This is a genomic window from Variovorax sp. GW821-FHT09B05, assembly GCF_059418265.1.
On the sequence record NZ_JBWKPN010000012.1, the window covers coordinates 56,580 to 112,601 of the forward strand.

50 protein-coding genes (2 of these 50 running past the window's edge) are annotated in these 56,022 nt (G+C 70.1%); 18 read left to right on the forward strand and 32 right to left on the reverse strand.

Going from position 1 to position 56,022, the window contains the following annotated elements; translation table 11 throughout:
• The 10 genes from AC07RM_RS27700 to AC07RM_RS27745 all read right to left on the reverse strand — a co-directional run.
• Positions 1 to 611 carry the 5' portion of an EthD domain-containing protein gene (locus AC07RM_RS27700; RefSeq protein WP_495336602.1) on the reverse strand. Its footprint begins 94 nt before the window's first position, so the window shows 611 of its 705 coding nt (coding positions 1-611); the start codon lies at positions 609 to 611; its stop codon lies off the left edge, out of view.
• Complete coding sequence (locus AC07RM_RS27705) at positions 608 to 1,792, reverse strand: NADH:flavin oxidoreductase/NADH oxidase (RefSeq protein WP_495336603.1); 1,185 nt, start codon at positions 1,790 to 1,792, stop codon at positions 608 to 610. Before AC07RM_RS27705 ends, AC07RM_RS27700 begins: the two co-directional genes overlap by 4 nt.
• Before the next feature lie 7 nt (positions 1,793 to 1,799).
• Positions 1,800 to 2,720: a DMT family transporter gene (locus tag AC07RM_RS27710; RefSeq protein ID WP_256222733.1), complete on the reverse strand. Its 921-nt coding sequence runs from the start codon at positions 2,718 to 2,720 to the stop codon at positions 1,800 to 1,802.
• 1 nt (position 2,721) lies between these two features.
• Positions 2,722 to 3,699, reverse strand: a complete 978-nt coding sequence (locus AC07RM_RS27715) for an MBL fold metallo-hydrolase (RefSeq protein ID WP_495336604.1) — start codon at positions 3,697 to 3,699, stop codon at positions 2,722 to 2,724.
• A gap of 32 nt (positions 3,700 to 3,731) precedes the next feature.
• Positions 3,732 to 4,442 carry an ABC transporter ATP-binding protein gene (locus AC07RM_RS27720; protein ID WP_495336605.1) on the reverse strand — a complete coding sequence of 237 codons (711 nt, stop codon included), beginning with the start codon at positions 4,440 to 4,442 and terminating at the stop codon, positions 3,732 to 3,734.
• A gap of 20 nt (positions 4,443 to 4,462) precedes the next feature.
• Complete coding sequence (locus tag AC07RM_RS27725; RefSeq protein WP_495336606.1) at positions 4,463 to 6,262, reverse strand: branched-chain amino acid ABC transporter ATP-binding protein/permease; 1,800 nt, start codon at positions 6,260 to 6,262, stop codon at positions 4,463 to 4,465.
• Positions 6,259 to 7,182 carry a branched-chain amino acid ABC transporter permease gene (locus tag AC07RM_RS27730; protein ID WP_495336607.1) on the reverse strand — a complete coding sequence of 308 codons (924 nt, stop codon included), beginning with the start codon at positions 7,180 to 7,182 and terminating at the stop codon, positions 6,259 to 6,261. The genes AC07RM_RS27725 and AC07RM_RS27730 overlap by 4 nt, the downstream gene beginning before the upstream one ends.
• Before the next feature lie 70 nt (positions 7,183 to 7,252).
• Positions 7,253 to 8,452: an ABC transporter substrate-binding protein gene (locus tag AC07RM_RS27735; protein WP_495336608.1), complete on the reverse strand. Its 1,200-nt coding sequence runs from the start codon at positions 8,450 to 8,452 to the stop codon at positions 7,253 to 7,255.
• A gap of 52 nt (positions 8,453 to 8,504) precedes the next feature.
• The gene (locus AC07RM_RS27740; RefSeq protein WP_093347879.1) at positions 8,505 to 9,281 is read right to left on the reverse strand and encodes an SDR family NAD(P)-dependent oxidoreductase; all 777 of its coding nucleotides are present in this window, start codon (positions 9,279 to 9,281) and stop codon (positions 8,505 to 8,507) included.
• A gap of 47 nt (positions 9,282 to 9,328) precedes the next feature.
• Positions 9,329 to 11,086 carry an FAD-dependent oxidoreductase gene (locus tag AC07RM_RS27745; RefSeq protein ID WP_495336609.1) on the reverse strand — a complete coding sequence of 586 codons (1,758 nt, stop codon included), beginning with the start codon at positions 11,084 to 11,086 and terminating at the stop codon, positions 9,329 to 9,331.
• A 185-nt stretch (positions 11,087 to 11,271) separates the two neighbouring features.
• On the opposite strand from AC07RM_RS27745, the gene AC07RM_RS27750 reads away from it, so the two are divergent.
• A complete protein-coding gene (locus tag AC07RM_RS27750; protein WP_093347885.1) occupies positions 11,272 to 12,078 on the forward strand; it encodes an IclR family transcriptional regulator in 807 nt (268 codons plus the stop codon).
• A 577-nt stretch (positions 12,079 to 12,655) separates the two neighbouring features.
• Positions 12,656 to 13,606 (forward strand): universal stress protein, encoded by a 951-nt coding sequence (locus AC07RM_RS27755; RefSeq protein WP_495336610.1) that lies wholly within the window; start codon positions 12,656 to 12,658, stop codon positions 13,604 to 13,606.
• Positions 13,607 to 13,614: 8 nt separating this feature from the next.
• On the opposite strand, the gene AC07RM_RS27760 is transcribed toward AC07RM_RS27755, so the two are convergent.
• From AC07RM_RS27760 to AC07RM_RS27785, 6 genes are all read right to left on the reverse strand, one after another.
• A complete protein-coding gene (locus AC07RM_RS27760; protein ID WP_208508680.1) occupies positions 13,615 to 14,361 on the reverse strand; it encodes a lysophospholipid acyltransferase family protein in 747 nt (248 codons plus the stop codon).
• Between the two features lie 56 nt (positions 14,362 to 14,417).
• Positions 14,418 to 15,704, reverse strand: a complete 1,287-nt coding sequence (locus AC07RM_RS27765; RefSeq protein WP_495336611.1) for a dihydroorotase — start codon at positions 15,702 to 15,704, stop codon at positions 14,418 to 14,420.
• A 139-nt stretch (positions 15,705 to 15,843) separates the two neighbouring features.
• Complete coding sequence (locus AC07RM_RS27770; RefSeq protein WP_208508678.1) at positions 15,844 to 16,806, reverse strand: aspartate carbamoyltransferase catalytic subunit; 963 nt, start codon at positions 16,804 to 16,806, stop codon at positions 15,844 to 15,846.
• A 3-nt stretch (positions 16,807 to 16,809) separates the two neighbouring features.
• Positions 16,810 to 17,316 (reverse strand): bifunctional pyr operon transcriptional regulator/uracil phosphoribosyltransferase PyrR, encoded by a 507-nt coding sequence (gene pyrR / locus AC07RM_RS27775; protein ID WP_093347898.1) that lies wholly within the window; start codon positions 17,314 to 17,316, stop codon positions 16,810 to 16,812.
• Complete coding sequence (gene ruvX / locus AC07RM_RS27780) at positions 17,313 to 17,753, reverse strand: Holliday junction resolvase RuvX (protein WP_495336612.1); 441 nt, start codon at positions 17,751 to 17,753, stop codon at positions 17,313 to 17,315. The genes pyrR and ruvX overlap by 4 nt, the downstream gene beginning before the upstream one ends.
• 11 nt (positions 17,754 to 17,764) lie before the next feature.
• On the reverse strand, positions 17,765 to 18,364 hold the full coding sequence (locus AC07RM_RS27785; RefSeq protein ID WP_495336613.1) for a YqgE/AlgH family protein: 600 nt from the start codon (positions 18,362 to 18,364) through the stop codon (positions 17,765 to 17,767).
• Between AC07RM_RS27785 and AC07RM_RS27790 the strand changes: the two genes are divergently transcribed.
• Positions 18,365 to 19,867 (forward strand): cryptochrome/photolyase family protein, encoded by a 1,503-nt coding sequence (locus tag AC07RM_RS27790; protein WP_495336614.1) that lies wholly within the window; start codon positions 18,365 to 18,367, stop codon positions 19,865 to 19,867.
• A gap of 68 nt (positions 19,868 to 19,935) precedes the next feature.
• Here AC07RM_RS27790 and AC07RM_RS27795 read toward each other — a convergent pair whose 3' ends face one another.
• The 6 genes from AC07RM_RS27795 to AC07RM_RS27820 form a co-directional block, all read right to left on the reverse strand.
• Positions 19,936 to 26,079, reverse strand: a complete 6,144-nt coding sequence (locus tag AC07RM_RS27795) for a hybrid sensor histidine kinase/response regulator (protein WP_495336615.1) — start codon at positions 26,077 to 26,079, stop codon at positions 19,936 to 19,938.
• 25 nt (positions 26,080 to 26,104) lie between these two features.
• A complete protein-coding gene (locus AC07RM_RS27800) occupies positions 26,105 to 28,429 on the reverse strand; it encodes a methyl-accepting chemotaxis protein (protein WP_093347910.1) in 2,325 nt (774 codons plus the stop codon).
• A 46-nt stretch (positions 28,430 to 28,475) separates the two neighbouring features.
• Positions 28,476 to 29,009 (reverse strand): chemotaxis protein CheW, encoded by a 534-nt coding sequence (locus AC07RM_RS27805; protein ID WP_093347913.1) that lies wholly within the window; start codon positions 29,007 to 29,009, stop codon positions 28,476 to 28,478.
• A gap of 19 nt (positions 29,010 to 29,028) precedes the next feature.
• The gene (locus AC07RM_RS27810) at positions 29,029 to 29,394 is read right to left on the reverse strand and encodes a response regulator (protein WP_057590818.1); all 366 of its coding nucleotides are present in this window, start codon (positions 29,392 to 29,394) and stop codon (positions 29,029 to 29,031) included.
• Positions 29,395 to 29,793 (reverse strand): response regulator, encoded by a 399-nt coding sequence (locus AC07RM_RS27815; RefSeq protein WP_057590817.1) that lies wholly within the window; start codon positions 29,791 to 29,793, stop codon positions 29,395 to 29,397.
• An 81-nt stretch (positions 29,794 to 29,874) separates the two neighbouring features.
• Positions 29,875 to 30,045, reverse strand: a complete 171-nt coding sequence (locus AC07RM_RS27820) for a rubredoxin (RefSeq protein ID WP_007838397.1) — start codon at positions 30,043 to 30,045, stop codon at positions 29,875 to 29,877.
• Between the two features lie 111 nt (positions 30,046 to 30,156).
• Between AC07RM_RS27820 and thiD the strand changes: the two genes are divergently transcribed.
• A complete protein-coding gene (thiD, locus tag AC07RM_RS27825) occupies positions 30,157 to 31,122 on the forward strand; it encodes a bifunctional hydroxymethylpyrimidine kinase/phosphomethylpyrimidine kinase (protein WP_093347915.1) in 966 nt (321 codons plus the stop codon).
• Positions 31,123 to 31,142: 20 nt separating this feature from the next.
• Positions 31,143 to 32,429, forward strand: a complete 1,287-nt coding sequence (hemL, locus tag AC07RM_RS27830) for a glutamate-1-semialdehyde 2,1-aminomutase (RefSeq protein WP_495336616.1) — start codon at positions 31,143 to 31,145, stop codon at positions 32,427 to 32,429.
• A gap of 9 nt (positions 32,430 to 32,438) precedes the next feature.
• Here hemL and AC07RM_RS27835 read toward each other — a convergent pair whose 3' ends face one another.
• The gene (locus tag AC07RM_RS27835; protein ID WP_495336617.1) at positions 32,439 to 33,839 is read right to left on the reverse strand and encodes an amidase family protein; all 1,401 of its coding nucleotides are present in this window, start codon (positions 33,837 to 33,839) and stop codon (positions 32,439 to 32,441) included.
• A 29-nt stretch (positions 33,840 to 33,868) separates the two neighbouring features.
• Positions 33,869 to 34,846 (reverse strand): Bug family tripartite tricarboxylate transporter substrate binding protein, encoded by a 978-nt coding sequence (locus AC07RM_RS27840; protein WP_256222734.1) that lies wholly within the window; start codon positions 34,844 to 34,846, stop codon positions 33,869 to 33,871.
• Between the two features lie 159 nt (positions 34,847 to 35,005).
• Between AC07RM_RS27840 and AC07RM_RS27845 the strand changes: the two genes are divergently transcribed.
• Positions 35,006 to 35,902, forward strand: a complete 897-nt coding sequence (locus AC07RM_RS27845; protein WP_093347924.1) for a LysR substrate-binding domain-containing protein — start codon at positions 35,006 to 35,008, stop codon at positions 35,900 to 35,902.
• Between the two features lie 199 nt (positions 35,903 to 36,101).
• Entirely contained in the window at positions 36,102 to 36,605 is a 504-nt protein-coding gene (locus tag AC07RM_RS27850; RefSeq protein ID WP_208513914.1) for a hypothetical protein, read from the forward strand.
• Positions 36,606 to 36,671: 66 nt separating this feature from the next.
• Here the strand turns inward: AC07RM_RS27850 and purH are convergent, their stop codons facing one another.
• Genes purH through dusB form a run of 3 tightly spaced genes read right to left on the reverse strand, consistent with a single transcriptional unit; the run spans position 36,672 to position 39,618 of the window.
• On the reverse strand, positions 36,672 to 38,279 hold the full coding sequence (purH, locus tag AC07RM_RS27855; RefSeq protein WP_296782911.1) for a bifunctional phosphoribosylaminoimidazolecarboxamide formyltransferase/IMP cyclohydrolase: 1,608 nt from the start codon (positions 38,277 to 38,279) through the stop codon (positions 36,672 to 36,674).
• A gap of 26 nt (positions 38,280 to 38,305) precedes the next feature.
• The gene (locus tag AC07RM_RS27860) at positions 38,306 to 38,542 is read right to left on the reverse strand and encodes a Fis family transcriptional regulator (RefSeq protein ID WP_057590811.1); all 237 of its coding nucleotides are present in this window, start codon (positions 38,540 to 38,542) and stop codon (positions 38,306 to 38,308) included.
• Positions 38,543 to 38,559: 17 nt separating this feature from the next.
• Positions 38,560 to 39,618 (reverse strand): tRNA dihydrouridine synthase DusB, encoded by a 1,059-nt coding sequence (dusB, locus tag AC07RM_RS27865; protein ID WP_495336618.1) that lies wholly within the window; start codon positions 39,616 to 39,618, stop codon positions 38,560 to 38,562.
• Between the two features lie 194 nt (positions 39,619 to 39,812).
• Here dusB and AC07RM_RS27870 point away from each other — a divergent pair, with 194 nt between their 5' ends.
• Positions 39,813 to 40,283 carry a YqaA family protein gene (locus AC07RM_RS27870; RefSeq protein ID WP_093347931.1) on the forward strand — a complete coding sequence of 157 codons (471 nt, stop codon included), beginning with the start codon at positions 39,813 to 39,815 and terminating at the stop codon, positions 40,281 to 40,283.
• 9 nt (positions 40,284 to 40,292) lie between these two features.
• On the opposite strand, the gene AC07RM_RS27875 is transcribed toward AC07RM_RS27870, so the two are convergent.
• Positions 40,293 to 40,967, reverse strand: a complete 675-nt coding sequence (locus AC07RM_RS27875) for a glutathione S-transferase family protein (RefSeq protein WP_296800432.1) — start codon at positions 40,965 to 40,967, stop codon at positions 40,293 to 40,295.
• 123 nt (positions 40,968 to 41,090) lie between these two features.
• On the opposite strand from AC07RM_RS27875, the gene AC07RM_RS27880 reads away from it, so the two are divergent.
• On the forward strand, positions 41,091 to 42,113 hold the full coding sequence (locus AC07RM_RS27880; protein ID WP_256222735.1) for a trypsin-like peptidase domain-containing protein: 1,023 nt from the start codon (positions 41,091 to 41,093) through the stop codon (positions 42,111 to 42,113).
• A 21-nt stretch (positions 42,114 to 42,134) separates the two neighbouring features.
• On the opposite strand, the gene AC07RM_RS27885 is transcribed toward AC07RM_RS27880, so the two are convergent.
• The 3 genes from AC07RM_RS27885 to ychF form a co-directional block, all read right to left on the reverse strand.
• The gene (locus AC07RM_RS27885) at positions 42,135 to 42,554 is read right to left on the reverse strand and encodes a hypothetical protein (protein WP_093347937.1); all 420 of its coding nucleotides are present in this window, start codon (positions 42,552 to 42,554) and stop codon (positions 42,135 to 42,137) included.
• A gap of 26 nt (positions 42,555 to 42,580) precedes the next feature.
• Positions 42,581 to 43,477 (reverse strand): DUF4019 domain-containing protein, encoded by an 897-nt coding sequence (locus AC07RM_RS27890; RefSeq protein WP_495336619.1) that lies wholly within the window; start codon positions 43,475 to 43,477, stop codon positions 42,581 to 42,583.
• A gap of 396 nt (positions 43,478 to 43,873) precedes the next feature.
• Positions 43,874 to 44,965 (reverse strand): redox-regulated ATPase YchF, encoded by a 1,092-nt coding sequence (ychF, locus tag AC07RM_RS27895; protein ID WP_296782923.1) that lies wholly within the window; start codon positions 44,963 to 44,965, stop codon positions 43,874 to 43,876.
• A gap of 209 nt (positions 44,966 to 45,174) precedes the next feature.
• Between ychF and AC07RM_RS27900 the strand changes: the two genes are divergently transcribed.
• The 6 genes from AC07RM_RS27900 to rbsD are packed head-to-tail and all read left to right on the forward strand — an operon-like array spanning position 45,175 to position 51,258.
• Positions 45,175 to 46,131 (forward strand): sugar ABC transporter substrate-binding protein, encoded by a 957-nt coding sequence (locus AC07RM_RS27900; RefSeq protein ID WP_495336620.1) that lies wholly within the window; start codon positions 45,175 to 45,177, stop codon positions 46,129 to 46,131.
• A 58-nt stretch (positions 46,132 to 46,189) separates the two neighbouring features.
• Positions 46,190 to 47,758 carry a sugar ABC transporter ATP-binding protein gene (locus AC07RM_RS27905; RefSeq protein WP_495336621.1) on the forward strand — a complete coding sequence of 523 codons (1,569 nt, stop codon included), beginning with the start codon at positions 46,190 to 46,192 and terminating at the stop codon, positions 47,756 to 47,758.
• 20 nt (positions 47,759 to 47,778) lie between these two features.
• The gene (locus AC07RM_RS27910) at positions 47,779 to 48,771 is read left to right on the forward strand and encodes an ABC transporter permease (RefSeq protein ID WP_093347945.1); all 993 of its coding nucleotides are present in this window, start codon (positions 47,779 to 47,781) and stop codon (positions 48,769 to 48,771) included.
• A 50-nt stretch (positions 48,772 to 48,821) separates the two neighbouring features.
• The gene (locus tag AC07RM_RS27915; RefSeq protein ID WP_208511298.1) at positions 48,822 to 49,907 is read left to right on the forward strand and encodes a LacI family DNA-binding transcriptional regulator; all 1,086 of its coding nucleotides are present in this window, start codon (positions 48,822 to 48,824) and stop codon (positions 49,905 to 49,907) included.
• Positions 49,904 to 50,863: a ribokinase gene (gene rbsK / locus AC07RM_RS27920; protein WP_495336622.1), complete on the forward strand. Its 960-nt coding sequence runs from the start codon at positions 49,904 to 49,906 to the stop codon at positions 50,861 to 50,863. Before AC07RM_RS27915 ends, rbsK begins: the two co-directional genes overlap by 4 nt.
• Positions 50,860 to 51,258 (forward strand): D-ribose pyranase, encoded by a 399-nt coding sequence (rbsD, locus tag AC07RM_RS27925; protein ID WP_093347953.1) that lies wholly within the window; start codon positions 50,860 to 50,862, stop codon positions 51,256 to 51,258. The genes rbsK and rbsD overlap by 4 nt, the downstream gene beginning before the upstream one ends.
• 4 nt (positions 51,259 to 51,262) lie before the next feature.
• Here the strand turns inward: rbsD and AC07RM_RS27930 are convergent, their stop codons facing one another.
• Positions 51,263 to 52,150 (reverse strand): MOSC domain-containing protein, encoded by an 888-nt coding sequence (locus tag AC07RM_RS27930; protein ID WP_495336623.1) that lies wholly within the window; start codon positions 52,148 to 52,150, stop codon positions 51,263 to 51,265.
• A 104-nt stretch (positions 52,151 to 52,254) separates the two neighbouring features.
• Here AC07RM_RS27930 and AC07RM_RS27935 point away from each other — a divergent pair, with 104 nt between their 5' ends.
• The 3 genes in view from AC07RM_RS27935 to AC07RM_RS27945 are tightly spaced (at most 35 nt apart) and all read left to right on the forward strand, a layout consistent with a single transcriptional unit that may run on beyond the window.
• The gene (locus AC07RM_RS27935; RefSeq protein ID WP_495336624.1) at positions 52,255 to 53,400 is read left to right on the forward strand and encodes an FAD-dependent monooxygenase; all 1,146 of its coding nucleotides are present in this window, start codon (positions 52,255 to 52,257) and stop codon (positions 53,398 to 53,400) included.
• Between the two features lie 35 nt (positions 53,401 to 53,435).
• A complete protein-coding gene (locus tag AC07RM_RS27940; RefSeq protein WP_093347960.1) occupies positions 53,436 to 54,170 on the forward strand; it encodes a DsbC family protein in 735 nt (244 codons plus the stop codon).
• Positions 54,170 to 56,022 carry the 5' portion of a M61 family metallopeptidase gene (locus AC07RM_RS27945; protein WP_495336625.1) on the forward strand. The gene runs 22 nt beyond the window's last position, so only the first 1,853 of its 1,875 coding nucleotides appear in the window; the start codon lies at positions 54,170 to 54,172; its stop codon lies beyond the right edge, outside the window. Before AC07RM_RS27940 ends, AC07RM_RS27945 begins: the two co-directional genes overlap by 1 nt.

Genomic DNA, 56,022 nt, shown 5'->3' on the forward strand with positions numbered 1-56,022 from the left:
AAGGCGGCGTTCAAGGTGTCCGTGTTCTCGAACCACAGCTCGACGATGCCGTCGATCGGCAGGGTCTCGTAGCCGCAGGGCGTGCCCTTGTCGAACTCGCGCGCGGTCACGACATTCTGGCGGTAGCCGCCCACGCCGGGCATCCGGCGCACATGGTCGGCATGCACCTTCCACTCGCGGCGGAAGTCGTCCTCGGAGATGTCGGTGCGGCGGCGCAGTGTCGAGATGCGCTTGAGCAGGCGGTGCGGCCCGGCCGGCGGCGCGATGACGGTGCTCTGCGCGACGCCCACGATGTGCAGGCCGCCGAGGAAATGGCGCTCGTCCTCGCGGATGCGCGCGGCGAGCTCGCCGTCGGTGAAAGCGGCGTTCGCCTGCGCCGCGACATCGAAACCCAGTTGCGAGAAGCCGTCGAAGTCCCACGGGCCGCGCGCGAAGTCGATGCCGCGCTGCAGCCGGTCGGTCACGAGGTTCTGGCGATAGCTGCGCAAGGTGGGTAGTTGCGCGACCAGCGGGCCGTGGCTGTGGCGCCAGTGGTGGCGGAAGGCCTCGTCGGTCCAGTCGGGCTTCTTGCGGATCAGGCCCATACGCAAAGGAATCGTGGCGTCGGTCATGGTGCGGGTGTCTCCTTGTCGTTGGATGCGGCGGCCGCCTCGGCCCGCGCGCGTGCGAGGCCCGGCGCGCGCTTGGCGAGCCACACGCCGTGGCGCACGGGCCAGCGCCGGTAGGCGGGGTCGACGCCGAGCTCGGCGGCGGCGTGGTGGGCCCAGTAGGGATCGAATAGCGCCTCGCGGCCCAGCGCGACCAGGTCGGCATCGCCGGCGGCGAGCACGGCCTCGGCCTGGCGCGCGTCGACGATCATTCCCACGGCCTGCGTGGTCACGCCGGCCTCACGCCGGATGCGCGCCGAGAACGGCACCTGGAAGCCCAGGCCGCGCGGCACGGGCAAGGCACGCGTTTCCTCGGTGAGGCCGCCCGAGGAGCAGTCGATGACGTCGACGCCGCAGTCACTGAGCGCGCGCGACAGCGCCACCGAGTCGTCGAGACTCCAGCCGTCGAGCGTGCCGTCGACCGCCGACAGCCGGCAGAACAGCGGCTTGTGTTCGGGCCAGGCGGCGCGCACGCGGCGCGCGATCTCGAGCGCGAGCGCCATGCGCTTGTCGCGGCTGCCGCCATAGGCGTCGTCGCGCCGGTTGGCATTGGGCGAGAGGAAGCTCGCGACCAGATAGCCGTGGCCGAAGTGCAGCTCGACCACGTCGAAGCCCGCCTCGTCGGCGCGCCGCGCGGCATCGACGAAGCGCTGCACCACGGCCTCGATCTCGTCGAGGCCTAGCGCGCGCGGCGCCGACCAGCCCGGGCCGGCCGCGAGCGCGCTCGGGCCCAGGCGCTCCCAGGGCTCCTCGTCGGCCGCCATGGTCTGTGCGCTCAAGGCCGCGCCGCCTTCCCACAGCGGCTCGCTGCCCGACTTGCGGCCCGCATGCGCGAGCTGCACGCCGATGGCGCCGCCCTGCGCGTGCACGAAATCGACCACGGCCTTGAGCGGCGCGACCTGGCTGTCCTTCCACAGGCCGAGGTCGGCGGTGCCGATGCGCCCGCGCGGATCGACCGCCGTGCTCTCGGTGAGGATCAGCGCGGCGCCGCCGAGCGCGAACTTGCCCAGGTGCACCAGGTGCCAGGGCGTGGCATGGCCGCGCTCGGCCGCGTGCTGGCACATGGGCGAGATCACGACGCGGTTGGACAGCTCGAGCCCGCGCAGGCGCAGCGGCTGGAACAGCAGGGGAAGCGGATCGGACATGGATGATTCAGGAAGAAGGCCTGGCCGGCCGCGTGCCGAGCCAGGTGCCGCCCATCACGGCGGCGAAGCCGAACAGGTGCCAGACGGTCAGCGTCTCGCCCAGCAGCAGCGCCGCGAAGCCGACGCCGAACACCGGCACCCAGTAGAGGAACACGGCGGTGCGCGCGATGCCGATGACGGAGATGGAGCGGTTCCAGATCAGGTTGCCGGCCGCGGTGGCGGCCACGCCCGAGAACAGCACCAGCACCCAGGGCCACGCGCCCGGAAAGAGCTGCGCCGCGCCCAGCGGCGAGGGCCCGAGCGCGGCATGCACGATCAGCATCGCGGTGCCGATCAGGTAGATGACCCAGCTCATCGACAGCGGATCGAGCTGCCGCGCGAGCCGCTGCACGCCGACGCCGCCGACCGCGAAGCTGATCACCGACAGCGCGAGCATCAGGTCGCCGAGGCCGGCGTGCGAGAGCGTGGCGCCCGGATGGCTCAGCACCACGGCCGCCACGCCCGCGAAGCCCAGCGCCACGCCGAGCAGGCGGCGCGGCGTGAGCGGCTCGCGGAACACCAGCGCGGCCATCAGCGCCGACACCAGCGGGCTCAGCGCCATGATCAGCGCGCCGTTGGTGGCGGTGGAGCGCTGCAGGCCGTGCGCGAACAGGATCTGGTTGGCATACACCATGAGGAAGGCGCAGCCGGCCATCGCGGCCAGCTGGCGCGCGCCGAGCAACGGCAGCCCGCCGCGCCGCCACAGCACGACGGCGCTGAGCGCGACGCAGGCCACCGCCATGCGCAGCGCCGCCAGCGGCAGCGCCTCGAAGGAGGCGGTGAGCGCCTTCACGGCCGAGACGTTGACGCCCCACAGCACCATGGCCAGCAGCATCCAGCCCTGCACCGAGGCCGGCGTGGCGACCGGCGCGGCCGCGCTGCGCTTCACCTCAGCTTTCCAGCGCGTTCCACATCTCGATGTCGCGCTCCGCGGTCCAGATGCGCGGATGCACGTGGCCGGTGGCCTCGTCGTAGGCGCGCGTCACGTCGAAGGGCATGCAGTGGTCGAAGATCACCCAGTGGCCGTAGGTCGGGCGCAGCGCGGCCACGGTCTCCTTGTAGATGACGTTGAGCGTCTTGTCCTGCGCCACGCCGTTGTTGACCAGCGTGTAGACGTCGGAGATGAAGGCGCGCGTGGAGGCGATGGCCTTTCGCACGTCGGCGGCGTTCTCGAGCGCGGCGCCGCGGCCCGGCACCAGCTTCTCGAAACCGAAGCCGGCCAGGCGATCGAGCGTGGTGGGCCAGTCGCGGAAGTAGCAGTCGCCCGCGTAGGCGGTGCTCTGGTATTCGACCAGGTCGCCCGCGAAGCAGATCTTCTGGTCTTCCAGGTAGGCGATGGTGTCGCCCTTGGTGTGGCCGCGGCCGACCTGCGCGATCTTCACCTCGAGCTTCTTGCCGAGCCACACGCTCATGGTGCCGTCGAAGGTCATGGTGGGCCAGGTCAGGCCCGGCGGCACCGACTCGACGTTGCGGAACAGGCGCGGGAAGCGGCCGATCTCGCTGGCCTTGTCCTGTTCGCCGCGCTCGACGATCAGGTCGTAGGTGTCGCGGCTGGCGATGATCTGCTCGGCGCCTTCCTTGAAATAGGCCGAGGCGCCGAGCACGCGCACCGCGTGGTAGTGCGACAGCAGCACGTACTTGATCGGCAGCGGCGTGACCTCGCGGATGCGGCGGATCACGTCCTGCGCCATCGCGGGCGTGGCCTGGGTGTCGACCACCATCACGGCCTCGTCGCCGATGAAGATGCCGGTGTTCGGGTCGCCCTCGGCCGTGTAGGCATAGGCGTTCTCCGAGAGGCGCGTGAACGAGACCTTCTTCTCCTCGAGGTCGGCCTGGCTGGCGAATTTCTTGGTGGCGGGTGCGGTCATTGGGTTTCCTTGGGAAGGGTTGGACGTTGGGGTCAGTGCGTGCCGAGGTAGGCCGACTTCACCTTGGGGTTGTCGAGCAGCTCGCGGCCGGAGCCCTCGAGCGTGATGCAGCCGGTCTCGAGCACGTAGGCGCGGTCGGCCACGCCGAGCGCCTGCTTGGCCATCTGCTCCACCAGCAGGATGGTGAGGCCCGAGCTGCGCAGCTGGCGGATGGCATCGAAGATGTCCTTGATGATCAGCGGCGCGAGGCCCAGCGAGGGCTCGTCGAGCAGCAGCAGCCGGGGATCGCTCATGAGCGCGCGCGCGATCGCCAGCATCTGCTGCTCGCCGCCCGACAGGGTGCCCGCGGGCTGGTGCTGGCGTTCCTTCAGGCGCGGGAAGCGCGCGAACTCGCGCTCGATGGCGTTGTCGACGAAGGCCTTGTCGGCGCGGCGCGAGTAGGCGCCGAGCATCAGGTTCTCGCGCACGCTCTGGTCGGGGAACACGCCGCGCCCCTCGGGCGACAGCGCCACGCCCAGGCCCACGCGCTGGTGCGAAGGCACCTGCGTGCAGTCCTTGCCGTCGATCAGCACGCGGCCCTGGGCCACGGGCTCGAGGCCGACGATGCTCTTGAGCAGGGTGCTCTTGCCGGCGCCGTTGGCGCCGATGATGGTGACGACCTCGCCCGCGCGCACTTCGAGGCTCACGCCCTTGACGGCCTCGATGGCGCCGTACGAGACCTTCACCGATTCGATCTTCAACATGATGGTGTGGGTCCTTTCGCTCAGGCGGGCTGCGGCTGCAGGCCGTGCGGCGCGCGATCGGCCTCGTCGTCGTCGACGCCCAGGTAGGCCTCGACCACGCGCGGATTGGCCTGCACCTCGGCCGGCCGGCCCTCGGCGATCTTGATGCCGTAGTCGAGCACGATGACGTGGTCCGAGATCGACATCACCAGGTCCATGTGGTGCTCGACCATCAGGATCGAGACGCCGCACTTGCCGATGCGCAGCAGCAGCTCGCCGAGCTCGGCGGTCTCCTGGGGATTGAGGCCGGCCGCCGGTTCGTCGAGCAGCAGCAGCTGCGGCTCGGTGGCCAGCGCGCGCGCCAGCTCCACGCGCCGCTGCAGGCCGTAGGGCAGGCTGCCCGCGGGCCAGTGCGCGAGGTGGCCGAGGCCGACCAGGTCGAGCAGCTGCAGCGCGCGCTCGCGCGTCTCGCGTTCCTGCTTGCCGGCCGTGGGCCAGGCCACGAGCGAGGACAGGAAGCCGTTGCTCATGCGGCTGTGCCGACCGAGCATCACGTTGTCGAGCACCGAGAGCTCGGCGAACAGCCGCAGGTTCTGGAAGGTGCGGCCCATGCCGAGGCAGCAGATGGTGTGCGCGGGCCGGCCCACGATGTTCTCGCCGAGGAAGCGGATCGCGCCGGCATCGGGCTGGATCACACCCGTGAGCATGTTGATCATGGTGCTCTTGCCCGCGCCGTTGGGCCCGATCAGCGCATGGATGTGGCCGCGCTGCAGGCTGAACGACACGTCCTGCGCGGGCTTCACGCCGCCATAGGACTTGGTCACGCCCTGCACCACCAGCAGCTCGCCCTCGCCGCCCGGGCCGATCTGCCCCGGCACGCCCTGGCCGCCGGCGCCCTCGCCGCGGTGGCGCGAGCGGCTGACCCACTTGTCGACCAGCCCCACCACGCCGCCGGGCATCACGTAGAGCGCGAACAGCAGCAGGAAGCCGTAGAGGAAGTGCTGCGCCGAGGGCCAGCGCGCGAGCAGCGCGTCGGTCAGCGTGAGCAGCACCGCGCCCACGATCGGTCCGTACATCGAGCCCGCGCCGCCGAACAGCACCAGCAGCAGGATGAAGATCGACAGGTGGAAGGTGATGAAGTCGGAGTTGATGTACTGGTTCTGCTGCGCCACCAGCGCGCCCGCGATGCCGCAGGTGACGGCCGCGACCACGAAGGCCATGACCTTGGCGCGGTAGACGCGCACGCCCACCGATGACGAGGCGATCTCGTCGGCCTGCAGCGACAGCAGCGCGCGGCCGAAGCGGCCCTGCAGCAGGTTGCGCAGCAGCAGGTGCAGCGCGGCGCTCAGCACGATGCCCAGCACCACCCACTGCGTGGTGTCGAGCGGCGCGCCCTTCCAGGTCAGCGGGCGGATGCCGTAGATGCCCTGCGCGCCGCCGAACACCTCGGTCCATTCGCCGACCAGCTTCTCGACCACGATGCCAAAGGCCAGTGTGACCATCGCGAGGTAGGGGCCCTTCACGCGCAGCGAGGGCAGCGCGATCAGCACGCCGCACAGGCCCGAGATCACGGCCGCGAGCAGCAGCGCGAGCCAGGGGTCCATGTCGGTGCGCGAGGTCAGCAGCGCGACGCCGTAGGCGCCGGCCGCGAACAGGCCGGCCTGGCCCAGCGATTTCTGTCCCGCATAGCCGACCAGCACGTTCATGCCGGCCGCGCACAGGTAGTAGACGCACATCATGAAGGCGATGCGCAGGTAGTAGTCGTTGCCGAACAGCGAGACGATGCCGATCAGCGCCGCGGCGACCGCCACCACGACCAGGGGATGGACCAGGCGCTTCATACCTTCTCCACCGCGCGGCTGCCGAACAGGCCCGTGGGCCGGAAGGCCAGCACCAGGATCACGAGCGCGAACACCGCCACCTCGCGCCACTGCGCCTGCCAGAGATTGACCATCGACTCGAGCACGCCGAGCAGGAAGCCGCCGATGACGCAGCCGCGCGGATTGCTGAGGCCGCCGATCATCGCGCCCGAGAAGCCCTTGAGGCCTACGGTGAGCCCCATGAACAGCGAGGCCTGCGCGATCGGCGCGAGCAGGAAGCCCGACAGGCCCGCCAGCGCCGAGCTGACGACGAAGGCGCCGATCATCACGGCGTTGGTGTTGATGCCCATGAGGCTGGCCACGTTGCCGTTCTGCGCCACCGCGCGCATGGCCTTGCCGACCATGGTGCGGTTCATCACGCGGTCGAAGCCGAACATCACGACCACGGCCACGCCCAGGGTCAGCAGTTCCTGCGGCCGCACGCCGACGCCGAACATGCGGATCACGGTGTCGCCCACGGGCGCGGGCACCACCACCGGCTTCGGGCCCCAGATCGCGAGCCCCACGCTCTGCAGGATCACGCCGAAGCCCAGCGTGCTCATCACCCAGGCCATGCCGGGGCGGCCCGCGAACGGCCGCACGCCGAGCACGTAGAGCAGCCAGCCCAGCAGGCCCATCACGCCGAGCGCCGCCAGCAGCGCGAACAGCTGCGCGCCGGCGCCGGGCACGGCATCGCCGAAGGTGGTGGAGGCCAGCGGCTTGCCCAGGACCAGGAACAGGGCGCTCATGCCGATGAAGGCGCCGGCCGAGACGAACTCGCCGTGCGAGAAGTTCAGCGTCTTGGTGGTGGTGAACGTGATGCTGAATCCCAGTGCCACCAGCGCATAGGCACCGCCGACGGCGAGCCCGCTGATGAGCGCCTGCAGGAGCGCTTCAACCATGTGTGTATCTCCGTTGCGAGGCGAGGCCGGGCGCCGCGCGGGCGCGCCGGCCTCGCTTCCTTTTTTGCTCTTACTGCTTGAAGTCGGCCGCGTTCAGGCCCTGGATCAGCGCGTCGCTGTAGGGCAGCAGCTTGCCGTCCTTCCAGCGGATCCAGACCAGGTCCTTGGCGGTCAGCGCCTCGTGGTTGGTCTTGCTGAAGGGCTTCTCGTAGGTCTTGAGCACGCCCTGCACCGGGGTCTTGAGGTCTTCCAGCGCGGCGCGCACGGCGGCGCCGTCGGTGCCGTTGGCCTGCTTCATCGCCTGCGCCAGCAGCAGCACCGAGTCGTAGCCATGCAGCGCGAACGAGAACGAACCGGGCGCCTTGAGCTTGCTGCCGATGCGGTCGAAGAGCTTCTGCTGCGCGGGCGTGCGGGTCTCGCTCACGGTGCGCATGAAGATCGGCTTCTCGGCCAGCGCCTTGCCGGCCGCGTCGTAGAAGGTGATGTTGTCGGCGGCCCAGGAGGTCAGCGTCAGCGGGAAGTAGTTGATCTTCTCCATGCTGCGCACCAGCTGCGCGATCGGCGTGCCCTGCGCCCACACCACCACGGTGTCGACGTTGGCGGCCTTCATCTTCGACAGCTGCGAGGTCATGTCGGTGTCGCCGACGCCGAAGCGCTCGGTGGCCGCGATCTTGATGTCCTGCAGCTTGGCGATCTCCTCCATGTCCTTGAGGCCGCCCTGGCCGTAGCCGGTGGTCTCGGCCATCAGGCCCACCACCTTCGAGGCGGCGGTGTTCTTCTTCACATAGGCCATCAGCGCCGCGACCTGCTCGCGGTCGACCATCGAGACGCGGAACATGTAGTTGTCGGCGCCCGCGCTCATCGGCTTGGTGATGTCGGTGCCCGAGCCCACGTTGCCCAGCACCGGGATCTTCTTCTGGTTGGCGATGTGCTTCCAGGCCATGGCGTTGCCCGAGTTGGTGGGGCCGAACACCGCCACCACCTTCTCGTTGTCGATCAGGTCGCTCATGTTCTGGATCGACTTGGGCGGCGCCGACACGTCGTCGCGCGTGACCAGCGTGAACTTGCGGCCGAGCACGCCGCCGGCGGCATTGAGGTCGGCGATCGCGGCTTCCATGCCGAGCACCGCGGCCTGGCCGCTCTGCGCCGAGGGCGAGGCCGAGAGGTCGCCGTTGTAGCCGAGCTTGATGTCCTGCGCCGAGGCACCGGCGGCGAACGCGCAGAAGGCGGCGCTCGCGAGCAAGGTCTTGTACAGACGGAAGGTCTTCATTCTTTGTCTCCTGGAGGATTGACGGTCGGGAAAGCGAAAAGCGGCGGAAGGCTCAGACCGCGAGGAAGCCGCCGTCCACCGGCAGCGTGATGCCGGTGACGTAGCGCGACATGTCGCTCGCGAGGAAGATCACCGGGCCCACGAGGTCCTCGGTCTGGCCGACGCGGCCCATCGGGATGCGCGTCATGAAGGATTCGAGGCGCTGCGGGTTCTCGCGCGTGGCCGCGGTCATCGGCGTCTCGATCACGCCGGGCGCGAGCGCGTTGACGCGCACGCCGAAGGGCGCGAGCTCCTGCGCGAGCGACTGGGTGAACATCTTGATCGCGCCCTTCGAGGGCGAGTAGCCGAGGCTCGCGCCCTGCCCCGCGTAGGCGGCGATCGAGGCGATGTTGATCACCGCGCCCTTCGTGGCCTTGATCGCGCCGAGCCAGGCGTGGGTGACGTTGAAGGTGCCGTGCACGTTGACGTCGAGCGTCTTCTTCCAGTTGGCCGCGGCATTGGGGCTGGCCGTGCCCTCGCGGATGATGATGCCGGCGTTGTTCACCAGCAGGTCGATGGCGCCGATCTCGTCGCCCACGCGCACCGCCAGCGCATGGCAGGCCTCGGGCGAGGTCACGTCGAGCACGAAGGACCAGGCCTGGCCGCCTTCGTCGCGCACCAGCTGCGCGGTCTCGCCCACGGTGGCCTCGTTCATGTCGGTGACGACGACGCGCGCGCCGGCCTGCGCCAGGCCCAGCGCGAGCGCGCGGCCGTTGCCCTGGCCGGCGCCGGTGATCAGCGCGAGGCGGCCTTCGAGCAGGCGCGGCGCGACGTGGGGAGGAAAGGCCATCGGAAAGGTTCCTTCTGATGAATGTGGGTGGTTGAAGGGAAGAGGTCTCAGGCGGTGCGGCGCACGGGCACGGCCTCGCGCTGTTCGACCTGCAGCGTGGCGGCGGCCGTGGCGCCCTGCGCCACCTGCAGGCCCGCGACGTAGCCGAAGGTCAGCGCCGGGCCGAGCGTGATGCCGGCGCCCGGGTAGTTGCCGCCCATCACGCTGGCCGCGTCGTTGCCGACCGCGTAGAGGCCCTTGATCGGCTGGCGGTTGACGTCGAGCACGCGGGTCTTCTCGTCGACCACCAGGCCGGCGAAGGTGCCGATGTCGCCGACCACGAGCCTGATCGCGTAGTAGGGGCCGTGCTCCAGCGGCGCGACGCAGGGGTTGGGCGTGACGTTGGCGTCGCCCTGGTAGCGGTTGTAGGCCTTGCTGCCCTTGCCGAACAGCGGGTCCTCGCCGGTGCGCGCGCTGTCGTTGAACTCCTTCACCGTGGCCTCGAGCACCTCGGGCGCGATGCCGATCTGCTGCGCGAGCTCGCCGATGCTGGCGCCGTGCTTGAGGTAGCCGCTCTTCAGGTGCCGGCCGATCGGCAGCGGCGCCGGCGCCACGCAACCCAGGCCGTAGTCGCGCAGCGCCTTGTGGTCGCACAGCAGCCAGGCCGTGACCTCGGGCTCGCCGGCGCAGGCCTTGACCATCGCCTGCACGAAGTCGTGGTACGAGTTGCCCTCGTTGGCGAAGCGCTTGCCCTTGGGCGTGACCGCGATCACGCCGGGCTTGGCGCGGTCGATGAAGTGCGGCATCACGCCCTTCGTGCCGTCGGGCCGGGTGGTGACCGAGGCCGGCACCCAGGCCGCGGCATGCGGGATGGTGCCGTCGACGCGGCCGCCGACCGCCTCGGCCAGCCGCAGGCCGTCGCCGGTGTTGGTCGAAGGCGAAGGCGAGTAGTGCTCCTTGCCGGTGGGCGCATGTGGGAACAGCTGCTTGCGGCGCTCGACGTCGTAGGGGAAGCCGCCGCAGGCCAGCACCACACCGCGCTTGGCCACCACGCGCACGCTCTTGCCCTCGTGCTGCACCACCGCGCCCGAGACGCCGTCGTACTCGACCACGAGCTTCTTCACGGGCGAGGAGAGCCACACGGGAATGTTCTGGTCCATCGCGGCCTTGGCGAGCCGGCCCGCGAGCGCGTTGCCGTTGGTCAGGGTCATGCCGCGGCCATGGCGCAGCACGTCGAGGAAGTGCCGGCTCAGCCGCTTGGTCACGTACCAGAACGAGGTCGGCGACTTGAAGGCCCGCATGAAGTGTTTGATCTCGGGGCCCGAGCCCAACATCATCCCGAACACCGTGAGCTCCGGCAGCGGCGGCGCGAGCTGCTTGATGCGCGGACCGAGCTCGCGGCCGTCGAAGGGGCGCGTGACCATCGAGCGCCCGCCCGGCTGGCCGCCGGGCGCCTCGGCGTGGTAGTCGGGGAACACCGGCGGCATGTCGAACTGCACGCAGGTGTTGCGCGTGAAGAAGTCGATCGCCTTCGGGCCCATCTCGAGGAAGGCGCTCACGCGCGCCGCATCGAAGTGGGTGGTGGTCTCGTGCTTCATGTAGTCGAGCGCGGCGCCGGCCGGCTCGTGGATGCCCTGCTCCGTGGCCAGGCGCGTGCCCGGAATCCACAGCCAGCCGCCCGAACGCGCGGTGGTGCCGCCGAAGCGCGGTTCCTTCTCGACCACCAGCACCTTCAAACCCTGCGACGCCGCCGTGATCGCGGTCGCCATGCCCGAGGCGCCGCTGCCGACGACGAGCACATCGCATTCCAACGTGTTCTGTTCCATCTCTGCCTGTCTGCCTTGTTTCTGTAGGACTTAAGTTGCCGCGAAGTTTAGGCAGCGACATTGATATGGTCAAGTCGTTTAGTTACTATCAGATGATCAGTCATCGTCGATTGAACACGACAATATCAGTAGAAACCCTGATGGCTATACTCGCCCCCACTCTCAACCCCCACGCCGGGCGCCCCATGGAAAAGCCGAGACGTGGCATCCAATCCGTCGAAATAGGAACCCAGCTGCTCGTCGCCCTCGGGCGGCATGTCGCGCCCATGGCCTTGCGCGACCTCGGCAAGGCCGCCGGCGTGCCGGTGGGCAAGGCCCATCCGTACCTGGTGAGCTTTCTCAAGGTCGGCTTCGTGGTGCAGGACAGCGCGGGCCGCTACGAGCTGGGCCCGCTGGCGCTGCAGCTCGGGCTGGCCAAGCTGCAGCGGCTCGACCCGATCAAGGAGGCCTCGCCGCTGATCGAGGCGCTGGCCTCGGAAACCGAGCAGAGCATCGCGGTCGCCGTCTGGGGCAACTTCGGGCCGACCGTGGTGCGGCTCGAGGAACCGATCCACCCGCTGCACGTGAACCTGCGCACCGGCACCGTGATGTCGCTGGCCTACACGGCCACGGGCCGGCTGTTCGCGGCCTACCTGCCGCCCAAGGTGGTCGAGAAGATGATGGTGGACGACCTCGCGCGCCTGCGCGGCCCGGCCGGCGGCCGCGGCACCGAGGAGCTGTCGCAGTCGCAGCTCGAGGCGCTGCTGGTGGAGACGCGCATGCACGGCATGTCGCGCACCTTGGGCCAGCCGATCCCGGGCATCGACGCCTTCTGCGCGCCGGTGTTCGACTCGACGCACAACATCGTGCTGGGCATCACCGCGATGGGCCCCGAGGCCACCTTCGACAGCGACTGGGAAGGCCGCGTGGCGGTGCCGCTGCGCGCCTGCGCGCTCGAGATCTCGCGCCGGCTCGGCTACGTGCCGCCCGAGGCGCCCGCCGCGCGCGGCTGAAGATGTAGGCACCTGCCCACGCACGGTGCCTCGGTTCTCTTGCAATGCGCGGCCCTCGCCGCGTGTGAATCTGCAAGCCACTCACAACACAGGAGAACCTTCATGAAAAGCCTCATCCTCTGGGCCTGCGGCGTGCCGATCACCGTGATCATCGGTCTCAAGATCTTCGGGATTCTCTGACCCGCGCTCGTCTCTTTACGTTTGCTCTTCCTCTACTCCTCCGGTGCCTCGTGCACCGATGCGCGTCCCTCGGGGCGCGCTTTTTTTTGGAAGGGTGCACGGCGCCTCCGTCAATCTGGCAAAGGCCGTGCGGGTACTGAGCGGGTGCCGGCCGCATCCGGCCTAGACTCCGCCGCATGCATGCTCACTCGTCGCTCCACGCCGCGCCGCCCCGCTTCGGCGCTTGCATGCCGGCGTGTGCATGGATGACGGCAGCGACCCCGCAAACGCTCGCACATTCCTGAGCCCGGCGGTCCACCTCTTTCCCTTCACCTTCAACGCAAACCATCGACCGCCGGGCCCTCGCCCTGCGTGACTGCGCCCCCGTCATCAGGGGCGCGTTCGAATGGAGTGCGTCATGCATCACCCCCAGGTTCAGCGGGAGCACGTGCGTCCCGACGGCAACGCCACATCCGGCACGCCTTGCTTTCAATCCATCCTCGCCCTCACCGATCTGTCGGCACGCAGCCAGCACGCTGTCGAACGCGCCGCCCGGCTCGCGGCGGACCACGGCGCGCTGCTCAAGCTCATGTACGCGCCCGCGAGCCTCGCACCGCTCGCGCACGCCGAAGCGGCCACCGCGCTCGCGGCCCTGGCCCGCGCCATGGGCGCGCGCTTCGATGTGCTGGTCAAGCAGGTCGCGATATCGAGCGGCGGCCTCGCGCAGATCGTGGACGAGTCGCGTCATGCCGACCTCGTGGTGCTGCGGCACGAGCGCGACCGTTCGCCCGGCGCCTTCTTCACGGGCCAGCCGGTGGAGCGCCTGCTGCGGCAGTTGCGCTGCCCGGTGCTCGTGACGCGGCTGGCCGCGCGGCCGCGCTACGGCCGCATCCTGGTGGCGGTGGACTTCACGCCCGCATCGCACGAACTCGTGAGCCTGGCCCATGGCCTCGACGCCAACGCCGCGCTCGAGCTGTTCCATGCGCTCAACACCATGCACGAAAGCAAGCTGCGCTACGCCGATGTCTCGGACCACGCCATCAGGACCTACCGCCACGACTGCCAGCGGCAGGCGCGCGAGCGGCTGTTCTCGCTGACCGATTCATCGAGCGCGCGACGCAACCGCGTGCTGTCGACCATCGGTCGCGGCGACCCGGCGCGGCAGGCCACGGTGCAGCAGCAGCACGCGCGCGCCGAGCTGCTCGTGGTCGGCAAGCGGCGCGCCCATCCGCTCGCCGATTTCTTCTTCGGCAGCGTCGCGCAGCGCGTGCTGTGCTGGGCCACGGGCGACGTGCTGGTGGTGCCCACCGATCGGCGCGGCTACAGCCCGTCGGCCGTCATGCCGCGGACGCTGCAGCCGGCTCGCTGAAGACCCGCTCAGTGCGTGTCGCGGCGCAGTTGCTGCACGTCCTCGTGCAGCGTCTGCGCCCAGGTGCGGCGCTCGCGGCTGTACGAGGACTGCGGCTCGCCGAAGCGCACGATGGCCAAGAGCGGCGGCGCGCGCAGCGTGTTCCACAGCGAGGTGGCGAGGTTGTCGTCGTCGATGTAGCGCGGCGCCTGGCTGGTCTCGCCGGTGGCGGCATCGGCAAAGCGCAGCGCGGCCGGCACCACGGGCGCGCCCGAGGAGATCGCGGCCTGCAGCAGGTTGGCGTGGAACGGCAGCAGGCCGCGGCCGTCGCTGGTGGTGCCCTCGGGGAACACCGCGATCATGTCGCCGTTGCGCAGCGCGTCGGTCATGTGGTGCACCACGCGCAGCGCGTCGCGGCGGCGTTCGCGCTCGATGTAGAGCGTGCCGGCGCCGCTCGAGAGCGTGCCGATCAGCGGCCAGTGCTTGACGTCGGACTTCGACACGAAGCGCACGTGGCGCGCCGCGTGGATCACCGTGATGTCGAGCCACGAGAGGTGGTTGCAGATCAAGAGCACCGGCCCGTGCGCGGGCGGCGTGCCCTGCACGCGCAAGGTGATGCCCATGATCTCGAGCATGCGCGCGGCCCAGGCCTGCACGCGCGCGTTGCGCTCGGCCTGGTCGAGGCCCGGGAAGGTGAAGCGGATGGTCCACCAGCCGGCGACCGCATGCGCGATCGCATGCAGCAGCCGGCGCAGTGCCTTGAGTGAATGCAGCATCGGCCCGACCGCCTTCTTCCTGTTGTTGTCGTCGTCGTCGCGCGCCGGAACGCGGCTCAGCCGTGGACCACGCGTCCGGCCACGAGGGTGTGGCGCGCACGGCCCTGCATGGCGTAGCCGCCGAACGGCGTGTACTTGCCCTGGCTGCGCAGCGCCTCGGGCGTGACCTGCCATTCGAGCGACGGATCGAAGACGCACAGGTCGGCCGGACCGCCGACGGCGAGGCGGCCGATGCCGGCGCAGGCTTCGGTCGCGGGCAGCAGCCGCGCGGGCGCGCTGGTGATCGCCTCGAGCGCGCGCACGAGGCCCGCGCCGCTGCGCTCGCCCCATTGCAGCGCCAGCGGCAGCAGCAGCTCGAGGCCGGTGGCGCCGGGCTCGCTCTCGGCGAACGGCAAGTTCTTGGCATCGGCCTCGACCGGCGTATGGTCGGACACCAGCGCGTCGATGGTGCCGTCGGCCAGCGCGGCCGAGAGCGCGTCGCGGTCGCCCTGCTGGCGCAGCGGCGGGCTCAGGCGCGCGCGGCTGTCGAAGTAGCCGATGTCGGTGTCGGCCAGGTGCAGCGAGTTGATGCTGACGTCGCAGCTCAGCGGCAGGCCCTCGGCCTTGGCGGCGCGCACCAGCGCGAGCCCCGCGGCGCTCGAGAGGCGGCACAGGTGCACGCGCGCCTTGGTGCTGCGCATCAGCTCGACGATGGTGAAGATCGCGATGGTCTCGGCCGCCACCGGCACGCCGGCGAGGCCGAGCCGGGTGGCGAGCGCGCCGCTGGCGGCCACGCCCTTGCCGAGGTCGCGGTCCTGCGGGCGCAGCCATACGGTGTAGCCGAAGGTGCTCGCATAGAGCATCGCTCGCTGCAGCACCTGCGTATCGGCCAGCGGCACGTCGGCCTGGCTGAAGCCGACGCAGCCGCGCTCGGTGAGCTCGGCCATCTCGGTCAGCACGCCGCCGGCTAGGCCGCGCGTGAGCGCGCCGAGCGGGAACAGGCGCGCGCCCGGCAGCTTGCCGGCGCGGAAGGTCAGCATCTCGACCAGGCCGGGCTCGTCGAGCACGGGGTCGGTGTCGGGCGGGCACACCAGGCTGGTGACGCCGCCGGCCACGGCCGCGGCCATCTCGCTCTCGAGCATGCCCTCGTGCTCGTAGCCGGGCTCGCGCAGCCGCGCGGCGAGGTCGACCAGGCCGGGCGCGACGATGCAACCGCTGGCGTCGAGGGTGCGCTCGGCCTTGAAGCCGGCGGGGATGCTGTTGCCGATGCCGGCGATCTTTCCGTCGGCGACGGCGACGTCGGCCTTCTCGTCGGTGCCCGACGCGGGGTCGACCACGCGGCCGTTGGTGATGTGGATGTTCATGCGTCTGTACGTCCGGTGACGGTCATGGCCTGGTCGGGAAACACCGTGGAACCGGCTTCGCCGGGCCACTGGTGTTGCCCCCGGTAGGGGGTTGGCGAAGCGACACGAAGTGCGCGAAGACTGGGGGCGAGCAACATGTCTATGCTTCGTTACCTGCGACGATGCTCATTACTGCCATCCGCACGGCGATGCCGAAGGTGACCTGCGGGAGGATGACGCTCTGCCGGCCATCGACCACGGCCGAGTCGATCTCGACGCCGCGGTTGATCGGGCCCGGATGCATCACGATGGCGTCGGGCTTGGCGAGCTGCAGCTTCTCGGGCGTGAGGCCGTAGGTCTTGAAGAACTCCTGCGACGAGGGCAGCATCGCGCCGCTCATGCGCTCGTTCTGCAGCCGCAGCATGATGACCACGTCGCAGTCCTTGATGCCCTCCTCGAGCGTGTGGCACACGCGCACGCCCATGCCGGCCATGTCGCCGGGCACCAGGGTCTTGGGGCCGACCACGCGCACCTCGGCGCAGCCCAGCGTGGTGAGCGCGTGGATGTCGGAGCGCGCCACGCGCGAATGCACCACGTCGCCGACGATCGCCACCGTGAGGTTGGCGAAGTCCTTCTTGTAGTGGCGGATGGTGTACATGTCGAGCAGCCCCTGCGTCGGGTGCGCGTGGCGGCCGTCGCCGGCGTTCACCACGTGCACGTGCGGCGCGACGTGCTGCGCGATCAGGTAGGGCGCGCCCGACTCGCTGTGGCGCACCACGAACAGGTCGGCCGCCATCGCGCTCAGGTTGGCGATGGTGTCGAGCAGCGACTCGCCCTTGCTCGCCGAGGAGCGCGCGATGTCGAGGTTGATGACGTCGGCCGACAGCCGCTTGGCCGCGATCTCGAAGGTGGTGCGGGTGCGCGTGCTGTTCTCGAAGAACAGGTTGAACACGCTCTTGCCGCGCAAGAGCGGCACCTTCTTCACTTCGCGGTCGCTCACGCTCGTGAAGTTGGCGGCGGTGTCGAGGATGTGGGTGAGGATGTCCCTGGGCAGGCCCTCGATCGACAGCAGGTGGATGAGCTCGCCGTTCTTGTTGAGCTGGGGATTGCGCTTGTAGAGCATGGCTTACTTGCTTTCCTCGACCTGGAGGCTGAAGGCGCCGTCGTCCGCGCGCGCCAGCGCCAGCGACTGCGAATGGGGCAGCGCGAGCGTGGTGGCGGCGAAGTCGGCCGCCACCGGCAGCTCGCGCCCGCCGCGGTCGACCAGCACGGCCAGGCGCACGCAGCCCGGGCGGCCGAAGTCGAACAGCTCGTTGAGCACGGCGCGGATGGTGCGGCCGGTGTAGAGCACGTCGTCGAGCAGCAGCACGTCGGCGCCGTTGACGTCGAAGGGCAACGCGGTCTGCGCGCTGGCCGCGAGGCCGCGGCGCGCGAAGTCGTCACGGTGCATGGCCGAGGAGATCACGCCGGGCGCGCCGGCCAGGCCCAGGTCCTTCTGCAGCCGCTCGACCAGCCAGGCGCCGCCCGAGGTGACGCCCACCAGCCGGGTGTCGGGGCGCAGCAGCGCGCGGACGCCGGCCAGCAGTTGCGTGTAGAGCGCCTCGGCGTCGGGAATGGCGGGGGTGGAACTCACGGAAGACTCCTCAAGAATTGCTCCAGGATGATGCAGGCCGAGGCGGCATCGGCATCGCGCGCGCCCTGGGAGAGCGCCTCGGTGGTGCTGTAGCGCTCGTCGACCTCGAACACCTGCAGGTTGAAACGGCCGCGCAGCTGGCGCGCGAACTTCTGCGCGCGCCGGGTATTCTCGTGCGCGGCGCCGTCGGGATGGAAGGGCACGCCCACCACCAGCGCATCGGGCTGCCACTCGCGGATGCGCGCCTCGACCTGCGCGAAGCGGGCATCGGCGCCCTCGGCCTTGATGGTGGCCTGCGGCGTGGCGCTGCGCAGCAGCCGGTTGCCGCTCGCCACGCCGGTGCGCTTCTGGCCGAAATCGAAGGCCAGGAAGCTCTGGAAATGGGCGGGAACGGGAGGGGGAACGGGGCTGGAAGCGGAAGCTGGCGCGTCAGGCATGGCCGTGGCGTTCACGCATGCCCCGCGTCGGGCAAGAGCTTCCAGGCCTCCAGGCCCAGCAGCAGCAGCGCCTTGTCGTAGCGCTGGTCGATGGGGGTGTCGAAGATCACGGCCGGGTCGGCGCCCACCGTGAGCCAGCTGTTCTCGGCCAGTTCGGACTCGAGCTGGCCCTCGCCCCAGGCCGCGTAGCCCAGCGAGACCAGCACCTTGCGCGGGCCGGCGCCCGTGGCCAGGGCCTCGAGCACGTCCTTCGAGGTGGTCATCTCGAGGCCGCCGGGGATGGTCATGGTCGAGGCGTAGACCGATTCCTCGGGTTTGTCGGCCTCGGTGAAGACCGGCTCGTGCAGCACGAAGCCGCGCTCGGTCTGCATCGGGCCGCCCTGGAAGACCGGGGCCTCGCCGAGCTCGGGGCGCGCGAGGTGCAGCTCGATCTTCTCGAACAGCACCTTGAGGTTGATGTCGCTGGGTTTGTTGATGACCAGGCCCAGGGCGCCGCGCTCGCTGTGCTCGCACAGGTAGACGACGCTGCGGTTGAAGGTCTTGTCTTCCAGGCCCGGCATCGCTATCAAAAAGTGATGCGTCAGGTTCATCGGGGCAGAATCGGAAGCCATATGCCTCCGATTTTACTGGCCGTCGACAAGACCTACCCCAAAGGGCTCATGTGGTTCCGCCGCGACCTGCGCGTGGACGACAACGCGGCCCTCTACCACGCCCTGCGAAGCTGCCGCCAGCTGGTCTGCGTGTTCGTGTTCGACACGGCGATCCTCGACCCCCTGCCGCGGGTCGACCGGCGGGTGGAATTCATCCGCGAATCGCTGCTGGAGCTCGACGAGGAGCTGCGCGCGCTCGGCGGCGGGCTGATCGTGCGGCATGCGGCGGCGGCCGAGGAGATCCCGGCGCTGGCGCGCGCGCTCGAGGTGCAGGCGGTGTTCGCCAACCGCGACGACGAGCCCGAGGCGCTGGCGCGCGACGCCGGCGTGTTCGGCGCGCTGGCCAATGCGGGCGTGAGCTTCCACACCCACAAGGACTCGACGGTCTTCGAGCGCGACGAGCTGATGACCAAGACCGGCCAGCCCTACACGGTCTTCACGCCCTACAAGCGGGCCTGGCTGGCCAAGGTCGACGACTTCTTCCTCAAGTCCTACCCGAGCCGCGGCCATGCCGACGCCCTGGTGCCGCCGCCAGAAGGCTACCGCGCGCCGGTGCCCTCGCTCGAGGCGCTGGGCTTCGCCAAGAGCAACCTCGGCACGCTCGAGATCCCCACCGGCACGCGCGGCGCGGCGATCCTGTTCGAGGACTTCTTCGAGCGCATCGAGCGCTACGAGGCGGCGCGCAACTACCCGGCGGTGCGCGGGCCCAGCTACCTGGGCGTGCACCTGCGCTTCGGCACGGTGTCGATCCGGCAGGTGGCGGGCGTGGCGCGCCAGCTCTCGCTGCGGGGCGACGCGGGCGCCGCGACCTGGCTCAGCGAGCTGATCTGGCGCGACTTCTACTTCCAGATCCTGGCCCATTTCCCGCACGTGCACGCCAAGGGCGAATCGAAGAGCTTCCGCCCCGAGTACGACAAGATCCAGTGGCACCACGGCAAGCATGCCGACCAGTTGTTCGAGGCCTGGTGCCAGGGCCGCACCGGCTATCCGCTGGTCGACGCCGCCATGCTGCAGATCAACCAGAGCGGCTACATGCACAACCGGCTGCGCATGGTGGTGGCGAGCTTCCTGTGCAAGGACCTGGGACTCGACTGGCGCCGCGGCGAGGCCTACTTCGCGCTGCACCTCAACGACTTCGAGCTGGCCTCGAACAACGGCGGCTGGCAATGGGCCAGCTCGAGCGGCTGCGACGCGCAGCCCTACTTCCGCATCTTCAACCCGGTGACGCAGAGCGAGCGCTTCGATCCCGACGGCAAGTTCATCCGGCGCTACCTGCCGCAGCTCGCGGGGCTGTCGAACGGCGCGATCCATTCGCCGTGGACGGCGACGCCGGTGGAACTCGAGGCCGCCGGCGTGAAGCTCGGCGAGAACTACCCGGTGCCGGTGGTCGACCATGCCGAGGCGCGCGAGCGCACGCTGCAGCGCTACGCGGTGGCGCGCAGCAAGACGCTGGCGAAGAAGTAGCGCCGGCCGCCCCAAAGAAAAAGCCCGGAGGCGCATCGCCGTCCGGGCTTTTTTTCGTGGCGCGCGCCTCAGGCCGCCGCGAGCGTCGCCGTGTCGCTGGTGTAGGCGCGCACCAGCCGCAGCAGCTCTTCTTCGGAGTAGGGCTTGCCGAGGTAGTGGTTCACGCCGAGGTCGCGCGCATAGTCGCGGTGCTTCTCGGCGATGCGCGAGGTGATCATGATGATCGGCAGCTCGGCCAGCGCCGCGTCGCCGCGGATGTTGCGCGCGAGGTCGAAGCCGTCCATGCGCGGCATCTCGATGTCGGACAGCACGACCGCCGGGCGTTCCTGCTGCAGCCGTTCGAGCGCCTGCAGGCCGTCGGCCGCCAGCGAGACCCGGTAGCCTTCGCGCTGCAGCAGGCGCTGCGTGACCCGGCGCACGGTGATGGAGTCGTCGACCACCAGCACCAGCGGGATCTGCGGCACCACCGGCGCCAGCGCCGCGGCCGGGTCCTGGCCGTGCGGGCCGCGCGGCTCGTCGGCCACCGCCACCGGCTGCGCCAGCGCCGCGGCCTGGCGCGCGCGCGCCTGCTCGCCATGCACCGCGGCCAGTGCCACCGGGTTGTAGATCAGCGCCACCGCGCCCGAGGCCAGCACCGAGATGCCCGCCAAGCCCGGCAGCCGCGCGAGTTGCGGCCCGAGGTTCTTGACCACCACTTCCTGGTTGCCCAGCACTTCGTCGACGTGCAGCGCCACGCGCTGCGCGGCGCTGCGCACGATCACGAGGGTGTTGGTGCGGCCAGCGATGTGCTCGCTGCGCGGCGAGGCCTGCAGCAGCGCGCCGCCCCAGTAGAACGGCACCTGTTCGCTGCCGAACGGATGGGTGTCGTGCAGGTAGGCCGACTCGAGGTCGGTGGCGTTCACGCGCTGCACCAGTTCGACCAGGTTCGACGGCACGCCGATCGACACCTCGCCGAAGCGCAGCATGACCACGTGCGTCACCGCGGTGGTCAGCGGCAGCACCAGCTTGAAGGTGGTGCCCTGGCCCGGCTGGCTGCGCGTCTCGATGCGGCCGCCGAGCGCGGCGACCTGCGCGCGCACCACGTCCATGCCGATGCCGCGGCCCGCGAGTTCCGACACCTGGCCGGCCGTGGAGAAGCCGGGCCGGAAGATCAGCTCGGTGGCCTCCTCGGGCGTGAGCGGCTGGTCGGCCGCGAGCAGGCCCAGCGAGCGGGCCCGCTCGGCGATGCGCTCGTGGTCGAGGCCGGCGCCGTCGTCGCGGAAGCTCACCGACACGTCGTTGCCCTCGTGCGCGAGGTCGATCACGATCAGGCCGCTGGCGTCCTTGCCGGAAGCCTCGCGCCGCGCGGCGTCCTCGATGCCGTGGGCCACGCAGTTGCGCAGCAGGTGCTCGAAGGCCGGCGTCATCCGGTCGAGCACGCCGCGGTCCATTTCGATCGAGCCGCCGGTGATGTCGAGGCGCACCTGCTTGCCGGTGTCCTTCGAGGCCTGGCGCACCACGCGGTAGAGGCGGTCGGAGATGCCCTCGAACTCCACCATGCGCGTGCGCAGCAGGCCGCGCTGCAGTTCGCGCGTCTGGCGCGCCTGCACGCTGAGGTCGTCTTCCGTCGCCTGCACCGTCTTCTGCAGCGTGCGCTGCACGGTCGCCACGTCGTTCACCGACTCGGCCATCATGCGCGTGAGTTCCTGCACGCGGGTGAAGCGGTCGAACTCCAGCGGGTCGAAGCCCTGCTGCGAATCCTTGGCCTGCGCCAGCCGCGACTGCATCTGGCTCTCGGCCTGCACCTCGATGTCGCGCAGCTGCTGGCGCAGGCGGTCGAGGTTGCCCGTGAGGTCGGCCAGCGAGCCGCGCAGCGAGCCGATCTCGGCCTCGAGCCGCGAGCGCGTGATGATGACCTCGCCGGTCTGCGCCATCAGGCGATCGAGCAGCTGGGTGCGGATGCGCACGGCCTGGCCGACCGGCGCGCGCAGCGGCGCGAGCGTGGCGGGGGCCGGGCGCACCGGTGCGGGCGTGGCGGCCGCCGGTTCGGTGTCGGTGTCGGCATCGACCGCGGCGATGGCGTCGTTGGCGGGCTCGGCGCGCAGCTCCGGGTGTTCCACGGGCGTGGGCGCAGATGCCGCGGTGGCTTCCGCCACGCGCTGCGCCAGCTCGACCTGGGTCGCATCGTCGGCCGCGCGCAGCGCGTCGAAGGTGGACTGCAGCGTGTCGAGGCGCGCCAGCAGCTTCTCGATGTCGGAACGGTCGACGTGGCCCTGCGTGCCCAGCAGTTCGATCTCGGATTCCATGCGGTGCGCGCGCTCGCCCAGGCGCATGGCGCCGGCCAGCCGGGCACTGCCCTTGAGCGTGTGCAGCGTGCGCAGCACCGAGGTGCGCGGCGCGCCGTCGTCGGGATGGTGCGACCACTGGCGCAGCGCCTCGCCGAGCTGCGGCAGCAGTTCGGCCGCCTCTTCCTCGAAGATCGGGAACAGGTCGACGTCGACCGCGTCGGCCAGGTCGATGGCGTCCTCGGAGTCGTCGAGCGCCACGTCGGCGCTGCCCTGCGGCGACACCACCTGCAGCGGCGCGCGCGGCTCGTCGCGTGCCAGCTCCTCGGCATAGGGCGAGGGCATCGGCGAGGCCGCGATGTCGCGCAGCGCCTGCAGCGTCTGCTGCGAGGGGTCGCGCAGCAGGCCGACCGCGAACTGGTGCAGCAGGCGGCGCAGCTCGTCGGCCGCGGCGACCAGCACCATGCCCTGCTCGCGCGTGCCGCTGCCCTGCATCTGCAGGTGCTGCAGCGCGGCCTCGAAGTAGCGCGCCATGCCCGACAGGCTGTGGAAGCCGACCGTGGCCGAGCTGCCGGCCAGCGAATGGGCCAGCGCGATGGTCGAGTCGGCCACGCGTTCGTAGGGCTGCAGCGCCCACTCGCCGACCTCGGTGGCGAGCTGGCGCGACCATTCGTCGGCCTCGTTGAGGTAGACGTTGTAGAGCGCGATGCCGATGCGCAGCGGGCCGATCACCTTGACCTGGTCGTCGGCGCTGCCGGCGGCGGTCACCTCGACGGATTCGGGCTGCGGCTCGGCAACGGCCGGCGCCTCGGCGGCGGGCGCGGGCGCGGGCTCGGCCTCGGGCTGCACCGTTTCCTCGGGCTCGGCCGGTGCCTCCAGCGGCAGGGCCTGGGCCGCGACATCGAGCAGCGCGGCGGTCTCGGGCGCGGCCGGTTCGGGCGCGACCGTGGCGGCCTGGGCGAACTCGGCCGGGGCCTCCACGGGCTCGAGCTGGATCTCGGGGAAGTCGATCGGCACGGCCGTGCCGGCATCGCTGGCTTCGCGCAGCGGCAGCGGCTCGGGCGTCCAGTCGAGGTCGGGCAGCGCGGGCGCGGCGGCCTCGGCGCGCTCGGCCGAGGCTTGCGCGGCGTCGATCGACAGCGCGGAAGACGGCAGCTCGGCCAGGCCGGCGGCCTCGATCGCGGCCTCCTCGGCCGGCTGGGACGCCTTCGCGGCGGCGCCGATCGGCGCCAGGAAATCGAAGTCGATGCCGTCGCTCAGCGCGGTCGGCAGCGGTGCCGGCGCGGTGGACGAAGGCTCGCGGGTCTCGAAGTCGAGGAAGTCGGTGGAGACGAAGTCGTCGTCCTCCGGGCCCACGGTGCGCGACGCGGCCTGCGGCACGTCGGAGGTGTCGGAGGCGTCGGCCGGTTCGAGCGACAGGTCCGGCAGCTCGGGCAACTCGGGCAGCGCCTGCGCGGCCGCGGCCGGCAGCGCGAACTGCGACGGCAGCTCCTCGAGCGGGGCCGGCGAGGTGGGCAGGGGATCGGCCGCGATCTGGCGCGCCGCGATCGCGAGCGCCTCGGCATCGGCCACGCGCGGCGGCGCGGTCGGCACCGGCTCGCCGGCCAGCAGGGCTTCGGCGAGGCGGCTGAACGGGGCGGACTGCCAGCCGTGCGGCGCCGAGGCCGCGATGTCCTCGACCCACAGGCCGAAATCGCGCAGCGCCTGCTGCGTGCCGGCCAGCAGTTCGGGGGTGGCGGGGCGCTGGTCGGCCAGCCAGGTGTTGACCACCTGTTCGAGCGACCAGGCGGCATCGCCGAAGTCGGTGAGGCCGACCATGCGCGAGCTGCCCTTGAGCGTGTGGAACGCGCGGCGCAGGATCGTGAGCTCGTCGGTGTCCTCGGGACGGCTGCCGAGCGCGACGATCGCGTTCTGGCCGTTGTGCACCACCTCGCGCGCCTCGTCGAGGAAGATGTTCTGCAGGTCGTCTTCCTCGAGCTCGGTGACCTCGGTGTCGGGCAGCGCGCCGGGGCCGACGATCTTGGCGGTCCAGCTGTCGGCCTTGCGGCTGAATTCCTCGATCGGCGAGGGCTTGGCCTTGCGCGCCGGCGTGGCCAGCGCGGCCAGCTTCGACGCGATCTGGGCATCGACTTCCTCGATGCTGAGCAGCGGCTCGGCGGCCGGCGCGGCCACGCTCTCGGCGTCCTCGGCATCGGCGGCCTGGCGGCCCATCAGCGGCTTGAGCTCGCCGACCTCGGCGTCGAAGACGAACAGGCGCTTGGCCAGCGCCGGCTGGTAGCCCAGCATGTCGATCAGGAAACCGAGCGCGCCGAGGTTGTTGCCCAGCGCGTCGAAGCCGGCCATCTCGTCGGCCGGCGAGGCGCTGCCCACCATCGCTTCCACGTCGTCGCGCATGCGCTGCACGGTGTGCGCGGCCTGGTCGAGGCCGAGCACCGAGAACACGCCGCGCATCTGCTGCAGCTGGCTCGGCACGGTGCGCAGCAGGCCCTTTTCGCCCGGGCGACGAAAATACTGGTCGAGCGACTTCTCGAGTTCGCTCAGGTGGCTGCGCAGCTCGTCGACCACGGTGCCCATGGTCTGGCGGTCGCTGACGCGGCGGTACAGGTCCTCCATCCAGGGCTCGAGCGGCTCGGAATGGCCGCCCGCGCGCACGCGCTCGATGCGCCCGGCGAGCTTGAGCATGCGCTGGGTGAGCTGCGGATCGCTGGGGTCGAGGTCTTCGAGCGCGGCCTCGAGGTAGAGCACCGAGGTCGCGACTTCCATCGCGAGCTCGGTGTCGGGCGGCTGGCCGCTGCGCACCGAGGCATCGACCGCATGCGCGAGCGCCTGCACCATCGGCTCGCTCGGCGGATGCAGCCGGTGCAGCGATTCGCCGAGCTGGGCGAAGGTGTCGGCCACCTGGCGCGTGCGCGTGATGTCGCCGCCCGAGAGGCCGGACCACATCTCCTTGGCGGTCTCGATGCGCTTGCGGGCCTGGGCCAGCACCAGCGGATCGAAGCGGCCGAACTGCTCGACCGTGTAGTCGACGCGTTGTTCATGCGCGATGCCCCAGGCCGTGCGCACGCTGCGCAGGGTGGTGGCTTCGTCGCGCGTGGTGGGCATGGCCTGGGCGCAGAAGAACAGCAGGTCCTGGCCGAGCCGGTCGGACACCACGCTGTCGCCGCGCGCGAGCGTGGCGTACTGCAGCAGCACGCGCGAGGCGGCGCGCTTGACGTAGCTGTCGGCGGGCACGAGGCCCAGCGCCAGCGCCTCGAAGAAGCCGGCCGCCAGGGTCCAGAAGCTGGCCACGCGCGGCAGCAGCGCACCGCGGCCGAGCCCCAGGCACAGCGCCTGCAGGCGGCGCGCGGCCTGCGTGTCGCCGGTCTTGACCAGCTGCAGCACCTCGCGGTCGAGCCGCGAGCGCACCGAGGGGTCGTAGGCCAGCGAGGCCTGCGTGAGCGCGGGACGGATCTCGACCCAGCGCCAGCTGGCGCTCCAGAGATCGGCCGGATGCACGCGCTCGTTGCCGACCAGTTCGAGCACGTCGCGGTACTGCGGGAACAGCGCGATCGAGGACACGTTCTTGCCGGCCAGCAGGGCCTGCAGGAAATCGGTGACGGCGAAGCCGGCGCGCTCGATCTTGAGCGCGGCGCTGTCGGTGCAGCGCTGCGGTTCGGCCACGAAGCCCTGCACCGCGAACTCGATCGAACCGAGCACCAGCGCGGGCGCGCTGTGGCCCACCATCTGCAGCGCGCCGACGGCCTGGTGCAGTTGCTGGCGCGCCATCTGCAACGGGCCGCTCTCGATCTCGGCCGCATTGCCGACGTCACGCGCGAAGCGGCGCAGCGACTTGCCGACGTTCTCGAGCGACTTCTGGATTTCTCCGAGCACCCAGGCCAGCGGCCCGAGGTCTTCGGTGGCCGGCGGATTGCCGGCGAGGGGGGCCGCGACGGGGGATTGGATAGCCACCTTGGATGCTCGCCGTTCTTCTGTGTCAGGCAATCTTGAAACGGGCCACCGAACGACGCAGTTCCTCGGCCATCTGCGACAGTTCGCGCACCTGCTGCGCGGTGGTCCGCGTGCCTTCGCCGGTCTGCTCGGTCACGGCGAAGATGTGCTGGATGTTGGCCGCCACCACGTTGGCCGAATCGGCCTCGCGGGAAGCGGACTGCGAGATCTGCTCGATCAGCTCGGCGAGGCGGCGCGACACGCGGTCGATCTCGGACAGCGCGGTACCCGCGTTGTCGGACAGCTTGGCCCCCTCGACCACGCCCTGCGTGGAACGCTCCATGGCGCCCACCGCGTCCTGCGTGTCGGTCTGAATCGCCTTCACCAGCGCCGAGATCTGGCGCGTGGCGTCCGCGGAGCGTTCGGCCAGTCGCTGCACTTCTTCCGCCACCACCGAGAAGCCGCGACCGGCTTCACCGGCCGACGCGGCCTGGATGGCGGCGTTCAGTGCCAGCACGTTGGTCTGTTCGGTAATGTCCGAGATCAGCTCGGTGATTTCGCCGATCTCCTGCGAGGATTCGCCCAGCCGCTTGATCCGCTTGGAGGTTTCCTGGATCTGGTCGCGGATGGCGTTCATGCCGCCGATGGCGTTCTGCACGGCCTGCAGGCCCGAGGACGCGGCCTGCAGCGACTGGCGCGCCACCGTGGCGGACTCCTGCGCTTGTGAAGACACGCCGTTGATTCGCTCCGCCATCGTCAGCACCGACTGGCCGGTTTCGCGAATCTCGCGCAGCTGTTCGGTCGAGGCCGCCAGCAGCTCGGTCGAGGTGCTTTCCACCTGCGAGGTGGTCAGCGCCACGCGCGTGGCCGTGTTCTGCACGTTGCCCACCAGCAGCCGCAGTTCTTCCACCGTGTAGTTCACCGAGTCGGCGATGGCGCCCGTGATGTCCTCGGTCACGGTGGCTTCCTGCGTCAGGTCGCCTTCGGCCACCGTCTGCAGTTCGTTCATCAGCCGAAGAATGGCGGCCTGGTTGGCGTTGTTGATGCGGCTGGCTTCCTCCGAAGCCTGTTCGGCCGAGAGACGTTCGCGCTCGGCGTTGGCGGCGCGTTCGCGGCCTTCGCGCACCTGCACGAAACCGATGGCGCCGGCCAGTGCCAGGGCGGCCAGCGAGAGCACGAACAGCAGCACGATGGTGCCGGCGCCCAGGCCGGTGCGCGCCGACAGCTTGTCCTGCAGCTCGCCCAGCGATTTGCGCAGCGGTTCGCTGTCGGTCAGGATCGACGCCTGCGCTTCGCGCGCCGCCACCAGGCCCTGCAGGTTGCCCAGGATGGCCGACGCCTGCGTGCGCATCTGCTCGTAGGTCTTCAGGATGGCTTCGAGCTGCTGGCGCGTCTGCGGGTCCTTCGAGCCGGGGAAGCGCTGCTGCGCATTGCCGTCGAGCAGGCCGCGCGTGGTTTCCTGGAAGGTGTTCAGGTCCTTGCCGAGCAGGAACACGGCGTCGGGGTTCACGCCCTCGACCGTGAAGAACTCGTTGGTCGACTTGCCGATGCGCTGCGTCAGCATCACGAGCTGGCCGGCGGCCGAGATCTCGGGCAGCGTGGCGTTCTGCTGCATCTTGAGCGAGGCGACGGTCTCGGTCATCTCGAGCAGCGTGGACGACTGCTGGTTGATGTCGCGCAAAGCGGCACCCACCTGGGTCAGGATCTGGCGCTGGGCCAGCACGGCCTTGGCGCTCGCATCGGCGCGCGCGACCAGCGGGCCGATCTTGCCCATGTCCTCGCCGTAGGCCTCGCCCACGGCCTCGAGGCGCAGTGCCTCGTCGCCGTTGGTCAGGCCGTTGACGCGGCGCGTGAGGTCGTCGGCGCTGTCCTTCACCTCGGTGAAGGCCGGCGCGCTGCCCACCAGGGCCTGCGAGATCGACTTGGCGAGGCGCTGCGACTGCATCAGCGACTGGCCGGTGGCCGCCACCTGCTGCGCCAGCCGTTCGGCGCGCAGGATGGCGAGGCCGGCGACCAGCAGCAGCGCCAGCACCACCACCGCCAGCAGGATCGCGAGCACGCGCTGCTGGCGCGCGGGGCTCTGGCCGGCGCGGCCATCGTCCGCGAGCAGGTCGGCGGCATCGGGCCGGCCCGGTTCGTTGGCGGCCTCGCCGCCATCGACCAGTGCACCGCCTTCGCTGAAGGAGCCGGCGGCCGGCGCGCCGCCGAACGAACCGTCGCCCGGCGCGCGCGCGATGCGCACGGTTTTCTCGTCGGGGACCTGCACCGTGTCGACGTTGTCGATCGCGAGCGAACCCGAACCATCGACGCGGGCCTTGTCGTTGCCGCTGGCGGGCAGTAATTTCTTGAACTTGTCGGCGATCGAGCTCACGGTCGGTCCTTCAGGTGGTGGTCGGGTGCAGAGGCGCCTGTGACAGCTAGGCGCCGATACTCAGAAACTGGGGCTGCTGCGACAGCGCCTGCAGGTTGACTTCCTGCCAGCGTTCGCCGGCGGCGTCGATGTAGAGGTGCCCGGCCCAGGGCGGCGCATCGGCGCCCGGGGGCTCGGAGGCCGCGAAGGCCTCGACGCCGCGCAACCCCGCCAGCCGGTCGACCAGCAGCGCGCAGTTGACGTCGAGCAGCTCGTTGAGCGCGACCAGCCGCGACTGGATGCGGGCCGCTTCGCTGGCGGCCGGACCGCTGGGCGCGCCGCTGGCGAAGGCCGACAGCTGCACCACGCCGTAGAGGCCGCCGCGCAGGTTGGCCACGCCGAGGAACCACGGCGCCGTGTAGGGCACGGGCTGCGGCGGCGTCCAGGGAAAGATTTCGCCGGCATGGCCGAGCGGGAACAGGTACTTGCCCTCGCCCGCCTCGACCGCGAGCCAGGTCGCGGCCACGCCGGTGGTGCGCGCGGCCTGCAGGCGGCTCGCCAGCCGGGACTGGAAGGCTCTCAGTGCGTCGCGATTCGCCATGGACTCGGCAGATCCGCGCTCAGTTCAGCGCGCTGATCTTCGACATCAGCTCCTGCGCGTTCACCGGCTTCACGATGTAGTCGCGCGCGCCCTGGCGCATGCCCCAGACGCGGTCGGTTTCCTGGTTCTTGCTCGTGCACAGGATGATCGGGATCGCGGCGTACTGCGGATCGCGGGCGATCGCACGCGTGAGCTGGAAGCCGTTCTGGCCCGGCATCACCACGTCCATGAGGATCAGGTCGGGCTGGTCTTCCTCGAGGCGGCGCATGGCGTCCTCGGCGTTCTCGGCGGTCTTCACGGCGAAGCCGTTCTTGTGGAGCAGGTCGGACAGGAACACCAATTCAGTCTTGGAGTCGTCGACGACGAGGATTTTTCGAATGGGCATTTACTGCACTTCCTGTGAAACGTTGCCGAACTGCTGCACGGCCTGCAGCAGCTGGTCTTTGGTGAATGGCTTGGTCAGGTAGTCTTGCGAGCCGACCATGCGGCCGCGCGCCTTGTCGAACACGCCGTCCTTCGACGACAGCATCACGACCGGGACCTTGGAGAAATGAGCGTTGCGCTTGATGATGGCGCACGTCTGGTAGCCGTCCAGCCGCGGCATCAGGATGTCGCAGAAAATCAGGTGCGGCTTGTGGTCGTTAACCTTGGAAAGCGCGTCGAAGCCGTCTTCGGCGAGGAGAACCTCGTGACCACCCTGCTTCAGAAAAATCTCGGCACTGCGCCGGATGGTGTTGCTGTCGTCAATGACCAGCACCTTGTAACCTGATCCATTCGGGCCCATTGCAAAAGCTCCTGCTCATGAGACTTGGATGCCCGCCGCGCCGTACACCGGCGCAGATCGCGTAGCTCTATGCCATGCTTTTCAGATTTCAACCATTTCGAAGTCTTCCTTGCGCGCACCGCACTCGGGACAGGTCCAGTTCATCGGGACGTCGGCCCAGGCCGTGCCTGCCGCAATCCCGTCCTCCGGTACACCTACAGCTTCGTCATAGATCCACCCACAAATCAGGCACATCCAAGTTTTCGTATTCATCGGAGCTTAAAGTCCTTGTTCATTAAATGCAACGAGTGTATCTATGCGTATCTCACTGGCGCCGTGTAAACGTCGCGCCCATGCCACCATCCAGCGGATTCCGCCCGGCGTATGACCTTCCACTTACATCCAGCAGACAGCGTTGACAAACCGGGCGATCTTAACGATCCGCTGCCCGACGACGATGCATTGGCGGATCAGGACCTGAATCCCCCTTGCGTCCTGGTGTTCAATGCCAGCGACCCGAGCGGCGCTGGCGGCCTGGCCGGCGACGGGCTGGCCATGGGATCGGTGGGCGCCCACATGCTGCCGGTGGTGACCGGCGCCTACGCGCGCGACACGGCCGAGATCTTCGACCACTTCGCGTTCGACGAGGAGGCCATCGCCGAGCAGACCCGCGCCATCCTCGAGGACGTCGAGGTGCAACTGATCAAGGTCGGCTTCGCGGGCACGCCCGAGGCGCTGAGCACCATCGCCGAGACCGCCGCCGACTACCCCGAGGTGCCGGTGGTGGCGTACATGCCCAACCTCTCGTGGTGGGACGAGAACGAGATCGACGCCTACCTCGACGCCTTCCGCGACCTGGTGCTGCCCCAGACCACGGTGCTGGTGGGCAACCACAGCACGCTGTGGCGCTGGCTGCTGCCCGACTGGAGCGGCGAGCGCCCGCCCGGCGCGCGCGACATCGCGATGGCGGCCGGCGAGTTCGGCGTGCCCTACACCCTGGTCACCGGCCTGGTGCTGCCCGACCAGTTCATCGACAACGTGCTGGCCTCGCCGCAGTCGGTGCTGACCAGCGAGAAGTACGAGCGCCTCGAGGCCGTGTTCTCGGGCGCCGGCGACACGCTGTCGGCCGCGCTGGCCGCGCTGCTGGCCAGCGGCACCGACCTGGTGGCCGCCACCACCGAGGCGCTGGCCTACATGGACCGCTGCCTCGACGCGGGCTTTCGCCCGGGCATGGGCCACGTGCTGCCCGACCGCCTGTTCTGGGCCGAACCCGAGCCCGAGGAGGACGATGGCGAGCCCGGCGACGACGTGCCCGACTTCGCCCTGCCGCCCCACGACACCCGCCACTGATTCCACTTCCCCCGTTCCAGATGCCCACTTCCGATCGCAACGACATCCTCTTCGAGCGCGCCCGCGCCGTGATTCCCGGCGGCGTGAACTCGCCCGTGCGCGCCTTCAAGGCCGTCGGCGGCACGCCCCGCTTCATCCAGCGCGCCGAGGGCGCCTACTTCTGGGACGCCAACGACAAGCGCTACATCGACTACATCGGCTCCTGGGGCCCGATGATCCTGGGCCACGGCCATCCGGCGGTGGTCGAGGCGGTGCAGAAGGCCGTGCTCGAGGGCTTCTCGTACGGCGCGCCGACCGAGCGCGAGATCGAGCTGGCCGAGGCCATCCTGGCGCTGGTGCCCTCGATGGAGATGGTGCGCCTCGTGAGCTCGGGCACCGAGGCCGCGATGAGCGCGCTGCGGCTGGCGCGCGGTGCCACCGGCCGCAAGACCATCATCAAGTTCGAGGGCTGCTACCACGGCCATGCCGACGCGCTGCTGGTCAAGGCCGGCTCGGGCCTCGCCACCTTCGGCAACCCGACCTCGGCCGGCGTGCCGCCCGAGGTGGTGCAGCACACGCTGGTGCTCGAGTACAACAACCTGCAGCAGCTCGAGGAGGCCTTCGCGCTGCACGGCGGCGACATCGCCTGCCTGATGATCGAGGCCATCGCCGGCAACATGAATTTCGTGCGCGCCACGCCCGAGTTCGCGCAGCGCTGCCGTGCGCTGTGCACGCAGCACGGCGCCCTGCTGATCTTCGACGAGGTGATGACGGGCTTTCGCGTCGGCCTGCACGGCGCGCAGGGCGTGCTGGGCATCCGGCCCGACCTCACAGTGCTCGGCAAGGTCATCGGCGGCGGCATGCCGCTGGCGGCCTTCGGCGGGCCGCGCGCCATCATGGAACAGCTCGCGCCGCTGGGCCCGGTCTACCAGGCCGGCACGCTCTCGGGCAACCCGGTGGCCACGGCCTGCGGCCTGGCCACGCTCAAGGAGATCGCCAGGCCCGGCTTCTACGAAGCACTGGGCCGCAAGACCCGCGCGCTGGTCGACGGCCTGAAGGCCGCGGCCGCCGCCGAGGGCCAGCCCTTCAGCGCCGACAGCGAGGGCGGCATGTTCGGCTTCTTCCTGATGAACGAGCTGCCGCAGAACTACGCCAAGGTGATGACCACCGACAACGCGCAGTTCAACGCGCTGTTCCACGGCCTGCTCGAGCGCGGCGTGTACATCGCGCCCGCGCTCTACGAAGCCGGCTTCGTGAGCGCCGCGCACAGCGACGCGGACATCGCGGCCACCGTCGAGGCGGCGCGCGAGATCTTCAGCCAGCGCTGAGCGGGAGGCTCAGGCCGGGTCGATGGGCATCACCGGCCCGGCCTCGGCCTCGAGAACCTCGGCCGCCGCCAGGCACAGGTCCTCGCGGAAGCGATCGCTCACGAGCTGCACGCCCGTGGGCAGCCCGCGGCGCAGCCCCATCGGCACCGACAACCCCGGCAGGCCCAGGATCGCGGTCGCCAGCAGCGGGCTCTGCGCATCGAGCAGCTCGCGCATCGCGTCCGCGCCGCGCTGGTCGGCATCGACCGGGAACGGGTGGCGCCACGACACCGGCATCAGCAGCAGCGGATGGCGCTGCAGGAACAGCGCCCAGTCGCGCATCAGCCCCGTGCGCGCGGCCAGCGCGCGCATGTAGGCCTCGGTGTCGAACTGCGGCGCATGCGCGTCCATCGCGCGGTAGGCCTGGCGGATGGTCTGGTCGCCGTCGCGCAGCAGCGCCGGTTCCACCAGCAGCCGGCTGTCGGCCATGGTCAGCGCCAGCCACAGCTCGGCCGCCTCGCGCAGCCGCGGCGGCTCCACATGCTCGACGCGGTAGCCCGCGCCCTCGAGCCGGCGCGCGGCGCGCTGCAGGGCATCGGCCACCTCGGGATCGCAGGTGTAGCCGGGCAGCGCGGTGCACAGCGCCACGCGCAGCGGGCCGGCCGGCGGCGCGCCCTCGAGCGGCGCGGGCACCCACCACGGGTCGCGCACGTCGCGCGCGGCCATCGCGGCGAAGGCCAGCCGCAGGTCGCGCACGCTGCGTGCCAGCGGCCCCTGGACCGAGCTGAGCTGCACCACCGGCGGCCGCTCGCCGGTGCCCGACGGGTTGAAGGCCGGCACGCGGCCGAAGCTCGGGCGCAGGCCGTAGACGCCGCAGGCATAGGCCGGGTAGCGGATCGAGCCGCCCTGGTCGTTGCCATGCGCGATGGCGCCGATGCCGACCGCGACCGCGGCCGCCGCGCCGCCGCTCGAGCCGCCGGGCGTCAGCGCCGCGTCGTGCGGATTGAGGGTGCGCCCATGGGCCGCGTTGTCGGTGAACCAGCGCATCGAGAACGCGGGCGTGTTGGTGCGGCCGATCAGGATCGCGCCCGCGCGCCGCAGGTTCGCGACCACCGGGCTGTCCTCGGCGGCCACGACCTTGCGGTAGGCCGCCACGCCATTGGTGGTGGCATGCCCGCGCTGGTCGACATTGACCTTGATCGTGACCGGCACGCCGTGCAGCGGCCCGGTCGCCTCGCCGCCGGCCAGCGCGGCGTCGGCCTGCCGCGCGGCCTGCAGCGCTTCCTCGGCGCCGCCGTCGACCACGGCATTGAGGCGCGGATTGACGGCCTCGAGCCGTTCCAGGCTGCTGCGTACCGCCTCCACGCACGAGAGTTCGCGTGCCGCGATGCGCCGCGCGAGTTCGGCGGCTTCCAGTTGCCAGGGATGCATGGCTTGTCTCCTCGAAAAAGATGGATGGATCAGTCGCCCTTGACGCCCGCGCGCCGCACCGCCTCGGCCCAGCGCGGCTTCTCGCGCTTCATCAGCGCGCTGAGCTCCTCGGGGCTCGAGGGCAATGCCTCGATCGACAGCGCGGCATTGGCGCGCACCACGGCCGGGTCGGCCAGCGCGGCGCGCAGCGCGGTGTTGAGCCGGTCGACGGTCTTGCGCGAGGTGCCCGCGGGCGCCATCAGCGCGCCCCAGGCCACCACCTCGAAGCCCGGCACGCCGCTCTCGGCCACGGTCGGCACCTCGGGCAGCACCGCGGCGCGCTTCGCACTGGTCACGGCGATCGCCTTGACCCGGCCCTGCTGCACGAAGGGCAGCACCGCCGAGATGTTCTCGATGGTCACGTCGAGCTGGCCGTTGACCATGTCGGCGACCGCCTGGGTGCCGGTCTTGTAGGGCACCTGCACCATCGTGAGCCCGGTCTCGGTCTTCAGCAGCTCGCCGGTCAGGTGGCCCGCGCTGCCGATGCCGGGCGTGCCCACCGAGAGCTTGCCCGGGTGCTCGCGCCCGTAGGCGACCAGCTCCTGCAGGCTGCGCACCGGCAGGTCCTTGCGCACGATCAGCACGTAGGCGTTGCTCGAGATCAGGCCGACCGGCACCAGGTCCTTCTCGGGCACGTACGACAGCTTCGAGAAGAAGGCCGGGTTGATGCTCAGGGTCACGAGGTTGCCGTAGCCGACCGTGTAGCCGTCGTTCGCCGAACTCACCAGGGCCTGCGTGCCGACGATGCCGCCCGCGCTGGGCCGGTTGTCGACGATCATGGCCTGCCCCAGTTCGCGCGCCATCGCGTCGGCCACCGGGCGCATCGCGACGTCGACGCCGGAACCGGCGGCATAGGGCACGATGAATTTCACCGGGCGCTCGGGGTACTGGGCCGAGGCGGCCAGCGCGGCGGCGGCCAGGGCGGCCACGACGGCGCGGCGGGTCCATGCGAATGACAGGGCGGGCACGAAGCATCTCCTCTTGGGGAATCCCGCCGTTCACCACGAGCCGGCTGGTGGCCGAAGTCTAGGAACGGGGCCCGCGCCGCAAAAGACAATCGCTTGTCGCGATGACAACCTGCGTTTGTCGGTAGATTCCCGCGCCGGGCCGCGCGGCAGAATGCCCGCATGAAGGATCACCAGCTCAAGGCCTGGCTGCGGCTGGCCGACACCGGCAGCATCCGCGCCGCCGCGCGCAGCCTGCACCTGAGCCAGGCGGCGGTGACCAAGGCGATCCGCGAGCTCGAGGCCGAGGTCGATGCGCAGCTGGTGCTGCGCAGCTCGCGCGGCATCGAGTTCACCGAGTCCGGCCGCCAGCTCACGGTGCGCGCACGGCTCGCGCACCAGCAGCTCGAGCTCGCGCGCCAGGACATCCGCATCCTCCAGGGCAGCCAGCACGGCCGCGTGGCGGTGGCGGTCACGCCGATGGTGTTCCTCGGCGTGCTGCCCGAGGTGGTGCGCGCCTTCCGCAAGGCCATGCCGCAGGCGCAGCTCAAGCTGTTCGACGGCCTGATCCCGCAGGTGCTGCCGCTGCTGCGCGAGGGCGCGGTCGACTTCGCCGTGGCGGGCCCGGTAGCCTCGGCCCTCGATGCCGACTTCGCGTTCGAGCGGCTCGACATGATCGAGATGGCCGTGCTGTGCCGGCGCGGCCATCCGCTGCGCCACGCCACGCGCTGGGAGGAGATCGCGGGCGCCGAATGGCTGATGCACCTGGCGCCCGGCAGCCAGCACAGCTTCCTGCTCGAGCAGTACGCAGCGCAGGGCCTGCCGCTGCCCGAGCACCGCATCGAGGTCGCCTCCTTCGGCGTGAGCTGGGGCCTGTTGACGCGCAGCGACGCGCTGATGGTGGGCCCGGCCGGCATGCTCACGATGCCGCCCTATGACGCGCTGGTGGAGCGCGTGCCGCTCGCGATGCCGGTGCCGCCGCTGGAACTCGGCATCGTCTCGCCGCGCGGCAAGCCGCTGTCGCTGGCCGCGCTGCGGCTGGCCGAGCTGTTTCGCAAGTACCTGGCGCGGCCGGCCTGAGCAGCGGCCCCTCGCTTGCGCACGGCCGTGTGCCACGGCGATGACAGCAGGCCCAGAAAAATCGTCGCGTGCGCTCGCGCTTCGGACCGTGCCCGCGTGTATATTGCGCCCGCGTCCGGCAAAGCCGGCGCCAACGATCACAGGGTAGAAGCCATCGCGGCCAGACTCGAGCCGCACGAGATCTCCAGAACATCCAGCCATGAAATCCCTGCGCCTGCTGCCGGTCCTGAGTGCCGCCCTCCTCCTCTGTGGTCCGGCGCTCGCGCAGTCGGTGGACTTCACGCTGCCGACCTTCGACCAGCCCTTCGAGATCCAGAAGACCTGGATCAACGTCGGCTTCTACTCGGCCCACTTCGACCGCGACAAGGGCCTCGAGAACAAGAACCCCGGCCTGGGCTTCGAGTACCCGCTCAACGACGTCTACCGCGTCACGCTGGGCACCTTCCACAACAGCGACCGGCGCCAGTCGCACTACCTCGGCCTCTACGTGCTGCCCTTCGAATTCCACGGCGTGCGCTTCGGCGCCGTGGTCGGCGGCTTCGACGGCTACCCCAACTACCGCAACGGCAACTGGTTCCCGGCGCTGATCCCCACCGCGGCGATCGAGGGCAAGAACTGGGGCCTCAACATCGCCTACGTGCCGACGATCAAGAACCGGCTCTATGGCGCGCTGAGCTTCCAGCTCAAGTACCGCTTCGAATGAGCGGCCGCCGGGGCCCATGAAAAAAGGCGGCCACGGCCGCCTTTGTTTTTTGAAACCGCGCCCGGCTCAGTGCCGGAAGTGGCGCACGCCCGACAGCACCATCACCACGCCGCGCTCGTCGGCCGCGTCGATCACTTCCTGGTCGCGCATCGAGCCGCCCGGCTGGATCACGCAGCCCGCGCCCGCGTCGACCACCACGTCGAGGCCGTCGCGGAACGGGAAGAAGGCATCGCTGGCCACCGCTGTGCCCTGCAGCGACAGGCCCGCATGCTCGGCCTTGATGCTCGCGATGCGCGCCGAATCGAGGCGGCTCATCTGGCCCGCGCCCACGCCCATGGTCATGCCGTCGGCGCAGAACACGATCGCGTTGCTCTTCACGTACTTGGCGACCTTCCACGCGAACAGCAGATCCTGCAGCTGCTGCGGCGTGGGCTGCTTCTTGCTCACCACCTTGAGGTCGGACAGCGCGAGCTCGTGGTTGTCGGCGGTCTGGATCAGCAGGCCCGAGCCGACGCGCTTCACGTCCGTCGCGTTGCGGCCGTTGTCCCAGTCGGTGGCGCCGCCCGGCGGCAGCGCGATCTCGAGCACGCGCACGTTGAGCTTCGCCTTGCTGGCCTGGAACACCTCGAGCGCCTCGTGCGTGTAGCCCGGGGCCATCAGCACCTCGACGAACTGCTTGGCCACGGCCTGCGCGGTGGCGGCATCGACGGTGCGGTTGAAGGCGATGATGCCGCCGAAGGCCGAGGTCGGGTCGGTCTTGAAGGCCTTGGCATAGGCCTCGGCCGCGTCCTTGCCGACCGCCACGCCGCAGGGGTTGGCGTGCTTCACGATCACGCAGGCCGGCACGTCGAAGCTCTTCACGCATTCCCACGCCGCATCGGCGTCGGCGATGTTGTTGTAGCTGAGCTCCTTGCCCTGCAGCTGCTTCGCCGACACCAGCGAACCGGGCGCCGGATGCAGGTCGCGGTAGAACGCGGCCTGCTGGTGCGGGTTCTCGCCGTAGCGCAGGTCCTGCACCTTCACGAAGCGGCCGTTGCTCTGCGCCGGGAACAGCGAGCGCGTGGGCGTCGATTGACCCTGGCTGGTCTCGAAGTCGATCGCCGAGAGGTAGTCGCTGATCGCGCCGTCGTAGTCGGCGATGCGGTTGAAGGCGGCCACCGAGAACGCGAACTTGGTCTTGTCGCTGAGCTTGCCGTCGGCCTTGAGTTCGGCCAGTGCCGTCGCGTACTGCGAGGCATCGGTCAGCACGCCCACGTCCTTCCAGTTCTTGGCGGCGCTGCGCACCATGGCCGGGCCGCCGATGTCGATGTTCTCGATCGCGTCCTCGAGCGAGCAGCCGGGCTTGGCCACGGTGGCTTCGAACGGATAGAGGTTGACGATCAGCAGGTCGATGGTGTCGATGCCGTGCTGCTCGATGGCCGCCACGTGCGCCGGCAGGTCGCGCCGCGCGAGCAGGCCGCCGTGGATCTTCGGATGCAGCGTCTTCACGCGGCCGTCGAGCATCTCGGGAAAGCCGGTGTGGTCGGCCACCTCGGTCACCGGCAGGCCGGCATCGGCCAGCAGCTTGGCGGTGCCGCCGGTGGACAGCAGCTTGATGCCCAGCGCATGCAGCGCCTGCGCGAATTCGAGGATGCCGGTCTTGTCGGAGACGGAAATCAGTGCGGTCTTGGCCATGGTGTCGTTACGCCGTGCGTTCTCGTTCATTTCAAAAGTTTGTGTTCGACCAGCTTCTTGCGCAGCGTGTTGCGGTTCAGGCCCAGCCACTGGGCGGCCTTCGACTGGTTGCCCTCGGCGCGCGTCATCACGACATCGAGCAGGGGTTTCTCGACCACGCGCACGAGCATCTCGTACATGCCGTCGGGTTCGGTGCCGCGCAGATCGCGGAAGTAGCTCTCCAGACTGGTGCGCACGCAGTCCTCGATGTGTTTCTTGCTCATGCTTTTCTTCTCTTCTCTCAATCGGCGGCGCAGGCCGCCTCCTCTTCGCCGGACAGCTCTTCGGCCGCCTGGTGCTGCGGGATGCGGTCCATCTGGTCCGCGAGCCCGTCGAAATACTCGCCGACCGCGCGCAGCTGCGCCTCGCAGTCCTCGATGGCGTTCATGCGCGAACGGAATTCCTCGCCGCCGGGCAGCGCGCGCACGTACCAGCCGATGTGCTTGCGCGCGGTGCGCACGCCGCTGTAGTCGCCGTACAGCGCGTAGTGCTCCACCAGGTGGTCGAGCAGCAGCCGGCGCACCTCGGCCACCAGCGGCGGCGCGCGGTGCGTGCCGGTGTCGAGGAAGTGGGCGATCTCGCGGAAGATCCACGGCCGGCCCTGGGCCGCGCGGCCGATCATCACCGCGTCGGCGCCGGTGGCCGCGAGCACCTCGCGCGCCTTCTCGGGCGAACGCACGTCGCCGTTGGCCACCACCGGCACGCGCACCGCGGCCTTCACGGCGGCGATGGTGTCGTACTCGGCCTGGCCCTTGTAACCCTGCTCGCGCGTGCGGCCGTGCACCGTGAGCATCTGCACGCCGGCCGATTCGAAATCGCGCGCGAGCTTCACCGCGTTGCGGTGCTCCATGCTCCAGCCGGTGCGCATCTTGAGCGTGACCGGTACGCCATGCGGCTGCGCCGCATCGACCACCGCGCTCACGATCTCGAGCGCCAGCGGCTCGTCGCGCATCAGCGCCGAACCGGCCCACTTGTTGCAGACCTTCTTGGCCGGGCAACCCATGTTGATGTCGATGATCTGCGCGCCGCGCTCGATGTTGTAGACCGCGGCCTCGGCCATCATGGCCGCGTCGGTGCCCGCGATCTGCACCGCGATGGGGCCCGGCTCGCCGTCATGGTTGGCACGGCGCGAGGTCTTGAGCGAATTCCAGAGGTCCTTGCGCGAGGTCACCATCTCGCTGACCGCGTAGCCCGCGCCGAGCGAGCGGCACAGCATGCGGAAGGGCCGGTCCGTCACGCCGGCCATGGGCGCGACGAACAGGCGGTTCTCCAGCGTGTGGTTGCCGATCTGCAAGGTCATGACGGAGGAAGGCTGTGCGCGTCGGCTGCTGAAAAATGAGGCACGATTGTAGCCACCTGCCATTTCAGTGACTGAAACGATTTGCGCCGATTCGCGCCGCTGGTACGGGTGTAAACACGGGTGGAAATCCCATGCGCGGCGGCGCCTTTTCCGACTCGGCATCGCGAACCCGCTGCCTATACTGCGCCGACCTTATGCAAGCCTGGCTCGACGCACTCCTCGCACTTCTCGCGCTGCCGCAATACGGCCTCTCCACGCTGTTCATCGCCGCCTTCATCTCGGCGACGCTGCTGCCCGTGGGCTCGGAGCCGGTGCTGTTCGGCCTGCTCAAGCTCAATCCCGAGCTGTTCTGGCCCGCGATCGCGGTCGCCACCGTGGGCAACACGCTCGGCGGCGCGGTCGACTGGTGGATGGGCTACGGCGCGCACAAGGTGGCCGACAAGTACTCGCACTCGAAGCACCACGTGCGCGTGCTCGGCTGGCTCGAGCGGCTCGGCCCGAAGGCCTGCCTGCTGAGCTGGCTGCCGCTGGTCGGCGATCCGCTGTGCGCGGTCGCGGGCTGGCTGCGGCTGCCGTTCTGGCCCTGCCTGGCCTACATGGCGATCGGCAAGTTCCTGCGCTACGTCACGATGACGGTGGCGCTGCTCTACATCTTTCCGTCCTGAGCGAGGGACTCAGTTCAGCAGTTCGTACGGGCCACCGCGCTCGAGGGCCTGCTGGTAGGCGGGGCGCGCATGGATGCGCGCGAGCCAGTCCATGAGCTTCGGGCGTTTCGCATCGAGCCCGCCGCGCGCATGCGCGGCCTCGACCACGAAGCTCATCTGGATATCGGCGCCGCTGAAGGCATCGCCCGCGAACCATTCGCTCTTGCCGAGTTCGGCTTCCATGTAGTTGAGGTGGCTCGCGATGTTCGGCAGGATGAACGCCGACTTGGCCTTGGCGGCGATGGCCTTGGCCACCGGCTTGGCGAAGAAGGGCATCTTGCTGCTCTCGATGCGGTCGAACACCAGCTTGAGCAGCAGCGGCGACATCGCCGTGCCCTCGGCGAAGTGCAGCCAGTAGCGGTAGCGCAGCGCCTCGGGCGTGAGCGGCGCGGGCGCGAGGCGGCCCTGGCCGTAGCGCTCGATCACGGTCTCGATGATCGCGCCCGACTCGGCGAGCACCAGTCCTTCGTCGGTGGTCACCACCGGCGACTTGCCCAGCGGATGCACCGCGCGCAGCGAAGCGGGCGCCAACATGGTGTTCGGATCGCGCTGGTAGTGGACGATCTCGTAGGGCAGGCCCAGTTCTTCGAGCAGCCAGAGCACGCGCTGCGAGCGCGAGTTGTTGAGATGGTGGACGGTGAGCATGGCGAGGTTGGAATGAAGCGAGGGCGACGGGGCGCGGCAGTCTAGCGTGACGCGCGGCAAAGCGCAGCCCTGTCAGCGCGGTCGCCTACAGGCGCGGGCGAAGCCGCTTCCTACACTGGCCGCATGACACCGACCACCACGCCGACCCCGCCGCGCCGCATGCACGGGGGCTGGCGCGGCGCGATGTTCGCGCTGTTCTTCACGGCGGCCGCAGTGGCCCACCGTCCCGCGCAGGCCGCGCTCGATCCCGAGGCGCTCTACCAGCATGCCTCGCCCGCGGTCTGGACCGTCAAGGGCGACCGCGGCGACAACCAGGTGACCGTGGGCAGCGCCGTGGCGGTCACGCCCACCGCGCTGGCCACCGCCTGCCACGTGGTCGACGGTGCCGCGGCCGTGACCGTGATGCAGGGACAGACCACGATCAAGATCGGCAGCATCCTGCGCGACCCCGATGCGACGCGCGACCTCTGCGTGCTGATGACCGAGACACCGTTGCAATTGCACGCCGTCGAGATCGCGCCGGCCGACAGCCTGCGCGTGGGCCAGCGCGTGTTCGCCATCGGCAGCCCGCACGGCCTCGAGCGCACGCTCAGCGAGGGCCTGATCTCGGCGCTGCGACCGCGCGCGCCGGGGCAGTTGCCGATCGTCCAGACCTCGGCGCCCGTGTCCTCGGGCTCGAGCGGCGGCGGCCTCTTCGACACCGATGGCCGGCTGATCGGCGTCACCGACCGCATCTCGCCCGGCGGCTCGAACCTGGGCTTCGCCTATCCCGCGCAATGGGTGATGGAACTGCCGCAGCGCGTGATGGCCGAGCGCGAGACCTGGCGCGAACTGCTCAAGACCGTGGGCGTGGTGCTGCAGTCGAACGGCGAGCCCACGCCCTCGGGCCACGCCGACATCGCCGACGAAGCCGCGCTGCCGGTGGTCGGCGCCGATCCGCAGCAGATCCGCGTCGCCTACCGCCAGTTCCTGCTGCAGGCGCGGCCGCGCGCCTTCCTGATCACCAGCGACAGCCGCTTCGGCACCGCCACCAGCTCGGCCGCGCTGACCGAGCATCTCAAGGGCTGCACGCAGCGCAAGGTGGTGTGCGCGGCCTACGCGGTGGACAACACGGTGGTGTGGGGCAAGCAGCAGGCGGCGCGCTGAACCGCCCGCCCTCGACTCAGCTCAGCGCGCGAAGAGGGGGGCCGCGATCAGGCGGTGGAACGACTCCCAGCTGTCCGAGACGGTCCACACGCCATTCACCCGCGCCACGGCGAAGACCAGCGGCTGCATCACCGCTTCGGGCAGTTCGACCTGGACATAGATCCGTCCTCGTCCCCGCTGGTACAGGACGGTCGACACGGCGACCACATCGTCGCGCTGCCCGACGATGGCGCGAAGACGCTCGTGCACCCGCTCCTGGAGCCGCTCGCCATCGAGGTTCTTCGCCCGGTCTTCTTCCTGCGGATTGACCAGCAGGACATCGGCGCCCTCGCGCAGGAACGCGAGACCCAGCGGAGGAAGCGCCCCGTCCCTGCGCATGAGCTTCTCGCCCGCCTGGGTCGAGGCGAACACGGCCTGGGCGAAAAGTTCGTCGTTCGACATCGAGGCCATGGCCGTTCGCGGCGAGCTCAGCCGCCGCTGCTTTCCCTGCGGATCAGCCACTGGCCGCCCGAGCGCTGCAACTCCAGCGTCTTGCGGCTCACCTCCCTCAAGGTGTCCGCGCGGTAGTTCTGCCGGAACCGGGCGCTCGCGTTCTCGCCATCGACGCTGATCACCAGGTCCTCGAGCGTGACGCCGATGCTCGACTTGCTCGTGATGCGGGCCCGGCGCTCTTCTTCCCACCGGAAGCGGCTCTGGCCGCGGGCCGGCGTGAAGTCCGGCGCATAGGCCGCCAGGTAGCGATCCACGTCCCGCGCCGACCAGGCCGAGGCCCAGGCGCGCACCGCGGTCTCGACCTCTGCGGCGCCGGCTTGGCGCACCGCAGGCGCCGCCGGCTGAGTTGCGGGCTGAGTTGCGGGCTGGGTTGCGGGCTTGGCGGGCGCCGCCGACGTGTCCTGCGTCGCGGCGGTATCCGGTGCCTCCCGCGCTATCGCATAGCCCGTGAAGATCCAGCGGTTGTTCTCCCGCGCGAAGCTGATTCTTTCGGAGGCTTTCCTGCCGCTGTCCAGTTGGGTGGAGAACACGACATTGGCATAGAGGCCCGCGGGAAAACCGGACTCGTTGTCGGCCTGGTATTTGAGGCGCGTCACGCTCGACCACTCGCGATCCGTGACGGGCCCCATCGACAGCCGCGCCTTTCGCGTGGCCCGCACGAAGGCGGTCTTGCCCATGCGGCTCTTCAGCACGCTCGAGCCCGAATCCCAGAGCTCGCTCACCTGGTCGGCGTCGGCCTTGCGAAGGATGTCGGTCGCGGCGCGCAGCAACTCGTCGGACGCCGCATCCGACACCGGTGGCGCCGCGGCGGCGATCTGCAGGCCCGCGGCCATGAGGCAGGCGGCAAGCAGGCGCGTGAATATCCGGTTCATTGAATTCCCTCCCCTTTTTTATTCCTGGATGTTTGAGCATCCCTCGAGAATTCCGAATCGAGCCCGACTCAAATCAATGGAATGATTTGGCTTGGATTTCAATCAGAATTCGTCGGATTCCAAAGAGAATTCACCCCGCAGGAATCCAAAAACGCCCGGGATAATACACACGCAGGATTTCATCAATTGCCACTCAATTCGGAGACATCCGAATTTCCGAGAAGCAAATCACGCTCTCCAGTCGAACCGGTTTTGAAATGAACAGGAATGGGCCAGATGCACTGGTGCGAGCAGAAGGCTGCGCCGCTGGCAAGCGTGAAGCGGGGGAGGTGGAGACGGCGCCGGACCCGTGACGCTGCGGATCACGGCGCTTTCATCGCGCAGGGCGCGAAAAGCTCAGGAACTGAACAGGAAGTTCATCACGTCGCCATCCTTGACGACGTATTCCTTGCCTTCCGAGCGCATCTTCCCCGCGTCCTTCGCGCCCTGCTCGCCCTTCAGCGCGATGTAGTCGTCGAAGCCGATGGTCTGGGCGCGGATGTAGCCCTTCTCGAAATCGGTGTGGATCACGCCGGCCGCCTGCGGGCCGGTGTCGCCGACGTGGATGGTCCAGGCGCGCACTTCCTTCACGCCGGCGGTGAAGTAGGTCTGCAGGCCCAGCAGCTTGAAGGCGGCGCGGATCAGGCGGTTGAGGCCCGGCTCGTCCTGGCCGATCTCGGCCAGGAACATCTTCTTGTCCTCGTCGTCCATCTCGGACAGGTCGGCCTCGATCTTGGCGCAGATCGCCACCACGGGCGCGTTCTGCTTGGCGGCGTACTCGCGCAGGCGGTCGAGGTAGGGGTTGTTCTCGAAGCCGTCTTCCGCCACGTTGCCCACGAACATCGCGGGCTTGGCGGTGATCAGCGTGAAGCTCTTGACCAGCGGCAGCTCTTCCTTGGTGAACTCGAGCGCGCGCACGGGCTTGTTCTCGTTGAGCGCGGCCTGGCAGCGCTCGAGCAGGCCGACCAGCTTCTGCGCGTCCTTGTCGCCCGAGCGGGCCACCTTGGTGTGGCGCTGCAGTGCCTTCTCGACCGTCGACAGGTCGGCCAGGCACAGCTCGGTCTGGATCACCTCGATGTCGGAGATCGGGTCGACCTTGCCGGCCACGTGGATCACGTTGTCGTCGTCGAAGCAGCGCACCACGTTCACCGTGGCGTCGGTTTCGCGGATGTGGGCCAGGAACTTGTTGCCCAGGCCTTCGCCGGTGCTGGCGCCGGCCACCAGGCCCGCGATGTCCACGAACTCAACGATGGCGGGCACCACGCGCTCGGGCTTGACGATGTCGGCGAGCTGGGCGAGCCGCGGATCGGGCACCTCGACGATGCCCACGTTGGGCTCGATGGTGCAGAAGGGATAGTTTTCCGCTGCGATGCCGGCCTTGGTCAGCGCATTGAAAAGGGTGGATTTACCGACGTTGGGCAGGCCGACGATGCCGCACTTCAAGCTCATGGGGGGTCCTCAGGTGAACCGGCGATTTTAGGCGAGGCGCCCCGCCCGGCGGTTCGGGCAGGCGGCTAAACAGGGCCGGCGGGTCAGGGTAAAACCCGATGAAAACCCGATAAGCAAACGTTTGCGCAAACGTTTTCGTCCATTACCATCGGCGCCGGGCCGCCAGATCGGTCATCGTTCGTTCCAACACACCTCAGGAGACACGCACCATGAAGTTCACCCGCCGCACCGTGCAGACCGCCGCCGCTCTCGCCCTGCTGGGCACCTTCGCCGCCACGCCGGCGCTCGCGCAGGACAAGCCCAAGGTCGCGCTGGTGATGAAGTCGCTGGCCAACGAGTTCTTCCGCACCATGGAAGACGGGGCCAAGGCGCACCAGAAGGCGAATTCGGGCAAGTACACGCTGGTGACCAACGGCATCAAGGACGAGACCGACACCGCCGCGCAGATCAAGATGGTCGAGCAGATGGTGGCGCAGAAGGTCAATGCGCTGGTGATCGCGCCGGCCGATTCGAAGGCGCTGGTGCCGGTGGTCAAGGCCGCCATCGACAAGGGCATCCTGGTGGTCAACATCGACAACCGCCTCGACGCGGCCGCGCTGAAGGAAAAGAACATCCAGGTGCCCTTCGTCGGCCCCGACAACCGCGCTGGCGCCAAGCTGGTGGGCGACTACCTCGCCAAGAGCCTGAAGTCGGGCGACAAGGTCGGGATCATCGAAGGCGTGTCGACCACCTTCAATGCGCAGCAGCGCACTCTCGGCTACCAGGACGCGATGAAGGCCGCCGGCATCGCCGTGACCGGCGTGCAGTCGGGCCAGTGGGAAATCGACAAGGGCAACACGGTGGCCGCCGGCATGATGCGCGAGAACCCCGACCTAAAGGCCCTGCTGGCCGGCAACGACAGCATGGCGCTGGGCGCGGTGGCGGCGGTGAAGGCCGCGGGCAAGGCCGGCAAGGTGCAGGTGGTGGGCTACGACAACATCGGCGCCATCAAGCCGATGCTGGCCGACGGCCGCGTGCTCGCCACGGCCGACCAGTTCGCCGACAAGCAGGCGGTGTTCGGCATCGAGACCGCGCTGAAGGCGATCGCCGACAAGAAGAGCCAGGCCGACATGCCGGCCGAGATCAAGACCGACGTGGTGCTGGTGACCAAGGACTCGAAGAAGTAAGCACCGCGCCTCCTTCACCGCTGTCACACACCTCGAGAAACCACCCTTGCCGGCGCCCATGTCCGCAACCCCCGCCACGCCGCTCTTCGCGCTCCACGACATCGGCAAGGACTACGCCGCGCCGGTGCTCGACGGCGTGAGCCTCACCTTGGAGGCCGGCGAGGTGCTCGCGCTGACCGGAGAGAACGGTGCCGGCAAGAGCACCCTCTCCAAGATCGTCTGCGGCCTGGTCACGCCGACGCGCGGCACGATGCTGCTGGGCGGCGCGCCGTTCCAGCCGGGCTCGCGCCGCGACGCCGAGGCGCACGGCGTGCGCATGGTGATGCAGGAACTCGGGCTGGTGCCCACGCTCACGGTGGCCGAGAACCTGCTGCTCGACCGGCTGCCGCAGCGCATGGGCTGGCTGCAGCGCGCCGAGCTGCACGCGGCCGCGCGGCTGCAGCTCGCGAAGATCGGCCTCTCGCACATCGATCCGGCCGTGCCGGTCTCGCGCCTGGGCATCGGCCAGCAGCAGATGGTGGAGATCGCGCGCAACCTGCTCGACGACACCCGCGTGCTGATCCTCGACGAGCCGACCGCGATGCTGACGCCGCGCGAGACCGAGCACCTGTTCGAGCAGATCGCGCTGCTGAAGGCGCGCGGCGTGGGCATCGTCTACGTCTCGCACCGGCTCGAGGAACTGCAGCGCATCGCCGACCGCGTGGCGGTGCTGCGCGACGGCCGCCTGGTCGACGTGCGGCCGATGGCCGGCGTGCGCGAATCCGAGCTGGTGGAGCGCATGGTCGGCCGCGCGGTGCACGAGCACGATGGCCGTCCGCGCCGCGTGGCCGGCGCGCCGATGCTGAGCGCGCACGGCATCGGCCGCGGCAGCGCGGTGCGCGACGTCGACCTGCAATTGCGCGCGGGCGAGGTGATGGGCATCGCCGGGCTCGTGGGCTCGGGCCGCACCGAGCTCGTGCGGCTGCTGTTCGGCGCCGACAAGGCCGAGCGCGGCACGATCGAACTCCACTGGCCCGGCGCGCAGCAACCGGCCGCGGGCCGCTGGCGCTCGCCGATGCAGGCGATCCGCGCCGGCATCGGCCTGGTCACCGAGGACCGCAAGTCGCAGGGCCTGCTGATGACGCAGTCGATCCGCGTCAACGCCACGCTCAGCGACCTCGGCGCGGTCTCGCGCCTGGGCTGGCTGCGCGCGGCCGCCGAACGCGGCATCGCGCGCCGGCTGGTGCAGACGCTGCGCATCCGTTCGCGCAGCGAGGAGCAGAGCGTGGCCACGCTCAGCGGCGGCAACCAGCAGAAGGTGGTGTTCGCGCGCTGGCTGCATCGCGAATGCAAGGTGCTGCTGCTCGACGAGCCGACGCGCGGCGTCGACGTGGGCGCGCGCGCCGACCTCTATGCCGAGCTCGACCGCATGGCCGAGGCCGGCAAGGCGCTGCTGATGGTGTCGAGCGACCTGCGCGAACTCATGGCCATGTGCGACCGCATCGGCGTGATGCACGCCGGCCGCCTGGTGGCGGTGTTCGAGCGCGGCGCCTGGGACCAGCAGTCGATCCTGGCCGCGGCCTTCGGCGACACCGGCCGCGCCACCTCCGCAGCCCCCACCGCTCACGCTCTCGCGGCCGCCGCCTGAGCCTCATCCTCCTTCGCCCCATGACGACCACCACCGCTTCCGCTCCCCCCGCCTCCGGCGCCGGCTCCCTCAAGGGCCAGCTCGGCACCTACATCGGCCTGGCCGTGGTGCTGCTCGGCATGATCGCGCTGTTCGGCAGCCTCAGCGAATACTTCCTCACGGTGGAGACCTTCGTCACCATCGCCAACGAGATCCCCGCGCTGGCCGTGATGGCCGTGGGCATGACCTTCGTGCTGATCATCGCGGGCATCGACCTCTCGGTGGGCTCGGTGCTGGCGCTCAGCGCGGCGGTGGCCGCCGCCGCCATCCTGCAATGGCACCTGCCGGTGCCGCTGGCCGCGCTGCTGGGCCTGGCCACGGGCCTGATCTGCGGCGCGATCACCGGTGCCGTGTCGGTGGCCTGGCGGCTGCCGAGCTTCATCGTCTCGCTCGGCATGCTCGAGGCCGTGCGCGGCGGTGCCTACCTCGTGACCGACTCGCGCACCCAGTACGTGGGCGATGCCATCTCGGGCCTGGCGGCGCCGTGGATCGGCGGCATCTCGGCGGCCTTCGTGCTCGCGGTGGTGTTGGTGATCGTGGGCCAACTGGTGCTGTCGCGCACGGTGTTCGGCCGCTACGTGGTGGGCATCGGTACCAACGAGGAAGCGATGCGGCTCGCGGGCATCGACCCGCGGCCGATCCGCATCGTGGTGTTCGCGGTCACGGGCCTGCTGGCCGGCCTGGCGGGGCTGATGCAGTCGGCGCGCCTCGAGGCGGCCGACCCGAACTCGGGCGTGGGCATCGAGCTGCAGGTGATCGCCGCGGTGGTGATCGGCGGCACCAGCCTGATGGGCGGGCGCGGCTCGGTGGTCAACACCTTCTTCGGCGTGCTGATCATCGCGGTGCTCGAGGCCGGCCTGGCGCAGGTCGGCGCCAGCGAGCCCAGCAAGCGCATCATCACCGGCGCGGTGATCGTGGTTGCGGTGATCATCGACACCCTGCGCCAGCGCCGCGCCGACCGCCGGCTGGCCTGACGCACCCCCCTCCCCACGAAGCAGCACCCCGCAACAGGAACACCCAGGCCATGGCCACCATCAAGGACGTCGCACTGCGCGCGGGCGTGTCGGTCACCACCGTCTCGCACGTGGTCAACGACACGCGCCACGTCAGCGCCAAGGGCCGCGAGCGCGTCGAGCTCGCGATCCGCGAACTCGGCTACGTGCCCAACGCGATGGCGCGCAGCCTCAAGAGCAACACCACCTCGACGCTCGGGATGCTGATCCCGAACAGCTCGAACCCCTACTTCGCCGAGATCGTGCGCATCATCGAGGACCGCTGCTTCGGCGCCGGCTACACGCTGATCCTGTGCAACACCGACGACGAGCCGCACCGCCAGAGCGTGTACCTGCAGGTGCTGGCCGAGCGCCGCATCGACGGGCTGATCGTGGTGTCGACCGGCGACGACGACTCGCTGGCCAGGCAGCTCAACGGCCTCAAGGTGCCGACCGTGCTGCTCGACCGCGAGATCGCCGACCCGCACTGCGACCTGGTCGAGACCGCCCACATGCAGGGCGGCCTGCTCGCGGTGCGCCACCTGCTGTCGCTGGGCCATCGCCGCATCGCCTGCATCGGCGGGCCGCAGGGCGTGTCGCCGAGCGAGCAGCGCATCGCGGGCTGGCGCATGGCGCTGGCCGAGAGCGGCAACAGCACGGGCGCGGCCGACGCCGACGCGCTGCTGTGGCGCGGCGGCTTCACCAGCCAGGGCGGCTACGAGGCGATGCACGCCATCCTGCGCGCCGGCACCAACGACATTCCCTCGGCCGTCTTCGTCTGCAACGACCTGATGGCGATCGGCGCGCTGCGCGCCGCGCACGAGAGCGGCGTGCGGGTGCCCGACGAGCTCTCGATCGTCGGCTTCGACGACATCGAACTCTCGGCCTACACCAGCCCCGCGCTCACCACCGTCGCCCAGCCCAAGGAGCGCATCGGCGCGCTGGCGGTCGACATGCTGCTCGAGCGCGTGGGCGGCCGCCGCCGCGATGCGCGCAAGGTGGTGCTGCAGCCCGAGCTGCACGTGCGCGCCTCGACCGCGCGCTATTCCGGAGCGCCCGCGGCCGCACCCGTCTCCGCCCCTTCTTCCGCCGACACCCGAAAGTCCCGCACCCCGTGAGCCCGACGTCTTCCTCCCGCCCCGCGGCACCGCGCATCGTGGTGCTCGGCAGCCTCAACATGGACCTGGTGCTGCGCGTGCCGCATGCGCCCGCCGCGGGCGAGACCCTGCTGGGCCGCTCCTTCGCCACCATCCCCGGCGGCAAGGGCGCCAACCAGGCCGTGAGCTGCGCGCGCGAAGGCGCGCAGGTGCGGATGATCGGCTGCGTGGGCGACGACGACCACGGCCGCGCGCTGCGCCAGGCGCTCGAGCGCGACGGCATCGACACCGAGGCCCTGCGCACCGATGCCGCCGAACCCACGGGCACCGCGCTGATCATGGTCGAGGACAGCGGCCAGAACCGCATCGTGATGATCGCGGGCGCCAATGCCGGCGTCGACCTCGACGCGGCGGACCTGCGCAGCCGGCTCGAGGGCGCGGCCTTCCTCGTGACCCAGTTCGAGACCCCGATGGCGCAGGTCGAGCGCGCGATCGCGGTGGCGCACGAGGCCGGCTGCAAGGTGCTGCTCAATCCCTCGCCGGTGCAGGCCATCGCCGAGCCCCTGTGGCCGAAGATCGACACGCTGGTGGTCAACGAGATCGAGGCGCGCACGCTCAGCGGCCTGGGCGCCGACAGCCCGCTCGAGGCCGCGGCCGCCGGACAGGCGATGCGCGCGCGCGGCATCGCGCGCGTGGTGGTCACGCTCGGCGCGCGCGGCGCGGTGGCGGTCGATGCCGACGGCGCGCGCCACCATCCGGCGCTGGTGGTGCAGGCGGTCGACACCACGGCCGCCGGCGACACCTTCCTCGGCGCGCTCGCCACCGCGCTCGGCGAGGGCCAGTCCTTCGACGAGGCCGTGCGCCTGGGCATCCGCGCCGCCGCGCTGTGCATCCAGCAGCCCGGCGCCCAGCCTTCCATCCCGCAGCGCGAAGCCGTGCTGCGCAGCCCCCTGCCTCCCGACTGGATCCCGCTGTGAAACGTACCGCCCTGCTGCACTCCGAACTGTCCCAGGTCATCGCCACCATGGGCCATGGCGACATGCTCGTGATCGGCGACGCCGGCCTGCCGATTCCCGACGGCCCGCGCCGCATCGACCTCGCGCTCACGCCCGGCGTGCCGCGCGTGGCCGAGGTATTGAAGGCGGTGCTCAGCGAACTGCAGGTGGAGCGCGCGCTGCTCGCGCGCGAGGCGGTCGAGGGCCGCGCCACGGGCGAGCTGCCCGAATGGTGCGCGGGGCAGCTCGCGGTCGTGCCCGAGACGGTGTCGCACGAGGAACTGAAACGCCTGAGCGCGCGCGCCAGGGCCGTGGTGCGCACGGGCGAATGCACGCCCTACGCGAACATCATCCTGTGCGCGGGCGTGACGTTCTGACCATTCACTCGAACTTGTAGTTCGCCCCGACTGGCTGCCCGACCTTGAGCATCTGCTCCACGCCCTGGATCACGATGCAGTTCATGCCGAAGGTGATGCCGCCGTCGACACGCGGATCGGCGCGGTAGGTGCGCAGCGTGTCGTTGACCTCGGGGCTGCTCAGCGCGGTGGCCGGGTCGATGTCGGGAATGGGGCAGCGGGTGCAGGGCTTGACCGGCTGCAGCTGCGCGCCGTCCTCCGAGCCCTCGGCGCCGCTGGCCACATGCAGCATCTCGACGCGGTCCTCGTCGTGCGACTCGATGCCGGCCAGCACGATGTTGGGCCGGAAGCGCTCGATGCCCACCGGGCCATGGCCGTCGCGCGCCAGCCGCTCGTTGAGCTCGGCCAGCGAGCCCTCGCTGGCCACCAGCAGCGCGAAGCCGTCGGCGAACTGGGTCTGGGCCTCGATGCCGCCGGTCCACTTGAGGCTCGACAGCCGCTTGACCTCGGGGTCGAAGCGCACCAGGCGCAGCTTCTGCGGCTTGCCGGGCTCGGAGAGGAAGTCGCTGAACCACTGGGCCGCGATGTCGCCCATGTCGTAGGCATCGACCTCGTCCTTCCAGACCCGCACCCGCATCGGCTGCTCGACCCGGTCGAAGGCCAGGTGCAGCGCCAGCATGCCGGGCGCGCGCAGCACCACCTCGGTGTGCTTCATCTGCGGCTTGATCAGTGCCATGCGCGGCAGCTGCCGCTGCGTGACGAACTCGCCCTCTTCGTCGACCACCATCCAGGCCCGGTCGAACTCGAGGCCGGTCTCGGTCAGCAGCGCTTCGGGCAGCTCGACGCCGGCGCACGACTTGACGGGGTACACGAACAGGCGCGCGATGGTGGCCTGGAGATCGAAATCTGTCACGGGGGCTCCTCGGATGGGGGCTCGATTGTCCTCGCTCCCGGCATACCCCCATGGACGGTTTCCCCACGGGGCCGGCCGCAAGAGCCTCCTCCTACAATGCCGCGATGGCCCTCCCCCCCGAAGTCTGTATCCGCGGCGCCGGCATCGTCGGCCGCACGCTGGCCCTGCTGCTCGCGCGCGAACGCGTGCGCGTGGCGCTGGTGGCGCCGCCCGCCGCCGCCGAGCGGGAAGACGTCCGCGCCTATGCGCTCAATGCCGCCTCGCGCGAACTGCTGGCTTCGCTGCGCGCCTGGCCCGAAGGCATCAGCGCCACGCCGGTGCGCGAGATGGTGGTCGACGGCGACGAGGGCGGCCGCGTGCAGTTCAGCGCCGCGCGCCAGAAGGTCGAGGCGCTGGCCTGGATCGTCGACGTGCCGGCACTCGAGAAGCAGCTGGCCGACGCGGTGCGCTTCCAGCCCCAGATCGAGGTGGTGAGCGAACCGGTCGCCGCGCCGCTCACCGTGGTCTGCGAAGGCAAGGCCAGCGCCACGCGCGAAGCGCTCGGCGTGAGCTACGCGGTCACGCGCTATCCGCAGCATGCGATCGCGGCGCGGCTCGAGGCCGAGCAATCGCACGACGGCACGGCGCGCCAGTGGTTCAACGACAAGGGCGAGGTGTTCGCGCTGCTGCCGCTCGACGGCGTGCACGGCCGCCGGCTGGCGCTGGTGTGGTCGGTCGACCAGTTGCGCGCGCCGGCGCTGCTCGCGCAATCGGCCGAGGAATTCAATGCCACCGTGACCGAGGCCAGCCACCAGGCCTTCGGCGCGCTGCGGCTGGTGAGCGAGCGCGCCGCCTGGCCGCTCTCGCGCGCCATCGCCGACCGCTGGACCGGCACCCTGCCCGCCACCGAGCAGACCGCCGGCCAGGCGCCGCGCACCTGGGCACTGGCCGGCGACGCGGCCCACACCGTGCATCCGCTCGCGGGCCAGGGCCTGAACCTCGGCCTGGCCGACGCGGCCGCGCTGGCCGCCATCGCCAAGGCACGCGACTACTGGCGCAGCGTGGGCGACCCGCGCCTGCTGCGCCGCTACGAACGCGCGCGCCGCACCGAGGTGCTGCAGATGAGCCTCGCCACCGACGGGCTGCAGCAACTCTTCTCGCACAGCCTGGGCCCGCTGCCCGCGCTGCGCAACTGGGGCATGCGCGGTTTCGACCGCACGCGCCTGGTCAAGCACTGGGTCACGCGGCAGGCCATGGGCCTGAAGACCTGATCCCGGACGAACCGAAACACGACTCCCTCGAACCCATGAAGACACTCGCACGCCACCTGCTTCCCGCCGCCTTCGCGTCGCTCGCGCTCTTCGCGGCCTTCGGCGCCCATGCCGGCGAAGCCGAGATCCGCAAGAACCTCAAGGAACGCATCCCGCAGTTCCCGACCATCGACGAAGTCAGCAAGTCTCCGATGCCCGGCCTCTACGAGGTGCGCGTCAACGGCGCGCAGATCTACTACACCGACGAGCAGGGCAACTACCTGCTCGAGGGCAACATGATCGACGTGAACGCGCGCCGCAACCTCACCGAGGAACGCGTGGCGAAGCTGTCGGAGGTGGCCTTCGACAAGCTGCCCGTGAAGGACGCGATCAAGATCGTGCGCGGCAACGGCAAGCGCAAGCTCGCGGTCTTCGAGGACCCGAACTGCGGCTACTGCAAGCGCTTCGAGAAGGACATGAAGTCGGTCGACAACGTCACCGTCTACCTGTTCCTCTACCCGGTGCTGGGACCCGATTCGACCGTCAAGTCGCGCGACATCTGGTGCAGCAAGGACAAGGGCAAGGCCTGGAGCGACTGGATGGAAGCGGGCACGCGCCCGGCCACCGCGCCCGGCAGCTGCGACGTGACCGCGCTGCAGCGCAACGTCGAGTTCGGCCGCCGCTACAACATCACCGGCACGCCCACCCTGATCTACAGCAACGGCACCCGCACCCCGGGCGCCGTGCCCGCCGAGCAGGTCGAGAAGCAACTCGCCGCCTCCGCCAGCTGATGGCGACGAAGTCCCCCTCGCGGCGCGCGGCCGCGACGCCCGCGGCCGTGGCCGCGCCCGGCGTGCACTACCGCGTGGAATGCGCCGACCTGCATGCGCGCCTGTTCGAGGTCACGCTCACCATCGACCGCCCCGCGGCCGAGCAGCAGCTGACGCTGCCGGTGTGGATCCCGGGCAGCTACCTGGTGCGCGAGTTCGCCAAGAACCTGCAGGGGCTGCAGGCCTCGCAGGGACGGCGCAAGGCACCGGTGCTGACGCAGCTCGACAAGTGCAGCTGGCGCGTCGAATGCACGGCCGGCCAGCCGCTGGTGCTGCGCTACAAGGTCTGCGCCTACGACAACTCGGTGCGCACCGCCTGGCTCGACGCCGAGCGCGGCTTCTTCAACGGCACCAGCCTGTGCCTGCGGGTCGAGGGCCAGACCGATGCGCCGCATGCGCTCGAGATCGTCGCGCCCGCCGCCTCGGCGCTGCCCGAGGGCGCCGCGCCCTGGTCCTGCGCCACCGCGCTGCCGCCGCTGAAGACCGACCGCCATGGCTTCGGCCGCTACCTCGCGGCCGACTACGACGAACTGGCCGACAGCCCGGTCGAGCTCGGCGCCTTCTGGAGCGGCGAATTCGAGGCCGGCGGCGTGCCGCACCGCTTCGTGGTCGCGGGTGCCGCGGCCTCGTTCGACGGCGATCGGCTGCTGGCCGACACGAAGGCCATCTGCGAAGCCGAGATGCGCTTCTGGCACGGCGACAAGGTCGGCAAGCGCGGCGGTCCGAAGCCGCCGATCGACCGCTATGTGTTCATGCTCAACGCGGTCGACGACGGCTACGGCGGCCTCGAGCACCGCCATTCGACGGCGCTGATCTGCAACCGGCGCGACCTGCCGCAGCTCGGCATGAAGAAGTCCGCGGACGGCTACGTCACGCTGCTGGGCCTGATCAGCCACGAGTACTTCCACACCTGGAACGTGAAGCGGCTGCGGCCGGCCGAGTTCGCGCGCTACGACTACGGCCGCGAGAACTACACGCGGCTGCTGTGGTTCTTCGAGGGCTTCACCAGCTACTACGACGACCTGCTGCTGCGCCGCGCCGAGCTGATCGACGATGCGGCCTACCTGCGGCTGGTCAACAAGACCATCAACCAGGTGCAGCAGACGCCGGGCCGGCAGGTGCAGTCGGTGGCCGACGCGAGCTTCGACGCCTGGGTCAAGTACTACCGGCAGGACGAGCAGACGCCCAACGGCACGGTCAGCTACTACACCAAGGGCGCGCTGGTCGCGCTGTGCCTCGACCTCAAGCTGCGCGCCGAGGGCCGCGGCACGCTCGACGACGCGATGCGCCACCTGTGGAACGCGAGCGGCGGCGGGCCGGTGAGCGAGGCCGACATCGCGGCCGCGCTCGAAGCCGCCGGCGGCCGCTCGTACGCGGCCGAGCTCGCGGCCTGGGTGCATTCGACCTCCGAGCTGCCGCTGTCCGAGTTGCTGCGCCTGCACGGCGTGGCCACGCTCGACGATCCCTCGCAGCCCGCGCAGACGCTGGGCCTGCGCGTGGCGGAGAGCGGCGGCAGCGTGCAGGTCAAGGTGGTGCTGCGCGGCGGCGCGGCCGAGAAGGCCGGCTTCGCGGCCGGCGACGAATGGATCGGCATCGAGCTGCCGGCCGCGGGACGCAAGAGCGCGCAAGGCTGGCGCATCGGCCGGCTCGACGATCTCGCGCTCTACCTCGGCGCGGGCAAGCGCTGCACCGCGCTGGTCGCGCGCGACCGCAAGCTGGTGAAGCTGCCGCTGGTGCTGCCCACGGGCGTCACGACCTGGCGCCTGCTGGCGCAGGACACGGGCCGGGTCTCGAAGTGGCTGGCGCCGGTGGC

Excerpts from the sequence above, each read along its gene's own strand:
- hemL (WP_495336616.1), top strand. The coding sequence starts at position 31,143 with ATGCCCACTTCCGATCGCAACGACATCCTCTTCGAGCGCGCCCGCGCC.
- AC07RM_RS27735 (WP_495336608.1), bottom strand. The coding sequence starts at position 8,452 with ATGAAGACCTTCCGTCTGTACAAGACCTTGCTCGCGAGCGCCGCCTTC.
- AC07RM_RS27790 (WP_495336614.1), top strand. The coding sequence starts at position 18,365 with ATGCCTCCGATTTTACTGGCCGTCGACAAGACCTACCCCAAAGGGCTC.
- AC07RM_RS27810 (WP_057590818.1), bottom strand. The coding sequence starts at position 29,394 with ATGCCCATTCGAAAAATCCTCGTCGTCGACGACTCCAAGACTGAATTG.
- AC07RM_RS27915 (WP_208511298.1), top strand. The coding sequence starts at position 48,822 with ATGGCCACCATCAAGGACGTCGCACTGCGCGCGGGCGTGTCGGTCACC.
- AC07RM_RS27870 (WP_093347931.1), top strand. The coding sequence starts at position 39,813 with ATGCAAGCCTGGCTCGACGCACTCCTCGCACTTCTCGCGCTGCCGCAA.
- AC07RM_RS27765 (WP_495336611.1), bottom strand. The coding sequence starts at position 15,704 with ATGAACATCCACATCACCAACGGCCGCGTGGTCGACCCCGCGTCGGGC.
- AC07RM_RS27755 (WP_495336610.1), top strand. The coding sequence starts at position 12,656 with ATGCATCACCCCCAGGTTCAGCGGGAGCACGTGCGTCCCGACGGCAAC.
- AC07RM_RS27720 (WP_495336605.1), bottom strand. The coding sequence starts at position 4,442 with ATGTTGAAGATCGAATCGGTGAAGGTCTCGTACGGCGCCATCGAGGCC.
- AC07RM_RS27750 (WP_093347885.1), top strand. The coding sequence starts at position 11,272 with ATGGAAAAGCCGAGACGTGGCATCCAATCCGTCGAAATAGGAACCCAG.
- AC07RM_RS27910 (WP_093347945.1), top strand. The coding sequence starts at position 47,779 with ATGACGACCACCACCGCTTCCGCTCCCCCCGCCTCCGGCGCCGGCTCC.
- AC07RM_RS27890 (WP_495336619.1), bottom strand. The coding sequence starts at position 43,477 with ATGAACCGGATATTCACGCGCCTGCTTGCCGCCTGCCTCATGGCCGCG.
- AC07RM_RS27880 (WP_256222735.1), top strand. The coding sequence starts at position 41,091 with ATGACACCGACCACCACGCCGACCCCGCCGCGCCGCATGCACGGGGGC.
- AC07RM_RS27760 (WP_208508680.1), bottom strand. The coding sequence starts at position 14,361 with ATGCTGCATTCACTCAAGGCACTGCGCCGGCTGCTGCATGCGATCGCG.
- AC07RM_RS27885 (WP_093347937.1), bottom strand. The coding sequence starts at position 42,554 with ATGTCGAACGACGAACTTTTCGCCCAGGCCGTGTTCGCCTCGACCCAG.
- AC07RM_RS27935 (WP_495336624.1), top strand. The coding sequence starts at position 52,255 with ATGGCCCTCCCCCCCGAAGTCTGTATCCGCGGCGCCGGCATCGTCGGC.
- AC07RM_RS27740 (WP_093347879.1), bottom strand. The coding sequence starts at position 9,281 with ATGGCCTTTCCTCCCCACGTCGCGCCGCGCCTGCTCGAAGGCCGCCTC.
- dusB (WP_495336618.1), bottom strand. The coding sequence starts at position 39,618 with ATGACCTTGCAGATCGGCAACCACACGCTGGAGAACCGCCTGTTCGTC.
- AC07RM_RS27820 (WP_007838397.1), bottom strand. The coding sequence starts at position 30,045 with ATGAATACGAAAACTTGGATGTGCCTGATTTGTGGGTGGATCTATGAC.
- purH (WP_296782911.1), bottom strand. The coding sequence starts at position 38,279 with ATGGCCAAGACCGCACTGATTTCCGTCTCCGACAAGACCGGCATCCTC.
- AC07RM_RS27905 (WP_495336621.1), top strand. The coding sequence starts at position 46,190 with ATGTCCGCAACCCCCGCCACGCCGCTCTTCGCGCTCCACGACATCGGC.
- AC07RM_RS27940 (WP_093347960.1), top strand. The coding sequence starts at position 53,436 with ATGAAGACACTCGCACGCCACCTGCTTCCCGCCGCCTTCGCGTCGCTC.
- thiD (WP_093347915.1), top strand. The coding sequence starts at position 30,157 with ATGACCTTCCACTTACATCCAGCAGACAGCGTTGACAAACCGGGCGAT.
- AC07RM_RS27850 (WP_208513914.1), top strand. The coding sequence starts at position 36,102 with ATGAAATCCCTGCGCCTGCTGCCGGTCCTGAGTGCCGCCCTCCTCCTC.
- AC07RM_RS27835 (WP_495336617.1), bottom strand. The coding sequence starts at position 33,839 with ATGCATCCCTGGCAACTGGAAGCCGCCGAACTCGCGCGGCGCATCGCG.
- AC07RM_RS27875 (WP_296800432.1), bottom strand. The coding sequence starts at position 40,967 with ATGCTCACCGTCCACCATCTCAACAACTCGCGCTCGCAGCGCGTGCTC.
- AC07RM_RS27805 (WP_093347913.1), bottom strand. The coding sequence starts at position 29,009 with ATGGCGAATCGCGACGCACTGAGAGCCTTCCAGTCCCGGCTGGCGAGC.
- AC07RM_RS27730 (WP_495336607.1), bottom strand. The coding sequence starts at position 7,182 with ATGGTTGAAGCGCTCCTGCAGGCGCTCATCAGCGGGCTCGCCGTCGGC.
- AC07RM_RS27770 (WP_208508678.1), bottom strand. The coding sequence starts at position 16,806 with ATGCTCTACAAGCGCAATCCCCAGCTCAACAAGAACGGCGAGCTCATC.
- AC07RM_RS27815 (WP_057590817.1), bottom strand. The coding sequence starts at position 29,793 with ATGGGCCCGAATGGATCAGGTTACAAGGTGCTGGTCATTGACGACAGC.
- AC07RM_RS27745 (WP_495336609.1), bottom strand. The coding sequence starts at position 11,086 with ATGGAACAGAACACGTTGGAATGCGATGTGCTCGTCGTCGGCAGCGGC.
- ychF (WP_296782923.1), bottom strand. The coding sequence starts at position 44,965 with ATGAGCTTGAAGTGCGGCATCGTCGGCCTGCCCAACGTCGGTAAATCC.
- ruvX (WP_495336612.1), bottom strand. The coding sequence starts at position 17,753 with ATGCCTGACGCGCCAGCTTCCGCTTCCAGCCCCGTTCCCCCTCCCGTT.
- AC07RM_RS27900 (WP_495336620.1), top strand. The coding sequence starts at position 45,175 with ATGAAGTTCACCCGCCGCACCGTGCAGACCGCCGCCGCTCTCGCCCTG.
- AC07RM_RS27860 (WP_057590811.1), bottom strand. The coding sequence starts at position 38,542 with ATGAGCAAGAAACACATCGAGGACTGCGTGCGCACCAGTCTGGAGAGC.
- AC07RM_RS27845 (WP_093347924.1), top strand. The coding sequence starts at position 35,006 with ATGAAGGATCACCAGCTCAAGGCCTGGCTGCGGCTGGCCGACACCGGC.
- AC07RM_RS27725 (WP_495336606.1), bottom strand. The coding sequence starts at position 6,262 with ATGAAGCGCCTGGTCCATCCCCTGGTCGTGGTGGCGGTCGCCGCGGCG.
- AC07RM_RS27785 (WP_495336613.1), bottom strand. The coding sequence starts at position 18,364 with ATGGCTTCCGATTCTGCCCCGATGAACCTGACGCATCACTTTTTGATA.
- AC07RM_RS27715 (WP_495336604.1), bottom strand. The coding sequence starts at position 3,699 with ATGACCGCACCCGCCACCAAGAAATTCGCCAGCCAGGCCGACCTCGAG.
- AC07RM_RS27705 (WP_495336603.1), bottom strand. The coding sequence starts at position 1,792 with ATGTCCGATCCGCTTCCCCTGCTGTTCCAGCCGCTGCGCCTGCGCGGG.